The organism is Streptomyces sp. NPDC020958, assembly GCF_055562175.1.
This window is the reverse complement of sequence record NZ_JBVHFU010000003.1, coordinates 563999-621669: the sequence shown is the minus strand read 5'-3', so window position 1 is coordinate 621669 and position 57671 is coordinate 563999. Positions and strand designations below refer to the sequence as shown.

At 70.0% G+C, this 57671-nt stretch carries 46 protein-coding genes and 3 pseudogenes (2 of these 49 running past the window's edge); 22 read left to right on the top strand and 27 right to left on the bottom strand.

What is annotated here, in order from left to right:
* The 7 genes from ACZ3KP_RS12995 to polX all read right to left on the bottom strand — a co-directional run.
* A protein-coding gene (locus ACZ3KP_RS12995; protein WP_467498943.1) for an 8-oxoguanine deaminase crosses the window boundary here: on the bottom strand, positions 1 to 1012 show its 5' portion. 368 nt of this gene lie to the left of the window's left edge; the window shows 1012 of its 1380 coding nt (coding positions 1-1012); it begins with the start codon at positions 1010 to 1012; the stop codon falls past the left edge of the window.
* Between the two features lie 12 nt (positions 1013 to 1024).
* On the bottom strand, positions 1025 to 1918 hold the full coding sequence (gene pucL / locus ACZ3KP_RS12990) for a factor-independent urate hydroxylase (RefSeq protein ID WP_467498941.1): 894 nt from the start codon (positions 1916 to 1918) through the stop codon (positions 1025 to 1027).
* Positions 1919 to 1925: 7 nt separating this feature from the next.
* Positions 1926 to 2330, bottom strand: coding sequence for a hydroxyisourate hydrolase (gene uraH, locus ACZ3KP_RS12985; protein ID WP_132891469.1), 405 nt, complete (start codon positions 2328 to 2330; stop codon positions 1926 to 1928).
* A gap of 4 nt (positions 2331 to 2334) precedes the next feature.
* Entirely contained in the window at positions 2335 to 2847 is a 513-nt protein-coding gene (uraD, locus tag ACZ3KP_RS12980) for a 2-oxo-4-hydroxy-4-carboxy-5-ureidoimidazoline decarboxylase (RefSeq protein ID WP_361337488.1), read from the bottom strand.
* Between the two features lie 104 nt (positions 2848 to 2951).
* Positions 2952 to 3320, bottom strand: coding sequence for a helix-turn-helix domain-containing protein (locus ACZ3KP_RS12975; protein WP_132891471.1), 369 nt, complete (start codon positions 3318 to 3320; stop codon positions 2952 to 2954).
* Positions 3317 to 3571, bottom strand: a complete 255-nt coding sequence (locus ACZ3KP_RS12970; RefSeq protein ID WP_132891472.1) for a YkoF family thiamine-binding protein — start codon at positions 3569 to 3571, stop codon at positions 3317 to 3319. The genes ACZ3KP_RS12975 and ACZ3KP_RS12970 overlap by 4 nt, the downstream gene beginning before the upstream one ends.
* A 47-nt stretch (positions 3572 to 3618) precedes the next feature.
* Positions 3619 to 5358, bottom strand: coding sequence for a DNA polymerase/3'-5' exonuclease PolX (gene polX / locus ACZ3KP_RS12965; RefSeq protein ID WP_467498937.1), 1740 nt, complete (start codon positions 5356 to 5358; stop codon positions 3619 to 3621).
* Between the two features lie 132 nt (positions 5359 to 5490).
* Between polX and ACZ3KP_RS12960 the strand changes: the two genes are divergently transcribed.
* The 3 genes from ACZ3KP_RS12960 to ACZ3KP_RS12950 all read left to right on the top strand — a co-directional run bounded on the left by ACZ3KP_RS12960 (position 5491) and on the right by ACZ3KP_RS12950 (position 7920).
* Positions 5491 to 6339 (top strand): TIM barrel protein, encoded by an 849-nt coding sequence (locus ACZ3KP_RS12960; RefSeq protein ID WP_467498935.1) that lies wholly within the window; start codon positions 5491 to 5493, stop codon positions 6337 to 6339.
* 38 nt (positions 6340 to 6377) lie between these two features.
* On the top strand, positions 6378 to 7271 hold the full coding sequence (locus ACZ3KP_RS12955) for a 2-hydroxy-3-oxopropionate reductase (protein ID WP_360566799.1): 894 nt from the start codon (positions 6378 to 6380) through the stop codon (positions 7269 to 7271).
* A gap of 403 nt (positions 7272 to 7674) precedes the next feature.
* The gene (locus ACZ3KP_RS12950; RefSeq protein ID WP_467498933.1) at positions 7675 to 7920 is read left to right on the top strand and encodes a hypothetical protein; all 246 of its coding nucleotides are present in this window, start codon (positions 7675 to 7677) and stop codon (positions 7918 to 7920) included.
* Positions 7921 to 8096: 176 nt separating this feature from the next.
* Here ACZ3KP_RS12950 and gcl read toward each other — a convergent pair whose 3' ends face one another.
* Complete coding sequence (gene gcl, locus ACZ3KP_RS12945; RefSeq protein WP_467498931.1) at positions 8097 to 9881, bottom strand: glyoxylate carboligase; 1785 nt, start codon at positions 9879 to 9881, stop codon at positions 8097 to 8099.
* Positions 9882 to 10080: 199 nt separating this feature from the next.
* On the opposite strand from gcl, the gene ACZ3KP_RS12940 reads away from it, so the two are divergent.
* Positions 10081 to 10752, top strand: a complete 672-nt coding sequence (locus ACZ3KP_RS12940; RefSeq protein WP_467498929.1) for a hypothetical protein — start codon at positions 10081 to 10083, stop codon at positions 10750 to 10752.
* 28 nt (positions 10753 to 10780) lie between these two features.
* Here the strand turns inward: ACZ3KP_RS12940 and ACZ3KP_RS12935 are convergent, their stop codons facing one another.
* Both ACZ3KP_RS12935 and ACZ3KP_RS12930 read right to left on the bottom strand, forming a co-directional pair.
* A complete protein-coding gene (locus ACZ3KP_RS12935; RefSeq protein WP_467498927.1) occupies positions 10781 to 12397 on the bottom strand; it encodes an AMP-binding protein in 1617 nt (538 codons plus the stop codon).
* Entirely contained in the window at positions 12394 to 14067 is a 1674-nt protein-coding gene (locus ACZ3KP_RS12930) for an AMP-binding protein (protein WP_467498925.1), read from the bottom strand. The genes ACZ3KP_RS12935 and ACZ3KP_RS12930 overlap by 4 nt, the downstream gene beginning before the upstream one ends.
* 128 nt (positions 14068 to 14195) lie before the next feature.
* On the opposite strand from ACZ3KP_RS12930, the gene ACZ3KP_RS12925 reads away from it, so the two are divergent.
* The 3 genes from ACZ3KP_RS12925 (at position 14196) to ACZ3KP_RS12915 (ending at position 18961) form a co-directional block, all read left to right on the top strand.
* A complete protein-coding gene (locus ACZ3KP_RS12925; protein WP_467498923.1) occupies positions 14196 to 15029 on the top strand; it encodes a helix-turn-helix transcriptional regulator in 834 nt (277 codons plus the stop codon).
* A 131-nt stretch (positions 15030 to 15160) separates the two neighbouring features.
* Positions 15161 to 17965, top strand: coding sequence for an ATP-binding protein (locus tag ACZ3KP_RS12920; RefSeq protein WP_467498921.1), 2805 nt, complete (start codon positions 15161 to 15163; stop codon positions 17963 to 17965).
* A 204-nt stretch (positions 17966 to 18169) separates the two neighbouring features.
* On the top strand, positions 18170 to 18961 hold the full coding sequence (locus ACZ3KP_RS12915; protein ID WP_467498919.1) for a S1 family peptidase: 792 nt from the start codon (positions 18170 to 18172) through the stop codon (positions 18959 to 18961).
* Positions 18962 to 19039: 78 nt separating this feature from the next.
* Here ACZ3KP_RS12915 and ACZ3KP_RS12910 read toward each other — a convergent pair whose 3' ends face one another.
* Complete coding sequence (locus tag ACZ3KP_RS12910) at positions 19040 to 20146, bottom strand: winged helix DNA-binding domain-containing protein (protein WP_467498917.1); 1107 nt, start codon at positions 20144 to 20146, stop codon at positions 19040 to 19042.
* 142 nt (positions 20147 to 20288) lie between these two features.
* On the opposite strand from ACZ3KP_RS12910, the gene ACZ3KP_RS12905 reads away from it, so the two are divergent.
* Complete coding sequence (locus ACZ3KP_RS12905) at positions 20289 to 21473, top strand: magnesium and cobalt transport protein CorA (RefSeq protein ID WP_467498915.1); 1185 nt, start codon at positions 20289 to 20291, stop codon at positions 21471 to 21473.
* A 285-nt stretch (positions 21474 to 21758) separates the two neighbouring features.
* Here the strand turns inward: ACZ3KP_RS12905 and ACZ3KP_RS12900 are convergent, their stop codons facing one another.
* Positions 21759 to 22208 carry a site-specific integrase gene (locus ACZ3KP_RS12900; protein WP_467498913.1) on the bottom strand — a complete coding sequence of 150 codons (450 nt, stop codon included), beginning with the start codon at positions 22206 to 22208 and terminating at the stop codon, positions 21759 to 21761.
* Positions 22209 to 22249: 41 nt separating this feature from the next.
* Between ACZ3KP_RS12900 and ACZ3KP_RS12895 the strand changes: the two genes are divergently transcribed.
* Both ACZ3KP_RS12895 and ACZ3KP_RS12890 read left to right on the top strand, forming a co-directional pair.
* On the top strand, positions 22250 to 22549 hold the full coding sequence (locus ACZ3KP_RS12895; RefSeq protein WP_467498911.1) for a transposase: 300 nt from the start codon (positions 22250 to 22252) through the stop codon (positions 22547 to 22549).
* On the top strand, positions 22546 to 23433 hold the full coding sequence (locus tag ACZ3KP_RS12890) for an IS3 family transposase (RefSeq protein WP_467498909.1): 888 nt from the start codon (positions 22546 to 22548) through the stop codon (positions 23431 to 23433). The genes ACZ3KP_RS12895 and ACZ3KP_RS12890 overlap by 4 nt, the downstream gene beginning before the upstream one ends.
* Positions 23434 to 23465: 32 nt before the next feature.
* Here the strand turns inward: ACZ3KP_RS12890 and ACZ3KP_RS12885 are convergent.
* Positions 23466 to 23870 (bottom strand): annotated as a pseudogene (locus ACZ3KP_RS12885) (ISAzo13-like element transposase-related protein); the annotation flags it as partial.
* 47 nt (positions 23871 to 23917) lie between these two features.
* Between ACZ3KP_RS12885 and ACZ3KP_RS12880 the strand changes: the two are divergent.
* A pseudogene (locus tag ACZ3KP_RS12880) lies at positions 23918 to 24399 on the top strand (transposase); the annotation flags it as partial.
* A gap of 52 nt (positions 24400 to 24451) precedes the next feature.
* Here the strand turns inward: ACZ3KP_RS12880 and ACZ3KP_RS12875 are convergent.
* The 4 genes from ACZ3KP_RS12875 to ACZ3KP_RS12860 form a co-directional block, all read right to left on the bottom strand.
* Positions 24452 to 24727, bottom strand: coding sequence for a hypothetical protein (locus ACZ3KP_RS12875; protein ID WP_467498907.1), 276 nt, complete (start codon positions 24725 to 24727; stop codon positions 24452 to 24454).
* Positions 24728 to 24827: 100 nt separating this feature from the next.
* Positions 24828 to 25166 (bottom strand): hypothetical protein, encoded by a 339-nt coding sequence (locus tag ACZ3KP_RS12870; protein ID WP_467498905.1) that lies wholly within the window; start codon positions 25164 to 25166, stop codon positions 24828 to 24830.
* A gap of 89 nt (positions 25167 to 25255) precedes the next feature.
* A complete protein-coding gene (locus ACZ3KP_RS12865) occupies positions 25256 to 31471 on the bottom strand; it encodes an RHS repeat domain-containing protein (RefSeq protein ID WP_467498903.1) in 6216 nt (2071 codons plus the stop codon).
* Between the two features lie 981 nt (positions 31472 to 32452).
* Positions 32453 to 32629, bottom strand: a complete 177-nt coding sequence (locus ACZ3KP_RS12860) for a hypothetical protein (protein ID WP_467498901.1) — start codon at positions 32627 to 32629, stop codon at positions 32453 to 32455.
* Positions 32630 to 32765: 136 nt separating this feature from the next.
* Between ACZ3KP_RS12860 and ACZ3KP_RS12855 the strand changes: the two genes are divergently transcribed.
* Together ACZ3KP_RS12855 and ACZ3KP_RS12850 are read left to right on the top strand one after the other, a co-directional pair.
* Positions 32766 to 38495, top strand: coding sequence for a LamG-like jellyroll fold domain-containing protein (locus ACZ3KP_RS12855; protein ID WP_467498899.1), 5730 nt, complete (start codon positions 32766 to 32768; stop codon positions 38493 to 38495).
* Between the two features lie 268 nt (positions 38496 to 38763).
* A pseudogene (locus ACZ3KP_RS12850) lies at positions 38764 to 38961 on the top strand (CorA family divalent cation transporter); the annotation flags it as partial.
* Between the two features lie 110 nt (positions 38962 to 39071).
* On the opposite strand, the gene ACZ3KP_RS12845 reads toward ACZ3KP_RS12850, so the two are convergent.
* The 5 genes from ACZ3KP_RS12845 to ACZ3KP_RS12825 form a co-directional block, all read right to left on the bottom strand.
* The gene (locus tag ACZ3KP_RS12845) at positions 39072 to 40160 is read right to left on the bottom strand and encodes a phage baseplate protein (protein WP_467498897.1); all 1089 of its coding nucleotides are present in this window, start codon (positions 40158 to 40160) and stop codon (positions 39072 to 39074) included.
* A gap of 346 nt (positions 40161 to 40506) precedes the next feature.
* Positions 40507 to 40785 (bottom strand): KUP/HAK/KT family potassium transporter, encoded by a 279-nt coding sequence (locus ACZ3KP_RS12840; protein WP_467498895.1) that lies wholly within the window; start codon positions 40783 to 40785, stop codon positions 40507 to 40509.
* Between the two features lie 38 nt (positions 40786 to 40823).
* Positions 40824 to 41336, bottom strand: coding sequence for a tetratricopeptide repeat protein (locus ACZ3KP_RS12835; protein WP_467498893.1), 513 nt, complete (start codon positions 41334 to 41336; stop codon positions 40824 to 40826).
* A gap of 95 nt (positions 41337 to 41431) precedes the next feature.
* Complete coding sequence (locus tag ACZ3KP_RS12830; protein WP_132889928.1) at positions 41432 to 42121, bottom strand: response regulator; 690 nt, start codon at positions 42119 to 42121, stop codon at positions 41432 to 41434.
* A complete protein-coding gene (locus ACZ3KP_RS12825; protein WP_467498890.1) occupies positions 42118 to 43812 on the bottom strand; it encodes an ATP-binding protein in 1695 nt (564 codons plus the stop codon). Before ACZ3KP_RS12825 ends, ACZ3KP_RS12830 begins: the two co-directional genes overlap by 4 nt.
* Before the next feature lie 259 nt (positions 43813 to 44071).
* Between ACZ3KP_RS12825 and ACZ3KP_RS12820 the strand changes: the two genes are divergently transcribed.
* The 3 genes from ACZ3KP_RS12820 (at position 44072) to ACZ3KP_RS12810 (ending at position 46990) form a co-directional block, all read left to right on the top strand.
* Positions 44072 to 44932 (top strand): ABC transporter ATP-binding protein, encoded by an 861-nt coding sequence (locus ACZ3KP_RS12820; protein WP_358976626.1) that lies wholly within the window; start codon positions 44072 to 44074, stop codon positions 44930 to 44932.
* Positions 44929 to 45810 (top strand): ABC transporter permease, encoded by an 882-nt coding sequence (locus ACZ3KP_RS12815; protein ID WP_467498887.1) that lies wholly within the window; start codon positions 44929 to 44931, stop codon positions 45808 to 45810. Before ACZ3KP_RS12820 ends, ACZ3KP_RS12815 begins: the two co-directional genes overlap by 4 nt.
* Before the next feature lie 88 nt (positions 45811 to 45898).
* Positions 45899 to 46990 carry an ABC transporter substrate-binding protein gene (locus ACZ3KP_RS12810; protein WP_467498885.1) on the top strand — a complete coding sequence of 364 codons (1092 nt, stop codon included), beginning with the start codon at positions 45899 to 45901 and terminating at the stop codon, positions 46988 to 46990.
* A gap of 54 nt (positions 46991 to 47044) precedes the next feature.
* On the opposite strand, the gene ACZ3KP_RS12805 is transcribed toward ACZ3KP_RS12810, so the two are convergent.
* Complete coding sequence (locus tag ACZ3KP_RS12805) at positions 47045 to 48367, bottom strand: sensor histidine kinase (protein WP_467498883.1); 1323 nt, start codon at positions 48365 to 48367, stop codon at positions 47045 to 47047.
* Positions 48368 to 48520: 153 nt separating this feature from the next.
* Here ACZ3KP_RS12805 and ACZ3KP_RS12800 point away from each other — a divergent pair, with 153 nt between their 5' ends.
* The 6 genes from ACZ3KP_RS12800 to ACZ3KP_RS12775 are packed head-to-tail and all read left to right on the top strand — an operon-like array spanning position 48521 to position 53995.
* Positions 48521 to 49156 (top strand): hypothetical protein, encoded by a 636-nt coding sequence (locus tag ACZ3KP_RS12800; protein ID WP_467498881.1) that lies wholly within the window; start codon positions 48521 to 48523, stop codon positions 49154 to 49156.
* Positions 49157 to 49161: 5 nt separating this feature from the next.
* Positions 49162 to 49896: an ABC transporter ATP-binding protein gene (locus tag ACZ3KP_RS12795; protein WP_467498879.1), complete on the top strand. Its 735-nt coding sequence runs from the start codon at positions 49162 to 49164 to the stop codon at positions 49894 to 49896.
* Positions 49883 to 50350, top strand: coding sequence for an ATP-binding cassette domain-containing protein (locus ACZ3KP_RS12790; RefSeq protein WP_467498877.1), 468 nt, complete (start codon positions 49883 to 49885; stop codon positions 50348 to 50350). Before ACZ3KP_RS12795 ends, ACZ3KP_RS12790 begins: the two co-directional genes overlap by 14 nt.
* Complete coding sequence (locus tag ACZ3KP_RS12785) at positions 50248 to 50544, top strand: ATP-binding cassette domain-containing protein (RefSeq protein ID WP_467498876.1); 297 nt, start codon at positions 50248 to 50250, stop codon at positions 50542 to 50544. The genes ACZ3KP_RS12790 and ACZ3KP_RS12785 overlap by 103 nt, the downstream gene beginning before the upstream one ends.
* A complete protein-coding gene (locus ACZ3KP_RS12780; RefSeq protein ID WP_467498874.1) occupies positions 50541 to 53192 on the top strand; it encodes an FtsX-like permease family protein in 2652 nt (883 codons plus the stop codon). Before ACZ3KP_RS12785 ends, ACZ3KP_RS12780 begins: the two co-directional genes overlap by 4 nt.
* A gap of 56 nt (positions 53193 to 53248) precedes the next feature.
* On the top strand, positions 53249 to 53995 hold the full coding sequence (locus tag ACZ3KP_RS12775; RefSeq protein ID WP_467498871.1) for a response regulator transcription factor: 747 nt from the start codon (positions 53249 to 53251) through the stop codon (positions 53993 to 53995).
* Between the two features lie 180 nt (positions 53996 to 54175).
* Here ACZ3KP_RS12775 and ACZ3KP_RS12770 read toward each other — a convergent pair whose 3' ends face one another.
* The 4 genes in view from ACZ3KP_RS12770 to ACZ3KP_RS12755 are tightly spaced (at most 38 nt apart) and all read right to left on the bottom strand, a layout consistent with a single transcriptional unit that may run on beyond the window.
* A complete protein-coding gene (locus tag ACZ3KP_RS12770) occupies positions 54176 to 55450 on the bottom strand; it encodes a COG4705 family protein (protein WP_467498869.1) in 1275 nt (424 codons plus the stop codon).
* Positions 55451 to 55488: 38 nt separating this feature from the next.
* Positions 55489 to 56757 carry a sensor histidine kinase gene (locus tag ACZ3KP_RS12765; RefSeq protein WP_467498867.1) on the bottom strand — a complete coding sequence of 423 codons (1269 nt, stop codon included), beginning with the start codon at positions 56755 to 56757 and terminating at the stop codon, positions 55489 to 55491.
* Positions 56748 to 57401 (bottom strand): response regulator transcription factor, encoded by a 654-nt coding sequence (locus tag ACZ3KP_RS12760; RefSeq protein WP_467498865.1) that lies wholly within the window; start codon positions 57399 to 57401, stop codon positions 56748 to 56750. Before ACZ3KP_RS12760 ends, ACZ3KP_RS12765 begins: the two co-directional genes overlap by 10 nt.
* Before the next feature lie 9 nt (positions 57402 to 57410).
* Positions 57411 to 57671, bottom strand: partial view of a transglycosylase domain-containing protein gene (locus tag ACZ3KP_RS12755; protein WP_467498864.1) — the end only. Its footprint extends 2223 nt past the window's final position; 261 of the gene's 2484 nt are visible here — the last part of the coding sequence; its start codon lies off the right edge, out of view; it ends in the stop codon at positions 57411 to 57413.

Genomic DNA, 57671 nt, shown 5'->3' with positions numbered 1-57671 from the left:
CGGTGTGGAGTTCGCCCGACTCGTTGGACGCCGTGCCGTCGACCCCGAGCCCGACCGGGACTCCGGCCGCGAGCATGTCCGGGACCCGGGCGATGCCGGCGGCGAGCCGGGCGTTGGAGGAGGGACAGTGCGCGACGCCGGTCCCCGTACGGGCGAAGGCGGCGATGTCGGAGTCGTTCATGTGGACGCAGTGCGCCATCCACACGTCCTCGCCGAGCCAGCCGGTGGACTCGAAGTAGTCGGTGGGGCCCATGCCGAACAGCTCGTGGCAGAACTTCTCCTCCTCGACCGTCTCCGAACCGTGGGTGTGCAGCCGCACCCCGAGGCGGCGGGCCAACTCGGCACCCTCCCGCAGGAGTTCGGTGGAGACGGAGAACGGGGAGCAGGGCGCGACGGCCACCTGGGTCATCGCGTCGAAGGAGTCGTCGTGGTGTTCCTTGACGGTCGCCTCGGTGGCCGCGAGAGCCCCTTCGAGGCTCTCGACGGCGAAGTCCGGGGGCAGGCCGCCGTCCTTCTCGCTGCGGTCCATGGAGCCGCGGGCGAGGGTGAAGCGGACGCCCGTCTCGCGGGCGGCGCGGATGATCGCGCCGGACAGGTCGCCGGAGCCCTTCGGGTAGACGTAGTGGTGGTCCATCGCGGTGGTGACACCGCCGCGGGCCATCATGGCGAGGGAGCCCTGCGCGGCCGCGTACACCATCGGCTCGTCGATGCGCGCCCAGGTGGGGTAGAGCGCGACCAGCCAGTCGAAGAGGTTGTGGTCGGTGGCCAGCCCCCGGGTGATCCACTGGTAGTAGTGGTGGTGGGTGTTGACCAGGCCGGGGGTGACCAGGTGGCCCGTGGCGTCGATCCGGCGCTCGACGTTCGCCAGGTCTTCGGGGGCCGGGCCCGCCCCGAGGGACTCGATGCGGTTGCCGGCGATCACGACGTGCCCGTCGGCGTACTCGGTGTCGTGGGCGTCGACGGTCGCGATCGAGCAGTTCTCGATGACGGTGCGCTGCGCTTCTGCTGCCATGGTTCGTCCCAATCAGAGGGTGGTGAGGTCCGCCGGGATCCGCGCCGTGCTGCCGTCGCGCAGCACGGTCGCCTCGATCAGCCCGTAGGGGCGGTCGGCCGCGTAGTACACCTCGTTGTCGTTCTTGAGGCCGAACGGCTCCAGGTCCACCAGGAAGTGGTGCTTGTTCGGGAGCGAGAAGCGGATCTCGTCGATCTCGCCGCGGTTGTCGATGACGCGGGAGCCCATCTGGTACAGGGTCTGCTGCAGCGAGAGGGAGTAGGTCTCGGCGAAGGCCTGGAGCAGGTGCCGGCGGGTCCCCTCGTAGGACTGCTCCCAGTCGGGTGCCTCCTGCTCGTCGTCGGTCCAGTTGAACCGCCAGCGGGCGGAGACCTCGGTGGCCAGGATGCGGTCGTACGCCTCGGGCAGGGTCGTGTACTTGTCCTTGACGAAGCCCCAGAACTCCGAGTCGGTCGAGTTCATCACCACGAGGTCCTTGAGTCCGGAGACGACCTCCCACGACTCGCCGTCGTAGGTGACCTGGGTGAGCCGGGTCTCCTGGCCCTTGCGGACGAAGGAGTGGGCGCCCTTGCCGGCGTGCTCGATCCGCTCCCAGCCGTACTCCTCGACACGGATGCGGGCCCGGTGGATCGGCTCCTGCGAGGTCACGAAGTGCCGGGCGAGATGGATCCCGAACTGCTCGGGCGACTCGACGCCGTGCTCCTTGGCGAACGCGTACACCGTGTTCTTGGTGGTGTCGGTCGGCAGGACGCTGGCGTTGGAGCCGGAGTAGTGGACCTCGTCCATGTCGCCGGAGAGCGACACGGAGACGTTCAGGTCCCTGATGTGGTGGGTGGCGCCGTCCCGTGTGATCTTCACGACCCGGTTCTCGGCCTTGCCGTACTGGTTCTGTCCCAGGATGGGCATGTGTCTGCTAGCTCCCTCGGTAAACGGAGTAGCCGAACGGGTTGAGCAGCAGCGGTACGTGGTAGTGCTCGCCCGGTACGACGGCGAACGTGATCGCCACCTCCGGGAAGAACACGGCCGGTCCGCTGTCCCGATTCGCGGGGGCGTCCTGCTGCGCATCGGCTTGCTTCTTCGCGGACTTCTCGAAGTACGGCTCGACGGCGAAGTCGAGCCGTACGTGTGTCGTGCCCTCCGGTGGTTCCGGAAGGTCCTTGCACCGGCCGTCCGCGTCGGTCGCGGAGCCGCCGAGCGCCTGCCAGGGGGCGTCGGGGCCGCCGCGGGCGGCGAGCCGGACGGCGATCCCGGCCGCGGGACGGCCGACGCTGGTGTCCAGGACGTGGGTGGACACGGAGGCGCTGGTGCTGGTGGTCATGGTGTCAGGCGTCCTCTTCGACGAGTCGGGCCAGCCGGATGCGGTTGATCTTCCCCAGCTCGGTGCGGACGATCTCCCGTTCCTGCTCCGGCGAGTTGCCGATCCGCGCCCTGACCGCGTCCCGCATCTCCTCGGCGCCGCGACCGGTGGCGCAGATCAGGAAGACGTGGCCGAACCGCTCCTGGTAGGCCAGGTTGAGTTCGAGCATCTCCGCGCGGAGCGCGTCGGGGGCGCCGGCCATGCCGGACTGCTCCCGGGCCGAGGTCGGATCACCCGGTTTCGGGCGGCCGATGGGCGGGTGCCCGGCCATGGCCTCGGCCAGGTCCGCCGCGGTCAGCTCGGCCGTGGCGGCGTCGCTGGCGGCGCCCAGGGCCTCGGGGGTGGCGTAGGGGCGGCCGGCGAGCAGGCGCCGCACCCATGCCGTGGAGGCACACGCCTCGTGGAGGGCGGCGGCGGCCGCGTGCTCCTCGAGAACGTTGAACCGGGCCAGACCCGGGGGCGTGGAAGTCGACGTCACGGGAGCCTCCGTGGCCGTTGGCGGCCTTCGTGCTGAACGGACTGCGGTCAGCTAACGCCCTCCGGAACACCGAGTCAACACTTTGTTGAAAATTCGGCGGCCCGTCAGCTCTCCTTGTCCCGGTTCAGGTAGTTGTACACGGTGAAGCGGCTCACGCCGAGGGCGCTCGCCACGGTCTCCACGCCGTGCCGTACCGAGAAGGCGCCCCGTGCCTCCAGTGTGCGCACGACCTCCTGCTTCGCCTTGCGGTCGAGGTCGGCGAGCGGCTTGCCCTGCTTGCGCTCCATGGCGGCCAGGATGTGGTCGAGGGAGTCGGCGAGCTGCGGCAGCCGCACGGCGACCGCGTCGACGCCCTCCCAGGCGAGCACGACGTCGTCGGGACCGGCCTCGTCGGGCGGGAGCAGTTCCCCGCCCATGGCGTCGACCAGCGGCTTCACGGCCGTGATGAAGGGCTCGTCGCCGTTTCCGGTCATTGCCGGCCGCCCTCTCCCACCACGTTGACCTGGAGCGAGATCCGGGTGGCCCCGGCCTGCAGGGCCCTGCGCAGCAGCGTGTCCACGGCGGTGAGCACGGCGTCCGAGCCGCCCTCCGCCGTGTTCCCGAACGGGCCGACGTCCACCGCGTCCAGCTGCGCGCCCTCGATGACCTCCCGGGCGACCAGCGCGTGCGCGGGGGCCTCGTCGAGGTCGAAGGGCTCGGTCGTGAACTCCACTCTCAATCGCACGGGCACAACCTAACGCGCGGCAGGGTTCTTCGGGCAGTCCTCCCGGGTCACCGGCCCTTGCGCAGGAAACTCCGCAGCCGCCGCTCGGGCCAGGTGTTGATCACGTCGTCCGCGGTGAGCCAGCCGCGCTGGGCGGTGCCGATGCCGTAGCGCATGGTGTCGAGGTGCGGGACGGCGTGCGCGTCGCTGTTCACGGCGAACCGCACGCCGTGCCTGCGGGCCCGCAGGATGTCCTCGTCGCGCAGGTCGAGGCGGTCCGGGTGGGCGTTGATCTCCAGGGCGGTACCGGTGCGGGCGCAGGCGGCGAAGACCGCGTCGAGGTCGGCGTCGACGGGAGGCCGCCTGCCGATGAGGCGGGTGGTGGGGTGCCCGATGATGTTCACGTACGGGTTGTCGCAGGCCCGCACCAGGCGCCGGGTCAGGGCTTCGCGGCTCTGGTTGAAGTGGGAGTGGACCGAGGCCACGCACAGGTCGAAACCGGCGAGGAAGTCGTCGGGCCAGTCCACCTCGCCCGCGGGGCCGATGTTCAGCTCGGTGCCGTGCAGCAGCCGCAGGCCGCCGCGCCGGCCCCGGGTCGGGCAGGTGCCGTCGAGGGCGCGGACCTGCTCGCGCTGGGCGAGCATCCGCTCGTCGGTCATGCGTTGCATGGCCATGTCGGGTGCGTGGTCGGTGATCGCGTAGTAGGCGTAGCCGCGCCGGGCGGCGGCCTCGACCATCTCCGTGAGCGGGGCGAGGCCGTCGGTGAGGTCAGTGTGGGTGTGCAGGTCGCCCCGCAGGTCCGCCTCGGTCACCAGGTCGGGCAGTTCGCCGCGCAGGCCGGCCTCGATCTCCCCCCGGTCCTCGCGCAGGGTGGGCGGGATCCACGGCAGGCCGAGGCGGTCGTACACCTCCTCCTCGGTCCGGGAGACGGTCCTCGCGCCGCTCTCGACGTCGAACAGGCCGTACTCGGAGAGCTTGAGCCGGTGGTGCACGGCCCGTTCCCGGGTGCGGATGTTGTGGGCCTTCGAGCCGGTGAAGTACTGGAGCGCGGCGCCCCAGGAGTCCGGCGGTACGACCCGCAGGTCGACGGCGAGTCCCCGGTCGGTGCGCACGGACGTCTTCTTCTCGCCCTGCCCGATGACCTCCGTGACGTACGGCAGCGCGGTGAAGGCCCGCATGACGGGGGCCGGCCGCCGCGCCGCCACGAGGACGTCGATGTCGCCGATCGTCTCGCGCATCCGGCGCAGCGATCCGGCGTAGGCGCAGCGCTCGCAGCCGGGCACGGCGGACAGCGCGGCGACGACGTCCTCGGCCAGGCCCATGGCCACGTCGAGCCGCACCCGGCCGCCGGCCGACCTGAGCAGTTCGATGCCGTGCAGGATGTTCTGCTCGGTCTTCGGTCCGAAGCCCTTGAGGTCGCGCAGCCGTTCCTGGTGGATGGCGTCGGCGAGTTCGTCGACCGAGCGGACGCCGAGCTCCTCGTAGAGGGCCAGCGCCTTCCGGGGCCCGAGGGTGGGGACGGCGGTCAGCCGCCGGACGCCCGCCGGGATCTTCGCGCGCAGGTCCTCCACGGCCGCCACCCGGCCGTCGGCGAGGAACTCCAGGATCTTGTGTGCGAGGGACTTTCCGACGTTCGGGATCTCCTGGAGTCCCTTGAGGTCGAGCGTGGCGACGTCGGCGTGGTGGCCGCCGACCGAACGGGCGGCCTTCTCGTAGACGCGCGCCTTGAACGCGTCTCCGCCGGTGATCGAGATCAGGTCCGCGTACTCCTGGAACAGCGCGGCGACCTCGTCGTTGGACCGGGCCATGCCTTCAGGGTAGGGCGCGGTCGCGCGCGGACGCTCTTGACATCCTTCCCCGACCACAGGCAGTCTTCCATTAAGCAGAAACGAACTTCCGCAATACGGAAACTCGAACAACGGAAGGGAGCATCGGCCTCCATGCCGGGTTTCGCACGGAGCACCGCCGCAGAGCAGCGCTTCACCGTCAACCTGTCGATCCTCTTCACGGAACTCCCGCTGCTCGAACGCCCCGCGGCCGCCGCCGCGGCCGGCTTCACCGCGGTCGAGCTGTGGTGGCCCTGGGCCGACTCCCCCACCCCCGCACGCTCCGAACTCGACGCGCTGCGCGGCGCAATCACGGACGCGGGCGTCCGGCTCACCGGCCTGAACTTCTACGCCGGACAGCTGCCGGGACCCGACCGCGGCGCCCTGTCGGTCCCGGGCGAGGAGTCGGAGCGGTTCCGCGCCAACCTCGACGTGGCGGCCGGTTTCGCACACTCGCTCGGCTGCCGGTCGCTCAACGCCCTGTACGGCAACCGCGTGGCCGGCACGGACCCGGCCGAGCAGGACGCGCTGGCGCTGGAGAACCTGGTCCGCGCGGCAGCGGCGGCCGACCGCGTCGGCGCGGTCCTGCTGATCGAGGCGCTCAACGCACCGGAGTCACCGCGGTACCCGCTGGTGTCGGCGCCGGCCGCCGTCGCGGTCGTCGACCGGGTGAACGAGGCATCGGGACTCGGCAACGCACGCTTCCTGATGGACCTCTACCACCTGTCCGTGAACGGCGAGGACCTCCCGTCGGTGATCGAGCGGTACGCCGCGAAGACCGGCCATGTGCAGATCGCCGACAACCCGGGCCGCGGCGCCCCCGGCACCGGCTCCCTCCCCCTGGCGGAACTCCTCGGCCGGCTGCGGAAGGCCGGTTACGACGGCTGGGTGGGCCTGGAGTACAAGGCGGGCGACCGCCCGAGCTCCGAGGCCTTCGACTGGCTCCCCCGCGAAGCGCGCTGAACTCCCCCATTGCAGAGCAGTCAGAGAGGCACCCCGACATGACCGACACGCTGCCCAAGATCGCCTGGATAGGCCTCGGCATCATGGGCTCACCGATGTCCGAGAACCTCCTCAAGGCGGGTTACGACGTCACCGGGTTCACCCTGGAGCAGGACAAGCTGGACCGGCTGGCCGCCGCGGGCGGCACCGCCGCGGCCTCGATCGCCGACGCGGTGCGCGACGCCGACGTGGTCATCACGATGGTGCCCGCGTCACCGCAGGTCGAGGCCGTCGCCTACGGCCCGGACGGCATCCTGGCGAACGCCCGCCCCGGCACCCTGCTCATCGACATGTCGTCCATCACCCCCGAGACCTCCGTCGCCCTGGCGAAGGCCGCCGCGGACAAGGGCCTGCGCGTCCTGGACGCACCCGTGTCGGGCGGCGAGGCGGGCGCCGTGGAGGCCGTGCTGTCCATCATGGTCGGCGGCGAGCAGGCCGACTTCGACCGCGCGAAGCCCGTCTTCGAGGCGCTCGGCAGGACCGTCGTGCTGTGCGGTCCGCACGGCTCGGGCCAGACCGTGAAGGCGGCGAACCAGCTCATCGTCGCCGTGAACATCCAGGCGTGCGCCGAGGCCGTCGTCTTCCTGGAGAAGTCCGGGGTGGACCTGGCGGCCGCGCTCGACGTCCTGGGCGGCGGCCTGGCCGGCTCGACCGTGCTGGCACGCAAGAGGGACAACTTCCTGAACCGCGACTTCGAGCCGGGCTTCCGCATCGACCTGCACCACAAGGACATGGGCATCGTGACCGACGCGGCCCGCCGCGTCGGGGCGGCCCTGCCGGTCGGCGCCGTGGTGGCGCAGCTGGTCGCCTCCCTGCGCGCGCAGGGCGACGGCGGCCTGGACCACTCCGCGCTGCTGCGCTCGGTCGAGCGCCTGTCCGGCGCACGGGTCTGAGCAGCGTCCCGAGACTTCCGGGCGGCGCCGCCGCCGACATCTGTCCTGTCGCGCCCAGGCGTCGGCGCCGCCCGGAAACCCACGTCGACGAAGCGTCGACGCTCTGCCCGGCAGCGGCCGGGCAGGGCCCACGAACGGCCCGCGACCACCGGGCGGCCCGGATGAGGGGTGGCCGTCCGGACCGGTGCGCGGGCGGGGCGAGGACCGCGGCGGCGTGCGAGCCAGTGCGGTGGTGAAGGAACCGGGGCCCCTTCCCGACCAGAGGGAAGGCCGCTCCGGCTCCGTCGCACCCGCCGCGGTCCCAGCCGTCCAGCGAACCCGTAGGACACGCGCCGGAGGCGGACACCACCCGCGTCCGGCGCTTCGGCGTGCGTTCGTGCCCCCGCCGCAGGAGCCTTGAGGCATGACAGCAGCACACCCACCGACGAAGTTCCCCCGCATCGTCGTGCACGCGCCCGCCCTGGACGGGTCCCGGCGGGTCACCGAGGGGGACGTGACCCTGGGCATCGCCTCGCACCTGGACGACGTCATCGAGATCCTGCGGATGGCCGACCTGGACCGCATCGAGGTCGAGGAGAGCGACCTCATCGAGTGGCAGGGCGGCGGCCCCGACGACTGGCCGGGACTGTCCGAGCACCCCGAACCCTGACGTAGCGGCACGAATGCGGCGGCCGATCCTCAAATTATCCTCTGAACGTCGTTCAGCATGCTTCAACAGCCCGAGGCGTCGGGCATATTCAGCGCACAAGGAGCCCGCCGACACGGGGGCGGCGGGCTCCTCCTGGGACTTCTCTCCGGACTTCTCTTCGCAGGCGACGCGAGCGGTCAGACCCGCAGGGCCCTGATGGCCGTCGGGGCGTGTCCCGGTTCAGTCGCGAGTTCCTCGAACTCGACCACGTCCGAGATGTCGTTGGTGGTCGACATGGAGATGTCGGTGACCCGCTCCAGGATCGCCTCCACCACGACCGGCACCCGGTGCTCGGCGGCCAGCTTCTTGGCCTGCTCGAAGGCCGTGCCCAGGTCCGCCGGGTCGAGGACCCGGATCGCCTTGCAGCCGAGGCCCTCGGCGACCTTGACGTGGTCGACGCCGTAGACGCCCAGCTCGGGCGAGTTGATGTTCTCGAACTCCAGCTTGACCTGGAAGTCGATGTCGAACGCCCGCTGCGCCTGCCGGATCAGGCCCAGGTAGGAGTTGTTGACCAGCACATGGATGTACGGGATCTTGTGCTGCGCGCCGACCGCCAGTTCCTCCAGCATGAACTGGAAGTCGTAGTCCCCGGAGAGGGCCACCACCGGCGCCTCGGGGTCGGCCTTCGCCACGCCGAGGGCGGCCGGGATCGTCCAGCCGAGCGGCCCCGCCTGACCGCAGTTGATCCAGTGCCGGGGCCGGAAGACGTGCAGCATCTGGGCGCCGGCGATCTGCGAGAGGCCGATCGTGGAGACGTACCGGGTCCCCGGACCGAAGGCCCGGTTCATCTCCTCGTAGACCCGCTGCGGCTTGATCGGGATGTCGTCGAAGTGGGTACGGCGCTGGAGGGTGGCCTTCTTCCGCTGCACGCGGGCGGCCCAGGCGGTCCGGTCGGGCAGCTCGCCCGCCGCCTTCAACTCCCGTGCCACCGCGACGAACAGCTCCAGCGCCGCCTTCGCGTCGGAGGCGATGCCGAAGTCCGGGGCGAAGATCCGGCCGATCTGGGTCGGCTCGACGTCGACGTGGACGAACGTCCGGCCGGCCGTGTAGACGTCCAGCCTGCCGGTGTGCCGGTTGGCCCAGCGGTTGCCGATGCCGAGGACGAAGTCGGACTCCAGGAACGTCGCGTTGCCGTAGCGGTGCGAGGTCTGCAGGCCCACCATGCCGGCGTTCAGCTCGTGGTCGTCGGGGAGCACGCCCCAGCCCATCAGGGTCGGGACGACCGGGACGCCGGTCAACTCGGCGAACTCCACGAGGAGTTCCGCGGCATCGGCGTTGATGACCCCGCCGCCCGCGACGATCAGCGGACGCTCGGCCGCGTTCAGCATCCCGGTCGCCTTCTCGATCTGGGCGCGGGTGGCGGCGGGCTTGTAGACGGGCAGCGGCTCGTACGTGTCCGGGTCGAACTCGATCTCGGTGAGCTGGACGTCGATCGGCAGGTCGACGAGGACGGGACCGGGACGACCGGAGCGCATCAGGTGGAAGGCCTGCTGGAAGACGCCCGGCACCTGGGCCGCCTCCAGCACGGTGACCGCCATCTTCGTCACCGGCTTGGCGATGGCGGCGATGTCGACCGCCTGGAAGTCCTCCTTGTGCATCACCGCGGTGGGGGCCTGGCCGGTGATGCAGAGGATGGGGACGGAGTCCCCGGTGGCCGAGTACAGGCCGGTGATCATGTCGGTGCCGGCGGGACCCGACGTGCCGATGCAGACCCCGATGTTGCCGGGCCGGGTACGGGTGTAGCCCTCGGCCATGTGCGAGGCGCCCTCGACATGGCGGGCGAGGGTGTGGGTGATGGCGCCGGAGGCCTTGAGCGCCGCGTAGAAGGGGTTGATCGCCGCGCCGGGCACTCCGAACGCATCGGTGACGCCCTCGCGCCTGAGGATTTCGACTGCCGCGCGGGCAGCGGTCATACGAGCCATCGAGAACTCCTGCTTTCGGCTGTCGGATGCCTGCTCCCGGCGCGCCCCGCGGTGAGCGGAATTCCGTATTACGGAAAATAACTTCTACTATCTGGAATCAATGTAGGTGGGGGTGCGAAGGTCGTCAAGAGACGGACAACCGGGCCCCGGCAGGAGCACCATGGGACGGCTGAACCGACGCGACGCCTGAGGTGGGGCCATGTCCGAGAGCGTGCCGGTGCGCTGTCCGGCCTGTCGGCGCGAGCACGTCTACACCGCGCCCTCCTATCCGTGCGCCTGTGGCGCGCCGGTCACCCCGAGCCTCGACGGCACGGCCGACGTGACGGCGGTGGCGCACCGCGCGTGGGACGAGGACTGGGTGACGGTGAGCTGCGGTTCCTGCGGCCGCCGGGACCAGTGGCCGCAGCCGGAGGTGGGCTGCCCGTGCGGGGCGGTGCTGCGCGTCCCGGTCGCCGGCACCGCGTCCGCGCCGGCGCCCGGACCCGCACCCCGGGGCGCCTTCCGCCCCGTGACGATCCGCACCGCCCGGGACGCGGTCACGGCCGCCGCGCTCTATCTGCGCTGGCTCGGCTACCGGGACGTCCGCCGCGCGGACCAGCGGCCGTCGTCCGGGGTCGGGCTGGCCGCACGGGGGCTGGTGGCGCAGGTGGAGCCGGCCCTGCGGGCGGCCTCGCGACGGGATGTGGAGTGCCTGTGGCTGACGGCGCTGTCGGAGGAGGCCGGCTGCGCGTACTTCTCCCTCGCGGGGTACGCCGAGGACGCCCGCGCGTGTGCGGACGACCTGGGCGTACCGCTGTTCGTGCTGGACCTCACGGGCACGCCGCAGGCGGTCAACAGTCCCGCCGACGAGCTGCGTGCGTCAGGTGCGTGAGGATTCCGCGGGGGGACCCCCAGCGCCCCTACGGGGCGCTGTACCGATCCCGTAGTTCGATCTTCCGTACCTTGCCCGAGACCGTCATCGGGAAGTCCTCCAGGATCTGGATCCTGGTCGGCACCTTGTAGTGGGCCAGGCGGCCCGCGCAGAACTCGCGCAGGTCCGCCAGGGTCGGTGGGGCCGCCGGGTCGTGCGGGATGACGCAGGCCAGGACCTCCTCGCCGTACGTCTCGTGCGGTACCCCGACCACCTGGACGTCGCGGACCGCGGGGTGGCCGTGGAGGAACTCCTCGATCTCGCGCGGGTAGATGTTCTCCCCACCCCGGATGATCATGTCCTTGATACGGCCGACGATCTCGACGTACCCGTCCTCGCGCATCGTCGCCAGGTCGCCGGTGTGCATCCAGCGTCCGGGGTCGACGGCCTCCGCGGTGCGCTCGGGCTCGTTCCAGTAGCCGAGCATCACGCTGTAGCCGCGGGTGCACAGCTCACCGGCGGTGCCGCGCGGCCGGGTGATCCCGGTGGCCGGGTCGACGACCTTGACCTCCAGATGCGGCAGGACCCGGCCGACCGTGCCGGTACGGTGTTCGAGGTCGTCGTCGATCCGGGTCCCCAGCGAGACCGGGCTGGTCTCCGTCATGCCGTAGCAGATGGAGACCTCCGCCATGTGCATCTCGGCGACCACCCGCTTCATCACCTCGACCGGACAGGGCGAGCCCGCCATGATGCCGGTGCGCAGCGTGGAGAGGTCGTAGGAGGCGAAGCCGGGGAGGTTCAGCTCCGCGATGAACATGGTCGGCACGCCGTACAGCGAGGTGCAGCGCTCCTGCTGGACCGCCTCCAGGGTGGCCTTCGGATCGAAGGACGGGGCCGGGATCACCATGCAGGCGCCGTGCGAGGTGGCCGCGAGGTTGCCCATCACCATGCCGAAGCAGTGGTAGAAGGGGACGGGGATGCAGATCCGGTCCTGCTCCGTGTAGGAGACCAGTTCCCCGACGAAATAACCGTTGTTGAGGATGTTGTGGTGGGAGAGCGTGGCGCCCTTCGGGAAGCCGGTGGTGCCCGAGGTGTACTGGATGTTGATGGGGTCGTCGCAGGACAACTCCGCCGCACGGGAGCGCAGTTCCTCCCGGCTGCCGGACGTCCCGCGCGACGCCAGCGCGTCCCAGCTGCGGTCTCCGACATACACGGTCTCCCGCAACTGCGGGCACCGGCCGCGCACGTCCTCGACCATCGCCCGGTAGTCGCTGCTCTTGTGACTGAGCGAGGCGAACAGCAGGGAGATCCCTGCCTGGTTGAGGACGTACTCGACCTCGTGGGCGCGGTAGGCCGGGTTGATGTTGACCATGATCGCGCCGATCCGGGCGGTGGCGTACTGCACCAGCACCCACTCGGGGCAGTTGACCGCCCAGATGCCCACCCGGTCGCCCTTGGCGATCCCGCTCGCGAGCAGCGCCTGCGCCAACCGGTCCACGTCGGCGGTGAGTTCGGCGTACGTCCAGCGGCGCCCGGAGGCCACGTCCACCAGCGCCTCACGGTCGGGCCACCTGGCCGCCGTGCGGTCGAGGTTGGCGCCGATCGTGTCGCCGAGCAGGGCGGTGCCGCCGGTGCCGTGGGTGTAGGACAGTTCCTCGGAGGTCACCGGAAGTCCTCCTCGCGGTACTCCTCGGCCGAGCCCGCCGCGGTGGCCTCGCGCAGCTCGATCCGGCGGATCTTGCCGGACACCGTCTTGGGCAGCGGGGCGAACTCCAGCCTGCGGATGCGCTTGTACGGCGCCAGGACCTGCCGGGAGTGCTCGAAGAGCACCTTCGCGGTGTCCGCGCCGGGCGCCCAGCCCGCGGCCAGCACGATGTACGCCTTGGGCACGGCGAGCCGCAACTCGTCCGGCGCCGGCACGACGGCCGCCTCGGCCACCGCCTCGTGTTCGAGCAGCGCGCTCTCCAGCTCGAACGGGCTGATCTTGTAGTCCGAGGCCTTGAACACGTCGTCCGCGCGGCCGACGTAGGTGATGTAGCCGTCCTCGTCCCGGGAGCCGATGTCGCCGGTGCGGTAGTAGCCGCCTGCCATCGCCTCCGCCGTACGGTCGGCGTCGCCGTGGTACCCGGTCATCAGGCCCACCGGCCGCGCCGCCAGGTCGAGGGCGATCTCGCCCTCCGCCGCACCCGGCGCGCCCGACACCGGGTCGAGCAGTTCCACGCGGTACCCGGGGCTCGGGCGGCCCATCGAGCCGGTCTTCAGCGGCTGCCCCGGGCTGTTGGAGACCTGCACGGCCGTCTCCGTCTGGCCGAACCCGTCCCGGATGGTGACGTTCCAGGCCCGGCGGACCTGCTCGATCACCTCGGGGTTGAGCGGCTCGCCGGCCGCCACGACCTCCCTGGGCGGGGTGGCCAGCTGGGTGAGGTCGGCCTGGATCAGCATCCGCCACACGGTCGGCGGGGCACAGAAGGAGGTCACCCCGTGCCGGTCCATCTCGGCCATCAGCCGGCCCGCGTCGAAGCGCGCGTAGTTGTGGATGAAGACGGTGGCCTCGGCGTTCCAGGGCGCGAACAGGTTCGACCAGGCGTGCTTGGCCCAGCCCGGTGAGGAGATGTTCAGGTGGACGTCGCCGGGCTTGAGGCCGATCCAGTACATGGTGGCCAGGTGCCCGATGGGGTACGAGGTGTGGGTGTGCTCGACCAGCTTGGGGTGGGCGGTGGTGCCCGAGGTGAAGTAGAGCATCAGCGGGTCGTCGGCGAGGGTCGGGCCGTCCGGCACGAAGTCGGCGGCGGCGACGTACGCGTCCTCGTACGGCTCCCAGCCCGCCACCGGCACCCCGCCCACCGCGATCCGGGTGTAGGCCCCCGGCACCTCGTCGAACTTCGCGGCGTCCTCGGCGCGTACAAGCACGTGCTTCACCCGGCCCCGGTCGACGCGGTCGCGCAGGTCGGCCGGGCCGAGCAGCGGGGTCGCCGGGATGACGACGGCACGCAGCTTCATCGCGGCGAGCGCGGTCTCCCACAGCTCTGCCTGGTTGCCGAGCATGACGAGGATGCGGTCCTCGGGCTCGACGCCCCGGGCGCGCAGGTGGTTCGCGACCCGGTCGGAGCGCTCGGCCAGCTCGGCGAAGGACAGCTTCGTCTCGGAGCCGTCCTCCTCCACGATGTGCAGGGCGGTGCGGTCGTTGCCCTCGGCGATGACGTCGAACCAGTCGAGCGCCCAGTTGAAGTGGTCCGGACGCGGCCACTCGAAACCCTCGTAGGCGGTGGCGTAGTCCGTCCGGTGTTCCAGCAGGAAGTCCCGTGCCCTGCGGAAGTCCTCCGTCGCACTCGTCATACGCGTCTCCTTCGGTACCGGACCATTGCCGGGCGGCTCTCTGGCATCGTGTAATCCGTGATGCAGGTCTCACTACCCCCGAACGGGGGTGTGGACCGCACGAGGCCGGGGTCGAAGGGGCAACGCAGGTGGCAGCAGAGGTCGCGGGGGCGGTCGAGATACGCGGTGCGCTGGCCAGGCTCCGGCGTGTCACCGGGCTCCCCATCGCCTTCGGCGGACTGGTCGAGGCGGGCCGGCCGCAGATGCGGATCAGCGAGCTGAGCGGCACCCACACGATGTCCCTGCGCTCGCTCGCGGTGATCTCGGGCAACGGTCTGGGCGGCAAGGCGGTGGCGCTGGCCCGGCCGTGCGCGGTCACCGACTACTCCGTCTCCCGGCAGATCAGCCACGAGTACGACATCCCGGTGGCGGCCGAGGGCATCCGCTCGGTCCTCGCCGTACCGGTGGTGGTGCGGCGCCGGGTGCGGGGCGTGCTGTACGGGGCGCTGCGCACGGCCCAGCCGCTCGGTGACCGGACGCTGGGCGCGGCGGTGGCGGCGGCCCGGGACGTGGAACAGGCGCTGGTCGTGCAGGACGAGGCCCGGGGGCTGCTGGCCGCGGCGCGGCCGGAACCCGCCGTCGTGGCGGAGCCCGGAGCCGCGTGGGAGCAGGTGCGGGAGGCGCACGCGGCGCTGCGGGCGCTGGCGCCGCGGATCACCGACCCCGAACTGCGCGCCGAACTCCTGGCCGCCTGCGGTCTGCTGACCACCTCGGCCCCGGCCACCGGGGCCACCCTGGCCCCTCGTGAGCTGGACGTCCTCACCTGGGTGGCGGCGGGCGCGACCAACGCGGCGGTGGCCGAACGGCTGGGGCTGCGGCCCGAGACGGTCAAGGGCTATCTGCGTTCGGCGATGCGGAAGCTGGGCGCGCACACCCGGGGGGAGGCGGTGTCGACGGCTCGTCGCACGGGGTTGCTGCCATAGCCCCCCTTCATGCGGACGGGCTGTGAAGTCACATCCGTCAGGGCGCTGTTATGTCCCTCACCACGCCGTCCGGCCGGATTTCCGCGTTCCTTGCCTAGTATTTGGCTGGGACACGACACAGGAGGGGAGCGGTGACCGTGCGACGGGACTTCCAGGAGCCTGCCAGATGCCGCCCCGACCTGGTCATCGGCCGGGCGGAGCTGGTCGCGGCGGCCCGGGACCAGCTCGCCTCGGGTGGCAGTGTGCTTCTGCACGGACCCGCCGGAATCGGGAAATCGACCGTCCTGCGGGCGCTGGACGCGGAACACTCCCCGTCCGCGCGAACGGTGTTGCGCTGCTCGGCCACCGAGTCCGAATCCCATCTTCCCTTCCTCGCCCTCGCGGACCTCTTCGGACTGGTCCTCGACGAGGTCTCCGGCCGGCTGCCCGCCGCCCAGCGCACCGCCCTGGAGTCGGCGCTGACCGGGCGCGGCGAGTCCACCCTCCAGCGCGACGGTCTGGCGCTGCGTCTCGCGGTGCTGTCCACGTTGCGCGCGCTGGCCGCCGAGGGCCCGGTGCTGATCGTCGCGGACGACCTCCAGTGGCTGGATCCGGCCAGCGCCGAACTCCTCGGCTTCGCCGCCCGGCGGCTCGGCGGCACCCCGGTCCAACTGCTGTGCGCGGTCCGCACGGAGGGCCAGGAGTACGACCGCCACCTCCGCTCGTCGCCGCCGGACACCGTCGCCGTACGCCTCGGGCCGCTCAACCGCACGCAGGTCTCGGAGCTCCTCGACCACCGCGGGCACGCCGGGCTGACGCGGGCGACGGTCCGGGAGATCCACCGCACCAGCGGCGGCAACCCGCTGTTCGCCCTGGAGCTCGGCCGCGCCCTCGCCGAGAACCCGATCCCGCCCCGCCCCGGCGAGCCGCTGCCGGTGCCCACCTCGCTGCGTGCCCTGGTGCTCAGCCGTCTCGACATGCTCTCCGTGGAGGCCCGCCGGACCCTCCTGGTGGCCAGCGCCGGCGCCCGTCCCACCCAGGCGCTGCTGCACGCGGCCGGCCGGGAGAACGCCGAGGCCGAGTGCGCCCAGGCGGCCGAACTGGGGTTGCTGGCCACCGAGCCGGAGGGACCTGCCGTACGCTTCGCGCATCCGCTCATCTCCGCCGCGCTGTACGCGGAGGCGCCCGCGCAGGAGCGCCGGGCCGCGCACGCGGCACTGTCCACGGCCGCCTCCGACCCGATCGAGCGGGCCCGGCACCTGGCCCTGGCCACCACCGGCACCGACCCCGAGGTGGCCGCGCGGCTCGCCGAGGCCGCCGCCCAGGCCCGGGACCGGGGCGCGCCCTCGGTGGCCGCGCAGATCGGATTGCTCGCGGCCCGGCACACCCCGGGCGACAACACGCCCGGCCCCGACGAACGGCGGCTGCTGGCCGCCGAGGACGCCACCAGCGCGGGTGAGATCGACCTCGCCCAGGACATCGCCCGCGAGGTGCTCACCCGGGCCACCCGTCCGGCGGACCGGGTGCGGGCCTGGATCATCGTGATCGACTCCGCGGGTCACACCATGACCGAGGTGGACGCGGCCTTCCCGCACGCCCTCGCCGACGCCGGCGACGACCCGCGGCTGCTGGGCCTGGTCCACTACCAGCTGGCATGGCGCTCCCTGATCGTGGAGGGCGACTTCACCGCGGCCCGGCAGGCGGCCGCGCACTCGGCCGATCTGGCGGCCCAGGGCGGCGACCGGCGCACCGAACTCCTCGCGCTGTCCCTGCAGGCGCAGGTGGAGACCCTGATGGGCCATCCGGACGCGCCGGCCACCATCAAACGCGCCCTGAAGGAGCCGCAGGACCCGAACGTGGCCTGCCACCACAACGGGGCGGGCAGTGCCCGGTTCCGCTGGCTGGTGATGAGCGACCAGTTGGCCGAGGCCCGGACCACGGTCACCGCGCTGCTGCGCGAGGTGCGTCGGCGCGGCCAGGTGGAGAGCGAGGTGCACTTCCTGCGCGGGCTCGCCGAGACCGAACTGCGCTCGGGGCACTGCGGCCGGGCCCTGGACCTGGCCCGCGAGGGACTGGGCCTGGCCCATGACTCCGGGATCGGCGAGACCGCCTCCGCGATGCTCACCTCACTGGCCGAGGCCTCCGGCGGCGACGTCGACCGGGGGCTGGCACTGGCCCGGGAGGCGGTGGAGCACGCCGAACAGGACGGCGACACGATGTACCTGTCCCGGGCCCTGGGCGCGCTCGGCTACGCCCAGTTGGTGGCGGGCGACCCGGCGGGGACCGTCCGCTCGCTGCGCCGGGTGCGGGAGCTGGAGCAGAGCCTCGGCATCACCGACCCGGCCCGCGGCCGCTGGCAGGGGGACCTCGCCGAGGCACTCGTCCGGGTGGGTGAGACCGCCGAGGCGCAGGACGTCATCGACGTCACCCGCACGCACGCGCTCAGGCTCGGCCGGGAGAGCGTCCTCGCCGCCCTCGACCGGGCCGAGGCGCTGGTCCGTGCGGCGCACGGCGACCACGAGACGGCCGCCACCCAGCTGACCTCGGCTCAGAACCGGTTCGCCAAACTGGGTCACGGCCTGGAGGAGGCGCGGGCCGCGTTCGCGCTGGCCTCGCTGCGCGGGCGGCACTCCCCGACGGCGTACGACGAGGCCACCCGGTTGTTCCGGCGGTGCCGGGCGCTGCCCTGGCTGCGGCAGGTGGACGAGGCCGTCTCGGCACCGAAGCCCGAGCCCGCGGCGGTCCCGCCGGCCGAGCCGGCGCTGGAGGGACTGGCCGCGATGGAGCGTCAGGTCGCCGCGCTGGTCATGGAGGGGGCCACCAACCGGGAGATCGCCGCCCGGCTGTTCATCAGCGTCAAGACGGTCGAGGCCACCCTGACCCGGGTCTACCGCAAGCTGGGCATCCGATCGCGGGTCGACATAGTCCGTTTGGCCGCAGGGCGACGCGCGCGCTGAGCGCCGCTCTTGTTAACTGAGGCGGACCGAGGGTTTTCCCTCCCCCATCCCCCTAGGGGGTTCCCTCATTGGGAGGGTGGGGTTCCGGGTCCTAGCTTATGGATGTGCCGCTCGCCCGGGCATACGGGGGTCGGTCCCGCGACCCCCGTGCTGCACCCCCCACACCCGCGCGACCCCCACCGGCAACCCCCACTGAGGAGACTCATGTTCGGGCACCACCGCGCAAGAAGGACCGCCGCAGTGCTGGCAGCCACCGCTGCCGCCGCGGCGACCGCGCTGATCGCGTCCCCCACCGCGTCAGCCGCCCCCCAGCCGATCGTCGGCGGCACCACGACCACCACGACCGCGTACCCGTTCATGATGCAGATCACGGACGCGTCCGGCAGCCAGTTCTGCGGCGGCACCCTGGTGTCGGCCACCAAGGTGGTGACCGCCGCGCACTGCATGGAGGGCGAGTCCACCAGCAGCGTCCGGGTGGTCGGCGGCCGTACCAACCTGAACGGCACCGACGGCACGGTCAGCAAGGTCGGCAAGATCTGGATCAACCCGGACTACACGGACGCCACCAACGGCGACGACGTGGCCGTGCTGACCCTGTCGACGTCGATGCCGTACACCCCGGCGTCGTACGTCAGCTCCTCCCAGACCGGTGTGTACGCGGCCGGCACCACGGCCCGCATCCTGGGCTGGGGCACCACCTCGGAGAACGGCAGCTCCTCCAACCAGCTGCGGACCGCGACCGTCCCGATCGTGTCCGACTCCAGCTGCAAGAGCTCCTACGGTTCGGACTTCGTCCAGACCGACATGGTTTGCGCCGGATACACCGCCGGCGGCACAGACACCTGCCAGGGCGACAGCGGCGGTCCCCTGCTCATCGGGGGCGTCCTGGCAGGGATCACTTCCTGGGGAGAGGGGTGCGCGGAGGCCGGTTACCCGGGTGTCTACACCCGGCTGACCACCTTCTCGAACCTGGTGACCGCGCAGGTCGACTCGTAACCAGAAGATCTCCTGAGTATCCCTCAGGTGAGTGACCGGGGGGCGTTGCGGGCTACCACGAGCAGCCCGCAGCGCCCCCTATCCATGGACGACCGTCCCGAACCGGATGTCGTACGAGGTCCCGGGGTGCATGACGGCCAGCATGCGCTCGGCCTCCTCGGTGACGTCGGCGCGCTCGGCCCGGCTCAGGCGACCGAAGGTCTCGATGACCAGGGCGGTGCCCTCCTCCAACCGCCACACCCCCGCCAGGAAACCGTCCACGAGCAGGGTGCGGAACGCCTGGTTGCCCTGCCAGGCCCGGCCCCGGTACACGGACGGGACGACCCGGGTACGGTCGGCATGGGAGAGCAGGAGGTTGTCGAACTCGGGCAGGAAGCGCGGCGGGGCCGGGGTCTCGGGGTCGGGACGGGGCGCGTCGGGCAGGTCGAAGAGTTCCACCCCGTTCTCGTCCCGGAAGGTGAGGAGACGGGGGCGCAGTCGTTCGAACGCCGCACGGAGCCGGGTCAGCCCGGCCCAGGCCTGCATGTCCTGGACGGAGGCGGGACCGAAGGCCGCGAGGTAGCGCAGGACCGTGGCGTCGGGGGCGGGTGCCGGTTCGGCGGGGCGGCCCAGCCAGTGCTCGGCGGTGGTGAGGGTGACCTGCCCGCTGCGTCCCCACACGCCGCGCGGGGTGACCTGGACGAGCGGCAGCCGGCACCGCGCGGCGACGGCGAGGGACCGCGGGTCGGCGCCCGGCCACTCGGCGCTCAGGGCCGTACGAAGCTCGGCCATGGTGCGCGGTCGGGCCTCCACCAGTTCCCGGGCGAGCAGGGCGAGGCGGTCCAGGTCCACGCCGGCCAGGCCCGCGCGGAAGTGGGTCAGCTCCCGGTCCCGGGCCGCCTGGACGAGCGGCCGCAGGGTGAGCGCGTCGTCGGCGGTGTGGGTGTGGAGGGTCGACCGCAGGGTGACGATCCGGACCACTTCCCGGTCGGCCATGGGCTCGGCGAGCCGCGCGGGGACGAAGTCGTTCAGACGGGCGGCGAGGGCGTAGTACGGCGGCTTGACGTTCTGTGCCTGGAGGCCGACGAGGTGTGCCACGGCCTCCTGGGCCGACCGCGCCGAGCGGCGCAGGAGGAGCTGGCGGTCGAGGGTGGCGCGGTTGAGGGCGCGGGGACCGAGGACCGGGCCGGACGGCTTCTTCGTCATGCGGGCACGCTAGCGTCGAACTAGGACAGGAACTGTCCTACACTCTCCTGCACCGCCCCCGCTCGCCCCGCGTACGCCCCGTATATCCTGCACCGAGACGTACTGGTCACGCCGATGCAGGCGCCATCGAGAGGCGGCCGTGATGTCCGAGCGACGCCCGGGTCCGTTCCCGAAGAATTCGTCCGGGAACGGCAGGAACGGCCGGAGCGCCAGGAGGTCCGTCTGGCGGCGCGCGCTGCCGCCGGAGCCGGACACGGCCGAGCAGCCGCGGCCGGAGTCCGCGGCGGCCGCGGCGCCCGGGGAGCAACCGAGCGTCGTGGAGGCGGCGCTGTACCGGGACGGCGTGCGCGTGTCCACGCCGGCCACCCTCGCGGAGACCTACCGGGAGCTGCGCGAGGATCCCGCGGGCATGGCGTGGATCGGTCTGGCCCGCCCCACCTCCGACGAACTCCTCTCCCTCGCGGCCGAGTTCGGCCTGCACCCGCTCGCGGTGGAGGACGCGATGGAGGCGCACCAGCGGCCGAAGCTGGAACGGTACGGCGACACCCTGTTCGTCGTCCTGCGGGCGGCCCGCTACCTTGACGCGCCGGAGGAGGTCGACTTCGCCGAGCTGCACGTCTTCGTCGGCCCCGACTTCGTGATCACGGTCCGCCATGGCGCGGCCCCCGATCTGTCCGCGGTCCGCCGCCGCATGGAGGACTCCCCCGACCTCCTCAAGCTCGGCCCGGAGGCGGTTCTCTACGCCATACTCGACGCGGTGGTCGACGACTACGCCCCGGTCGTCGCGGGCGTGCAGAACGACATCGACGAGATCGAGACGGAGGTCTTCCGGGGCGACCCGGGAGTCTCCCGCCGTATCTACGAACTCTCCCGCGAGACGGTCGAGTTCCAGCGCGCGACCCGCCCCCTCGTGGGCATGCTGCACGGCCTGATGGCGGGCTTCACGAAGTACGAGACCGACGAGGAACTCCAGCGCTACCTACGGGACGTGGCCGACCACGTCACCCACACCAGCGAACGCGTCGACGGCTTCCGCCAGGCCCTCACGGAGATCCTCACGGTCAACGCGACCCTGGTCACCCAGCAGCAGAACGCGGAGATGCGGGCACTGGCGGAGGCAGGCTTCGAACAGAACGAGGAGATCAAGAAGATCTCCTCGTGGGCCGCCATTCTGTTCGCTCCGACCCTCGTCGGGACGATCTACGGGATGAACTTCCGGGAGATGCCGGAGTTGCACTGGGCGCTGGGATACCCCTTCGCGATCGTCCTGATGGCGGTCGTGTGCACCGGTCTGTACTTCATCTTCAAACGCAAGGACTGGCTCTGAGCAACCGGCCGCTGAGGGCCTACGTCAGGGCCACCTGCGGGCGGCCACGACCGCCGGGAGCCCCGCTCAAGGGCGCTGGGGAGAATCTGGGGAGAATGAGATGCGTTCCGCTTCGGCCGGTTCTCCCCGCCGCGGGCCATCGGTCTTGTCGGGCCTTCGGGCATCAGCGTCGACGGCGGACGCCAATCCTCACGGAGGGTGACCGCGCTTCCGGTCCGGAACGCCGGAGAGGGGCGCAGCGAATGCTGCGCCCCTCTCCTCGCAGGCGTCCAAGTATCGTGTCCACTACCCGGCCGGGACGGCCTGGGCGCTTCGGTTGAGGAGTGCGTCGATGGCACCGCGCCCCTTCCCACCTGCCTCGGGCATGAAGTGGGCGTAGAAGTCGAGGGTGATGGTGGGGGTCGAGTGGCCAAGCCACCGAGCGAGCGTGACCACGGACTCGCCCGCTTCCAGAATGACCGACGCGTAGGTGTGCCGCAGCACATGAAATCCGTCCTTGCGAGACGCCTTCCAGCGTTCCCCCGCCTTCCGCACCGGGATGACGCCGGCCGCGGCAAGAGCGGGCTTCCACACCTCGACGTTGAAGATGTTCGCGCGGAGGGCATTGCCGTACGTCGTGGTGAGAATGAGCGGGAACTTCTTCCGCTCCCGGTCATCCTCCGGACCGCCCCAGGGCAGCTCCACCTCGACGGCGGGGTACTCAAGGAAGTGAAGCTTCCCCTTGATCGTGGACACCTGGAGACTGGGACCTGAGGTTCCAGAGGAAGTAGCACCAGGTGGGAAGCAAGTACACGAAGCGGTACACCGAGGAGTTCAGGAGGGACGCGATCGCGCTCGTAGACTCCTCGGGCAAGACGGTCACCGCGGTGGCCCGGGAACTCGGCATCAGCTCGGAGTCCCTGCGAGGCTGGTACCGCAAGGCCAAGGCCGACCGGGGCGAGGGCCAGAGCGGAGAGCTGGCCGGCGCCGAGCGCGAGGAACTGCAGCGGCTGCGCAAGGAGAACCGCGAACAGCAGCAGACGATCGAGATCCTGAAAAAAGCGACCGCCTTCTTCGTGAAGGAGAACGACCGGTGAGCGAGCTGTACCGGTTCATCCATGCGGAGAAGGCGAACTACCCGATCGTCCTGCTGTGCCAGGTGCTGCACGTGGCCCGCTCCTCCTACTACGCCTGGCGCGAGGGCGAAGCCGCCCGCCGCAGGCGCCAGGCCGCCGACGACGCACTCGCGCACGAGATCACCGTGCTGCACCTCGCCTCCCGCCGTACCTACGGTGTCCCGCGTATCCACGCCGAGCTGCGCCGCCTCGGGCGGCGGGTGAATCGCAAGCGCGTAGCCCGCGTGATGCGCGAGCGCGACATCCGCGGCGTCACCCGCTGCAAGCACCGCTCACTGACCCGGCCGGACAAGAAGGCGAAGCCGGCCCCGGACCTGATCGGCCGCGACTTTCACGCCGATACGCCCGGAACCAAGCTGGTCGGCGACATCACCTACCTGCCCACCGCCGAGGGCTGGCTCTACCTCGCCTGCTGGCTGGACCTGGCCACCCGCGAGGTTGTCGGCTATGCCATGGCTGACCACCACCGCGCCGAACTCGTCGTCAACGCCCTGGACATGGCCCACGATCGGGGCCACCTGCAGCCCGGCTGCGTGATCCACAGTGATCGCGGAAGCGAGTACACATCGACCCAATTCATATATCAGATAAGGGAGTTGGGACTCCGGCAGAGCTGTGGACGCACCGGATCATGCTTCGACAACGCCGCTGCGGAGAGTTTCTGGGCACTGCTCAAGGAAGAGATCGGCACTCGTGTCTGGCCGGACCGGGCCACCGCCCGCGCCGGGGTCTTCGCCTTCATCGAGACGTTCTACAACCGCCGCCGCCTGCGCAAACACAAGGTCTTCGGCTACCTCACCCCGACTGAGACCCGGCAACGGCACCAGCACGCCCTCGCGGCATAACGAACGAGTGTCCGAGATCACGGGGAAACTTCAGACACCGGGTGCCCCTGCCGGACCAACTCCTCGGCGAGGTTCCGCAGCGACTTCGTCGTCCACCGCAGCGGCGACATCGGATCACCCCGCTCGTCCGGCTCGACCAGGCCCAACAAGGCTTTGAGCAGGGCGGGGTCGTTGGCTTCGATCCGCTTGCGGCCCCCGCCCGGCGCACGCACCCGGCCGCCCGGCAGCGGCCCGGCCCCCGCTTCCAGCTCCAACACTCCACGACGCACGGTCGTCTCGCTGACCTGTGCGATCCTCGCCACCGCGCGTACGCCGCCATGCCCGATCAGCCGGGCCTCGGTGGCCAAGGCCAGACGCCGCTGCCGCTCGTTGAGATGCGGCAACAACACCGAGAACCTGCAATGAAGTTGTGAACAGATATCCTCCGGAACCGCCATACTCTGACAACGAGCCCGCACCTGTAAAGCAGCACCTTGATTCTTTACGGCTTCACTTCCTGCGCAACGTCTTCGGCGTGATCCCCAAAGACGCCGCCGAGATGGTCGCTGCCACCATCCGCACCATCTTCGCCCAGCCCGACCAGGCCGCTGTCCGCTGTCAGCTCGACACGGTCGCCGACATGCCCGGCGGTCAGTTCCCGCAGGTCAAGCGGATACTCCTGGAAGCCAAGGACGACCTGACGTCCTTCGCGGCCTTCCCGGAACGACATTGGAAGAAGATCCAGTCCACGAACCCGCTGGAGCGGGTCAACCGAGAAATCAAGCGTCGCGCCGACGTCGTCCAGGTCTTCCCCAACGACGACGCGCTGCTGCGGCTGGTCACCGCCGTGCTCTTCGAGATGCACGACGAATGGATCGCCTTCCCCGCCGCTACCTCCCCGAAGGCAGCATGGACCAGATCTACCCCGCCGAGTTCCGCGAAAGCGCCCCCGGACTACCCAACACCACCAACACAAAGGCCGATTGATCGGCTACACCACTACAAGGGACACGACCGCGACCAGCACCGGCCCACCGATTCACTGCCGTTCGGCCTGATCCTCGCCGATCTGGGTCTCCTGGGTGAGGATGCGGACCCGCCCGCCGGGGAGGTCCTCCACCAGCCCGGCGTGGAGCACCTCGAGCCGCTCCTGGGGGTGCCGTTCTGCTTCGCCGTCCAGGACAGGCGGCCCGGGATACCGTCGGACGGGGGTCTGCAACTCCACGACCCGGGCAGCCAGGGGCAGGAAGCCGAAGATGCCGAAGCTGAAGTCGAGTTCGCTCTTCAAATCGGAGCCGTCACCGATGATGCTCACCCACGTGACATCAGGTGGGCACACCTTCGCGAAGTCACACGCAGCCCTGAGCAACCGCCGCCCCCTTCAAGTCATATCCAACGGCGGAACTCGCCCGCACTTACCCAGCTACCGCGGAGCGCCAATCCCAAAGACGTTCACGACGAAAGCGCGCCAAAACCTCCTCATATTCAATGATTTCACCGTAATTTGTATCCATCAAACCCGATACTCCCTGAATCACCTCACCCAAAAGATCCCGAATACAGGAAACTCCGGAATATTCGAGTAGAATTGCCCGAAATTCGCCAATTCGGTGGCGGATTTCGTTCAATTCCTCTTCGTCGAATTCACCTAGAACGTCCCCGGACACGTCTACCCCGAAGCTGCATTCCCCTCGATCGAGTCGATCGAGGATGGCCTCCTTTTCGTAGGTCCCAACTTGTTGAAGTCGGGCCACGATCCGCTGATGATCCTCCGGGGGGCTGAGGAGAACAATCGTAGGTCGCATAGGTCCCTCCTGTCTCGATAGCTAGACCCCGACTTGAGTTATGGGGCCAGAACGTCCAGCAGAACATTCTTGTCGCGAGTAACCATAATGCCATTCTCCTCCAAGCTCTTGATCACACTTCCGCGACCTTGCGGAAGGTAGACAATTACCGGATAACCCGTCAACTCCTCAGTCCTTTGGGCCTGTTTCAATGCACCCTTTCCGGAGCCGGACTTGACCTGAACCACCGCGTTCCGAGTCACAATATCGAAATCCGTGAGCACACGCCCATCTGCGCCGACAATATCAATACCTTGAGCCCGGACGTGCCCAGGGTATCTGGCATTGATATCGTCAACCAACCCAGGGACCAGAGGGTCGTCCCCCTTCCCGACCACGTGCCCAGACGCGCCCGGCCCCTCACCGCCGCCTCCCGTGAGGGCAAATATCGCCGCCGCGGCCACCCCAACAGAGGTGCCGGTCTTACCCATGCAGCCGGTTCCGTGGCCGAGCGCCATGCAGGTGAGGAATTTCAGATGGGTAATGATGTGCTGGTCGGCCGCGGCCTCTGAAGCGTCCTGCGGGTCAGCCAGGCAGTCCCAGCCGAAGTCCCGGCATGCGGTGTCGGTCTCTTCGTTGAAGATCTTGGCGAACTGGTTGGCGTATTTCCAGTTGCGGGGGATGAAGACCTGCGGGTAGATCTCCATGTATTTCTTGTGGAAGGCAGCGCTGGCAGCGCGGCGCTTGCTTGCGTCCACCTCCCCCTGGTTGTTCGGGTCACTGTTGGAGCTGTTGACTACGTCGCAGCCGTTGCAACCCCAGGAAGCGTCGTTGAGCGCCTTGCCACCGCTGTTCCGGGTCGGGGTGTTGTTGCCGTACTGGGCACCGCCGCCGCACTCGTCAGGAGTCTGGCAGGCCATGAGGCCGCTCGGGTCGCTGTTGGTGACGGGGTTGTCACTGGCGTAGGTGTAGCCGCCGAGTGACTGTGGGCTGGTCGGCTGGAGGAGCGGGTCGGCGCTGATGAAGCGGCCGAGGGCGGGGTCGTATTTTCGGGCGCCGATGTCTGTGTAGCCGGTGGTGGTGTCCTGGGGTTTGCCGAGGTAGGTGTGGGTGGGGTCGGGCCAGGTAGTGGTGTTGGCGCTGGCTCGGGGCTGGCCGTAGGGGGTGTACTGCTGGCGGGCGACCTGCTGGGTGGTGGTGTCCATCGACAGGGTCGCGGTGCCGCTGGGGGCGTTGAAGAGGTACTTCACGCCCCCGCCGGCAAGGCTGGAGTGGAGGGCTACGGGGGTCCCGGTGCCGCCGTGGGTGTAGGTGCGGAGGGCGCCGAGGAGGACGTTGGGGGTGACGCCGGTGTTGACGACGATCTCTGTGTCGCCGACGAAGAGGGTGGTTTGGCCGGGGTCGCGGCGGATGAGCTGGTTGCCGTCGGCGTCGTAGAGGTACTTGGTGGTGGCGGGGCTGGGGCCGCTGGTGTCCACCTGGGCCAGGTGGCCTTCGTCGTCCCAGGTCAGGGTCTGGGCGGGGCCGGTGGTGGGGGTGCGGGTGTGCAGGTTGCCGTTTTCGTCGTAGCCGAGGGTCGTGGGGTTGGTGCCGCCGGTGGTGGAGGTGAGGGTGTGGGGCTGGGGGCCGGTGGCGTTGCAGTTGGCGGTGCACCCGTTGACGTAGGTCGTGGTGACGTTGGTGCCGGAGCTGCCGATGGCGTGGTCGATGCTCTGGTGGCGGTTGCCTATGGCGTCGTAGCTGAAGGACTGCCAGTAGGAGCCGGGCGTTGTGGTGAGGGTGCTGGCCGTGGGTGGGTTGACGGTGCAGTTGGTGGCGGTCCAGGCATCCGTGAGGCGGTCCAGGGCGTCGTAGCCGTAGCACTGCTGGTCGGTGACGGTGTTGCCGGTTTCGGACTGCAGGTCGGTGGTGGAGGTCGGGTTGCCGGAGGCGTCGTAGGTGTACTTGGTGTCATCGACTGTCGGACCGGGTGCCTGGCTCCGGTCGATCACGCGTTCCGTCAGTCGGCGGGTCTGGTCGTCGTAGTGGTAGGTGGTGGTCGTGGTCGGGTTTGTCAAGGGACCCTGCTTGACCAGGGAGGGCGCGCCGAAGTCCGTGTAGTCGGTCGAGCTGATATAGCTGCTGACGCTGCCGCTGCTGCTGGCCGTCGGGTTGCCCAGCGCGTCGTGGTCGTAGTCGATGACCTCGCTGCTCAGCCCCTTGGTGGACGGATCGGTCTGGGTGGCCAGCAACTGGTCGTTGATGGTGTACGTGTAAGTCGTCGTGTAGGTCGACGGCAGCGGTGTCTCGGAGGCCGGCAGGGAGACCGTCGTGCCGGTCGGCTGGCCGAGGGCGGTGTAGCCGGTGGTGGCGATCGTGTAGCCGCCAGTGGTGCCCTGGACGTAGCGGGTCGATGAGGTCGGCAGGCCGATGCGCTTGGTGTCGTACAGCCAGGAGGCGAACTGGAAGTTGGACTTCGACTTGTCGCTGGCGGTGAGTTTGCGGCCCAGGAGGTCGTAGGTGTAGTCGAGTTCGATCTGTTTCGCCTCGTCGGTGGTGGACACGAGGTTGCCGGCATCGTCGTAGCCGTAGCTGCTCTTGCCCACATCCGGGTCGTTCTGGGTCTTCTTGCGTCCGAGGAGGTCGTAGTCGAACGTCCATACGGTGTGATCGGGGCCGGTGATCTGGTGCTGCTGTCCGGCGGCGTCGTAGCCGTAGGTGGTGGGTGAGGTGGTGCCGTCGGTGGCGGTGAACCCGTTGGTCGCGGTGCCGGAGAAGGTGGGTGCGACGGTGTACTGGTCGAGTTCGGTGTTCTGGCCGCGTGCGTTGACGACTGTGGTGGTGGCGACGCCGCCCTTCGGGGGCAGGACGGTGGTCTTGTCTCCGGTGTAGGCGGTGGTCGTGGTCCAGGTCTTGAGGCCGTTGTGCTCCTCGGTGACCAGGTCTGCGCGGCCCATTGCGTCGTGGTCGGTGACGGTGGTGTCGGGGATGCTCGCCTGGGACACGGGGATCTGGGTGTTGCGGGGGCTGCCCGCCACGTTGTAGGCGTTGTTGGTGACGACGGTCCAGCCGTGCGAGTCGTACTGGGTGTCGCTGACCGCCGTGCTCGCGTTCTCTGCGGTCGCCTGAGTCTGCAAGGGGCGCAGCATGGCGTCGTACAGCGTTTCGCTGGTCGCGTAGCTGCCATTGTCCAGGAGGGAGTTGGCGGCAACGATCGAGGGTCCTGTCTGGGACAGGCTGTAGGTGTAGGTCGTGTTCGCGGGGGCGCCGTTGGTCTTGCTCTCGTTGGGCAGCCATACCCCGTTGAGGCGGCCGAGGGCGTCGTAGGTGAGTGAGGTGAGCCGGCCGGCCGCATTGGTCTGGGCGGTGGGCTGGCCGCGGGACGGGTCCATGGTGCTGTGGGAGACCTGGCAGTCTTTGGAGCTGGTGGTGGCGGTGGTGCAGGTGGCCCCGGGGGTGACCTGGGTGGCTGTGACGATGTCTGTCGGGAGCTCTCCCGTGGCCGGTGTGTAGCTGGTGGCGGTGTTCTGGGAGAGGCTGGAGCCGTTGGGAGCGGTGGAGTGAGGTGTGCGGGTGGTCAGTGTGACGCGTCCGTAGCCGTCGTAAGCGACCGAGGACTCGTCGACGAACGCGGTCGCGGTGGCGCCGGTGGAAGCGGACGCTTTCTGGACCAGGGTGACGTCACCGGTCTTGGGAAGCGCCGGGTTCTGCTGGCCGTCGCCGTCGTAGGTGAAGGCATTGCTGTCGTATGAGGTGCGGACGTCTGAGATCAGCGTGCCGCCGGGTGTCGCTCCGGCTGTGGAGCAGTCCTGGTCGGTGGCGATGGTCTCGGCGGGCAGCACGAGGGTGTCCACGCTGCCGGTGACGTAGCGGTTGTACGTGCAGTTGGTGACGTTGTCGCTGGCTGCGGTTTCGCCGCGGTCGTCGACCTGTACGGGCATGCCGGTCGTCGGCTTGCCCAGGGTGGTGTTGTAGAAGGTGTCGGTCTCGGTCTTGCGCCAGCCGTAGGAGACCGCCTGCCGGGTGAGGCTTTTGACGGTGCGGACCATCTGCCCTGTGAGGTCCGGCAGGCCGCTGCGGGATCGGGAGGCCGTGGGTCCGATGATGGTGGGCACCGTGACGGTGGCCGAGTTCAGGCTTCCGGTGGCACCGGTGTAGGTGTCGGACTCGAAGACCTGCCCAGCCAGCGCATTGCTGTCCGCCACACTGACGGTTCCGTCCTGGCTGGTCAGCGCCAGCACCGAGCGGGTCTTGCCGCCGGGCAGCGTGTCGCCGTTCATGCCCAGGAAGTAATAGGTCTTGCTCAGGGTCTTCTGATCGTAGACGTTGGCGCCGTTGGTCAGATGGAACACGGTGGGGTCACCGGTCGTGACGTCTACCTCCGGGTAGCCCCTGAACTGTCCCCAGGTGCGGTTCTTGGCCTTGACGAGCTCGTTGTCGTCGTAATGCCAGCCGGGGTTGCCCTTGTAGGCATAGTCCGTCTCCAGCTTGGGCTCGGTGCCGTCCTGATAGGAGTTGTGCGTGTCCTCGGTGACGACCGCGGTGACCTTGTACTTGTAGAACCAGTCCATCCACGGCGCCGGCTGCCCGTCGGGGGTCCAGTACACCGGGAAGCACGACAGTGTGTTGGTCGACGCGAAGGTCTTGGCGGCCGCGTCCGTGGGGTCGTTGGGGTCACTGGCCGGGGCGCTGGAGCAGTTGGGCCGGTCGTAGGTGACGCTGGTCTGGGCGCCGGTCTCGCTGGTGACCGTCTGAATGCGGTCGTGGTACATCAGCGGCATCTGGGGGATCGTGCCGACCCGGTTGGGCAGCTGCAGCGGCGGGTCGAAGTTCACTGCCGGTGTGGAGGTGCTGCCTGATGCACCGCCGAGGGTGTCCAGGCCGGTGTGCTGGATGGAGTCCAGCCACAGGGTGGGGGCGTGGTCGCCGCCGTCGGGGAAGGACTGGGTGAAGTTGTACTTGTCGACCTGCTTGGTCACGCCGCCCGTCTGGATCTGGGTAGTGATCGACGTCAGGCGCTTGCGAGACCAGAAGCTCGGGCCGTGGTTGGTGCAGTTCGACGAGCCCGAGGTGCAGTTGAGGTCGACCGGCACATCCGGCCAGTACGCGGCATTGGCGGGGGTGAACTGGCTGTCCGCGCAGGTGTTGCCGGAGGGCGTGCCGGCGATGCAGCGCTCGGCGGAGGCGTCGAACAGGATCTGCTCCGGCGCCGTACCGGAGTAGATCGTCGTGGCGGTCATGCCGTAGTCGATGCGGGACAGGGTGCCGCCGCGGGTGTAGGTCACCGCGGTGTCCTTCAGGTCCGCGCCGTAGTAACCGGTCTCCGGCGCGTAGTACCAGACGGTGGCGTTGCCGTGCAGGTCCACGGCGTAGTCCAGGTTGAAGCGGTAGCCCAGCGTGCAGGAGGTAGCGGCGAAGTCGGTGCTGTCCGGGCAGTCGGACACGCCGCTGTGCGCGTGGTACACCGGCACCGTCCACACGGACTTGGTCTCGTCCTTGCCACTGGACCAGCCCGGCAGGCGGTTGAGGCCGAAGAAGTACTGCACCCCGCCCTCGGTGACCTTGAAGTACTCCCCGTTCTTGGTGCCGTTCGTGCCGTTGCTCAGGTCCTCGATCTTGGTGGTGGAGTTGTCGTCGGCGGGACGGAAGGTCTTGGTCGCGTCGTCGTAGACGATGTCGGTGGACGTGCCGTTCAGCGACAGGGTCAGGATCTGGCCCGCCCAGCACTCGTCGCCGTCGTTCTTCGGCGCGCCGGACGAGGAGTCGTCGTCGCACGACTTGTAGGTGCGTTCGACATAGTTCTCCGTCGAGGCCCAGCCGTCGCCCAACCACGAGGACTGGTTGTTAGTCCCCTCGGTGCGCGCGTCCTGGCCGGCGGAGTTGTACGACAGGTCCACATTCGGGGCCACTCCGCCAAGCGCAGGCGGTACGGCAATTGGGTAGCTGTAGGTGAACGAGCCGGTGTTCCCCGAGGTCGACCAGGAACCGCCTGGCGCCAGACTGGTCGCCGAGTAGTCACCAGCCGAGCCTGAGGTGCCAGCGGTCGCGGCCAGAACAACCATGGCGCCGGACGACGCCGTCACCGGCTGTGCAGAGCCGACGGCACCCGACGCCGGACTCGGTCCCGGAACAGTGACCTGCGCGGACAGCGGCGATCCAGGGGCGGTGCGCACCGGGGTCTGAGCCTGGCACTTGGCCAGCTCCGGCGTGCTCAGCGCACAGGCGGGCAGCTGAACCAGGTGGAGGCGCGAGGCGAAGTCACCGCCGAAGGCATAGCGGAACGACGAGTCGTCCACGCGAAGCGCGACCTTCCCGCTTCCCGGGCTGGTGCGTTGCAGCGTCAACAGCACGCCATGAACACCGGCCGTGCGCGCGGACTTCTGGGCCAGCATTGTCACGCGTATCCGCTGTGACCCGGTGACGGCTGCCGACCGGGGCTGCGGACCTGCGGCAGCACCGAGCAGGACGGGCAGACTTCCGGCCCGTACCTGAGTCGCCTTGGCGCTCAGGCTCGCGGAGGCAGCCTCGTTGGGCAGGGTCACCATGGCGCTGCCCGGCGCAGGGAGCTTCGTGTGCCCGCTGGGGTCGAAGTGCTTGAAGGACTTGGGAGTTGAACTGCGTTTGGGCCATGGCCGGGATAGAGGGACCCGTCTGTTCTGCGGTGCGGCGGGAAGTGCCACTTGAGGCGTGGCTGGAGACGCCGCGGCCACGCCCGCAGGTAGCAGGCCCACCACCAAGGCGCCGGCCATCACCACCGCCGTGCGGCGAACTCTCTGGGCAGCCCAGGCCGCCTGATCGCGTCTCCACCCCGAAATCCACGCCATGCCGTGCGTCCCCTCCCCCAGCCCCGAATCGCCTAAGTCCCCCGTCGATTTGGGTGATTTGAGTGCACGTGAAACGGAGGCACACGTCGGTCTAGTCCCCCCGCGGGGGATCACGCTACGGCCCGGGATCGACTCGATACGTCAAGTGTTTCCATGGGAAACGCAAAGGAATCACCCAGAACGGAACGCAGGTTGACGCCAATGCGTCAAAATCGGGCTACAGACGGTCACTTGGCGATTCATTGACGATGGACCCCGCGCACACCGGCCACACAGAATGCACAGCGGCGCGGGGCCCACGGGGGGAACCGCATGAAATCCGCGAAGGACCCCAACCGCGATGTCCGCTTCTCGTAAAACCGTGCGCGCGTCCAGGCTCCCCACGTCGAGACCGATCGCCATCGTTGTCGCCGCTGCCCTGGCTGCCGGGTCACTGGCGGCCACGGCACCGGCCTACGCCTCGACCAGCGCGCCGACGCCATCACGCCAGGCTGCGTCGCCGAGCGACCGATCCGAGTCCTCCGCCACGCGGCTCAATCCCACGGAGTCGGCGTCCGCGCAGGCGAAGGCGACCGGCCAATCGGTGACCATCGGCCAGCTCACCGGCATCGGGACCCAGGTGGTGGCCAACCCGGACGGCACCTTCACCCGGACCGATACGTCTATGCCCCAGCGTGTGCAGCAGCAAGGCAAATGGGTCCCCATCGATACCACTCTGCTGCGGCAGTCGGACGGGACCTGGGCCCCCAAAGCCGCCATCACGCACATGACCTTCTCCGACGGTGGCTCCAGCACGCTGGTCACCATGCACGATGGCGCGGACAAACTAGGCTTCTCTTGGCCGGGCACACTCCCGACGCCAATTGTCTCCAAGGACACGGCCACCTATCCCGAGGTACTGCCCGGCGTCGACCTGCAGCTGACCGCAGACGCCTCCGGCTACTCCTCGATCCTGGTGATCAAGACCCCCAAGGCCGCAGCTGATCCGCGACTGCAAAGACTCGCGCTCAACACCACCTCGGCCAACCTCAAGCTGGCCGCCACCTCGAACGGCGGCGCCCGGGCCACCGACAAGCACACCGGCAAGACAGTGTTCCACAGCGACACCGCGCTGATGTGGGACAGCACAGGCCAGAAGACAGGGGCCACGGCCCGCGCCCGCACCGCGACCGTCTCGGCGGCACGTGCCGAGCACACCGCGGCGGCCAAGGTCGGCAGGCATCGCGCGCAGGTCCATGTGACCCTCAAGCCCGGCAGGCAGCTGCTCGGCCTGAACACGTCCCTGCTCACCGCCAAGACCACGACTTACCCGGTTTATGTCGACCCGGAGTGGAGCGGCAGGCCCTCCCAACTGGACTGGGCCCGGATCTCCGACAACGGGTGGAACGTCTACAACTCGACGTCCACCACAGGTGCGACCAACGCCCGCGAGGGATGGGACAACAACACCCCCGGCAACGGCGAGCGCGCCCGCACCTACTACCAGATCAACACCAGCGGCATCAAAGGCGCCGTAGTCAGTCACGCCTCGCTGTACGTCAAGCAGCTCTCCGCTGCTTCCTGTTCGGACACCCCGGCCGCCGTCTACGGCACCGACCGACCCGCCGGCTGGGGATCATCCTCGCTCTACTGGGGCCACGAGCCGACCGTGCGCACGGGTTCACTGGGCACCACCAATCCCAAGAGCCACGAGGCAGGCACTTGCCCGGTCACCGACGGTGCCAACTCCTGGGTCAGCCCACCAGCGCTGGAGTTCGATGTCACCTCCCGGGCACAGAGCGCGGCGGGCGGCAGCTGGAGCAGCATGACGCTGATGGTCCAGTCGCCCGACATGAACGACGCCTCTCAGTGGAAGCAGCTCGCCTACGGCGGCGGCGCCAGCATGTCGGTCACCTACAGCTACCGCCCCAAGCTCAAGAACGGCACGGGAACGCCCACGATCAAGCCATCCATCGTCAGCTCGGGCAAGACGATGACGACCACCCACACCCCGACCCTGTCCGCCCGCGCGGTCAACCCCGACCTGGCAGGCGGCAGCGAACTGGTACGCGTCGACTACCAGGTCTTCAACTCCTCAGGCACCCTCGTGGGGCAGGGCTACGGACCCAACCTGGACTCCAAGAAACGTGCACGCTACAACACCAACGGCAGCGACTGGACGACACCACGCCTGCCTGACGGCACGTACACCTGGAAAGCCACGGCACAGAACGCCGCGGGCTACTGGGTCGGCACCGGCTCCGGAATCTGGACCAAGACTCAGACCTTCACCGTGGACACCAGCGCACCGCCCGCGCCCACGGTGACCTCAAGCCAGTTCCCCGCCAAGCAGATCGGCGCCGCCTTCGGCGACCAGGGGACCTTCGTCCTGGGCAACAACCACACCAACAACGTCACCGGTTACCTGTTTTCCCTGGACGCCACCCTCAGCAACACGGTGTACACCAGCAATGGCGTCATCCACCTGGTGGCGGGCACGAAAGTAACCAAGGGCAACATCTACTACGCCACGTCCGACAATGGCCCCGGTACCGGTACTCCGGCAATCAACGGCAGCGCCTCACCCTCGTTCGCCCCGGGTTCGACCGGACCCCACACTCTCTACGCCAAGGCAGTGGACCAGGCCGGCTCGACGTCCATCTCCCAGACGGCCTACGCCTTCTACGCCGGGACCAGCACCCCGACGTACGCCTACGGCGACAAGATGATCAGTGGCTGGACCGCGACCAACACCGACGGCACCGCCACCGTCGTGCCCAAGGCCACGACCACGAGTGCCGGTGGCCAGGTGGTCAGCCAACCCGCCTTCAGTGGCTACGAGTTCGCCGACGGCTACCAGGCCATGCTCGGCAACAAGAGCACCACGTCGAAGGTTGTCAGCGGGGACAGTGCCACCTTCAGCTTTGACATCCCCAAGGATGGCCCCTGGAGCTTCGGCGCCAACCTCACCAAGGGCAAGGACTACGGCATTTACCACCTGGTCCTGGACGCGGGCCAGAGTACCCAGTCCACCCTGATCAGCGGCTTCGACGCCTACAACTCCTACACCACCACCCAGTTCCTCAACCTGGGCATCCCCAAGGACACGAACGGCCAACTGCTCACCCTCCAACAGGGCGTGCATACGCTGACCCTCACCTTGACCGGCAAGAATCCCAGTTCGGCTGGGTACCAGGCCGGCATCGACGTACTGCGCCTCGGCCCAGCACTGACCTGCGCGATCAACGACGCGACCAGCTGTCTGAACAACACCGCCACCAGCACCTTCACCACCACGACCAGTACGGCCGACGCCGACGGCTCCGGCAACAGCATCAACTCCGCCGACCTGACAAGCACTTCGGGCTGGCAGAGCAACAAGACGGTCACCGTGGACGGCGCCACCATCACACTGCCGAAGTTCGGCACCGGCACGTACGACAACATGCTGGCGTCCGGCCAGACCATCACCCTGCCGGGCAGCGGAGTCGTGAACACCGGCGACGCCCTGGTCTTCCTCGCCTTCGCCACCGGCGGCGCCGCCAAGGGCACCGGCGGCACCATCACCTACGCCAAGAACAACTGCGTGGACCAGAACAACCCATTCGATCAGCCCTACCAACTCGACACCGTGCCCGACTGGCTCTCCGGCCCGGGCTCCGCGGCATCGCTCAGCCTGGTCCACGAAAACCACAGCAACAACACACAGACCAGCTTGAGTTCCGGCCCGAAAATCTACGCCGTCAGCGTCCCGCTGCAATGCCCCGGCTCGGTCATCAGCAGCATCACCCTGCCGCTGTTCACCAACGGCGTCCAAGCAGGCCAGCCCACCCTGCACGTCCTCGGGCTCGGCCTGCGGCCGATGGCCCTCACCGGCGGCGGAACAGCGGCCCAGCACTGGGTCGGAACGTGGGCCTCGGTCCAGGACACCGCCAAGGTCCAGCTGTCCAGCGGCAGTGCCGCCGGCCTCAACGGGGGACAGACGCTCCGCATCCCGGCGCACGTCAGTGTCGGTACCGACGACGGCAACGGCGTACGCATCCACCTGTCCAACGCCATGGGCACCACACCGGTGACCTTCGACGCGGCCTCCGTCGCGCCGCAGGACACCACCGCGGGGGGCGCGACGGCAGCCACGGCACCGACCCCGCTGACCTTTGGCACCTCCGCCTCCCCGTCCGTCACCATCCCGGCGGGTGGTGATGTCACCAGCAACCCGGTGACCCTGCCCGTCACGCAGCAGGCGACCGTCCTGGTCAGCCTTCATGTGCCCGGCTCGATGTCCGCGCTCCCCGGCCACGCCGTGGCCCAGACCCCCGTCTGGGCGAGCACCGACACCGCCAACCACACCCGTGACACCGCCGCCACCAGCTACACACAGACCACCTACACCGGTCTGCCCTACCTCGCGGGCATCGACGTCACCACCCCCACCGCCACCCCCACCGGCTCGGTCGTCCTCTACGGCGACCAGAGCGTCAACGGCGATACCGCAGGCAGCAGCGACAGCCCGTACCACCTCAGCGATGCGATCACCGATGCTCTGGTCAACGACACCAACGGGGACAACTCCGTCGACTACGGCGTCCTCAACGCGGGCACCAACAGCTCCAGCCTGAGCAACAACCTGTTGCCCCAGATCACCAACAGCACCACCCCGGAAAACGCACTCAACCCCGTGGACCGCAACGTGCTGGCCCAGGGCAACGTGCGCACCGTCCTCGTCTCCACCGGCGCCGCCGACCTCCTCAACTGCACCAGCAACGCCAACACCTGCGCCTCCAACGTGGAGAACGGACTGGCCTCCCTCAACAGCCAGCTGTCCTGGTACAACACCGACGACAGCCAGACCGGAGTCACCCAGTACTCCAACATCACCGTCTACCTCGCCACCATCCCGCCCTTCACCGCCTCCCACCCGGGCACGGCAACCCAGGAATCCGCGCGCGAGCTGGTCAACCGCTACCTGCTCGACAACTCCACTCAGGTCATCGACTTCGCCGCCGCCGTGTCCACGGACGGCAACGCCACCTCCTCGACCGTGAAAGCGGCCGACCTCGCAGGCGGCAATCCGTCTAACGCCTACTACAGCGACCTCGCCGGCCAGTACCTCAATGACACCAACACCGTGGTCGGCATCCCGCCGAACCTGATCGTCCCTCTCGCCACCGGCAGCGACACCCCCGAGGACGACTGGGAACTGGCCACCGACGGCACCGACAGCAACACGGACAACCCGCTCACCACGATCGGCGGCGCGACCTTCAGCTCCAGCGGCCCCAACGCGGTCAACGCCGGCGCCGGCTCGGCGTCCTTCGACGGCAGCACCGGATTCCTGGAAAGCGACCACACCGCCGTCGACACCTCCGGTGACTACACCATCTCCGCCTGGGTCAAGATCAACTCAGATGTCGGCGCCACCGCCATCTGCCAGGGAACTAGTCAGCACCAGGCCCTCTACATCGGCTACGACAGCGGCAACAAGGGCTGGATGTTCCAAACCACCACGACCAATGACGCCGACTCCGACTTCCCCACCGCGGAGGGAGACAGCAACACCGGCGCCATCGGCACCTGGGCCCACCTGCTGGTCACCTACACGGCCCCCGTCGACGGCGACACCAGTACGGGCGTGATGTCGCTCTACCAGAACGGCACCCTGATGGGGACCGCCACCAACGTCACCCCGCAGTACGACTCGTCCATGCCCCTGACCATCGGCGGCTGCGTCAACAGCCCCGATGCCACCACGCCCTACGCCGCCTTCCCCGGCTCCGTGGCAGACGTCCACACCTACCCGTACGCAATGGCATCGAGCCAAGCGAGCGCCACCAGCGTGATCGTGCCAACAGGTTGGGAGAACGGCATGCCCGAGGACGAATGGAAGCTCGCCGCCAACGGCAGTGACACCGCCACCCTCAACCCGCTCACAGCCTCCGGCAGCGCCACCTACGGCACCGACGCACCGAGCGGGATGGCCGGCAGCGTCACCTTCGACGGAAACACCGGCTTCCTCAAGAGCAAGCAGAGCGCCGTGAACACCCTCGGCGACTACACCGTCTCGGCATGGGTGAAGATCAACTCAGCTCTCGGCACCACCGCCGTCTGCCAAGGCACCACCCAACACCAGGCGTTCTACCTCTCCTACGACAAGGCAAGCAGCGCCTGGATGTTCCAAACGACCACCACCAACGACGAGAACGCCGACTTCCCCACCGCGGAAGGAGACAACAACTCCGCACCAATCGGTACCTGGACCCATCTCGTCGCGGCCTTCCGCGCACCGGTCGCAGGAAGGTCCAACACCGGCAACATGGCCCTCTACCAGAACGGAACCCTGGTGGGGACAGCTACCAACCTCAGCCCCCAGTACGACTCCTCCATGCCCCTGACCATCGGCGGCTGCGTCAACAGCGCCTCGGCCACGACCCCGTACCTGGCGTTCCCCGGCTCCGTGGCGGATGTCCACGTCTATCCGCGGACGCTGTCGGCAGCCGAGGTCGGCGCCCTGCACTGAGCCACCAGCCTTGAGCCCCGCCGTTCCCACCAGGACCGGCGGGGCTCACCCGTCGTAACCACCATTGGCTGTCCGACGTGTACAGGCACCGAGTCGCCCGCGCCCGCAAACAGGGTCTCCCTGGGGAGGATCTGGGGAGTTCGTAAAGCGCTGGGGAGCGCGTGGGGAGAATCACCTGCGTAACGCGGGACGATCCTGAAAGACACCGAAAGGCTCATCTGCGCAGGCCAGAGGCGGAAGTTACCGCATCACCGCAGGTCAGCGCACCCAGGTAGACGACTTCAAGAAGATCTCCTCGTGGGCGGCGATCCTGTTCGCCCCGACCCTGGTCGGCACGATCTACGGGATGAACTTCCGGGAGATGCCGGAGTTGCACTGGGCGCTGGGATACCCCTTCGCGATCGTCCTGATGGCGGTCGTGTGCACCGGTCTGTACTTCATCTTCAAGCACAAGGACTGGCTCTGAGCAACCGGCCGCTGAGGGCCCGCGCAGGACTGCCCGGAAGCCGAGCCGGTGGGCGGAAGGGTCCGCGGCCCCCGCGAGCCGGGCACACCGGGACCCCGGGCTGAGAAGGGTCAGGAGGGCCACTCCGAGGTCAGTTGGTCCTTGAAGAACACGCTGGCCTCGAACTGGACGGGGCTGGTGGTGGTGATTTTGTCGGAGAAACCGAAGGCAAGTCGCGGGCCACTGGAGGACCGCCAAACGGCTATGCCCTGGGGTTCACGTCCGGGCAAGGAGGCCCCGGCCGTCGTCGGGAATTTCCAGCGGTACGCACTTCCAGGATCGTTCATGTCGATGCATACGATGTACGAGGGCGGGGTGGAGTCGCTGCTGGAGGGCGGTCCACCGAAGAGCAGGTAGGCGTATTGCCCGTATGCGGTGATGCCCTGGAACAAGTCGCTGTCGTTCAGCCCGAGTTCAGCGTTGGTGGGAATGGCCCGCTCCAGCAGGCGCTTGGAAATGACACCCGAGGACAGCACCTCGGACAGGTCGAACAGTGCCAGGCGCCAAGGAGTCGTCGTTCCCATGTACCGAACGAGAAGCCGGTTGTTGTAGGGATCGATCGCCGGACGAGGACAGTCGAGGAAGGTCGCGACGTCCACCGGGAACACCCCGAGATACTGCCCGCCGCGATTGAAGTAGTCGAGGTCGCCGCCGTCCTTGTACTTGAAGCGGGCGATCTTGTGACTGTTCGGCGGCTCAGGCGGCGTGGCATGGGGATTCGAGCTCTCCCAGTCGCCTGCCACCCAGATGTAGGGAGATCCGTCGGTGTCGGGCTCGACCCCGATGGACGAGCCGTGGTCGAACGAGTGAATTGCCATGGCTCCGAGCACATTGCCCGAGAGATCGGTTCTCGTCACCCACAGATCTCCGTTGTCACTGCCCACTTTGGTCTGCACGAAGTAGATGTGCCCGTAGACGTGATCGTAGGCGAACGACTGCATCGCCCAGTAAGGCTGGTGAAGTGTCTGCCGCAAGACGGGATTACCGCCGGTCCCGTTGAGTTTGAAATGCAGGGTCGAATCCACCGTGGCATTGGCCGTTCCCGCCGCGGACAGGGAGAGTCCGCCGGTCGCGGCGGCGACGGTCAACGCGGCGCCACCACGAAGGAACGCGCGCCGGTTCGTGCGGTGCTTGCCGGTCTCGTGGGTTATGTCGCTCAAATCATCACCCTCCAGGTCACCTGACGGAATTTGATCAAACTACCAGTCAGATCTCTGTGAGAGGAGTGATGCGACGGGACGCGTGAGGAGCGCGTGGGCAGGGCCGGGGTGTGTGCCCGGCTCGCCTCGGCTTGGAGTGGTTGATCGCGTCAACGGGCCCCGGAAGCGGGCCGCGCACGACCCGGGCGCCCATATCTGCTTCGCGGACGAGTCCTGCCAGCGCTGTTCCCGCCGAAGGGCCGGACCTGGGCGCCACGCGAGGCCGTACCCGTCGGGCAGATGCTCGATGCAGTGCGCCGCCTCGTCGACAACGGCATCACGTGGCCGTGCCGGCCGACCGAGCACCTCACCGGTGCCCGCCGCACGCCGGCAGATGCGCCGCCTTGTCGCCTACACCTCGCACCGGCACCGGGTGCGGGTCGCCCGGGTTGAACACCGTCTGGAGGGTGTAGATCGGGCTGGTCCCGATGTCGCCGAAGACCACACCGAGCGCCCCGACCATCAGCGAGAGGCGGACTGCGGCCCGCGGATGCGGAACAGGAGGCCCTGACAGCCCCACCGACGGTCCTTCGTCCGAGCCGGTCGGGTGCGGACGGCTGATCTGCCCGTTCAGCACACCTCGCACGTGCTCGAAGTCCGCAGTGGGCCTTGGCCAAGCGCTTCCTACGCGGGACGGCCGTCGGAGAGCCACTGGGCGAGGCCGCGCAGCCCCACCGCCCAGCGCCCGAGGTCGGTGACCTCGGCGTGCTCGGTGACGACGGTGAGCAACTCGGCCACGGCCTCGTCGGGGCGCCGGGCGTCGTTGAGGGTCAGGGCGCGGAAGACGCGTACGGAGTCGGAGTCGGGGAAGTCCCTGCGGGCGCGGTCGAGCACCGCGAGCGACTTGTCCAATTCGCCCAGCCACCTCAAGGTGCTGGCGTACTGGCACAGGCACCGGCGCAGGACGTCACCGTCGAGGCCCAGGGCGAGCGCCCGCTCGTAGTGACCGCGGGCGGTCGCCTCCTGTCCCGCGGTGTCGTAGGCGCCGCCCAGTTCGTACACGAGGACGGGGTGGTCGGGGTGTTCGGCGAGCAGCCCCTGGAAGTAGGCGATCGTCGGCGCCATGTTCGCCCGGTCGCGCCGGTCGTAGCCACGCTGGATCGCCTCGGCCAGTTCGGGTGTCACGTCGGTCGTCACTGCGGTGCCCCCACGCGTACGAGTCTGAAGATCGGCTCACCCTAGCGGAGCCCCGTCCACCGGTGACCGTCGCCGTTGCCGTCACCGTCGGCCGGTCAGTGGGCCACGCGGTAGCGGTGCTCGGGGCGTCCGGTGGCTCCGTAGCGCAGTTCGAGGCGGACCATGCCCTCCTTGACCAGGTAGGAGAGATAGCGCTGGGCCGTGGCACGGGAGACGCCGGTGCGTTCGGCGGCTTCCGCGGCCGACAGGTCGTCGTGCGCGGCGCGCAGGGTCTGGTGCAGCAGGGCGAGGGTCGGCGCGGAGTGGCCCTTGGCGGGGACGCGGGGCACGGCGGGCGGCCGGGCGGCGCTGAACAGGGCGTCCACATCGGCCTGGTCGGTCTCCGGCACCGCACCGAGGGCGTCCATCCGGTGCTGGAGCTCGCGGTAGGCGGTGAGCCGTTCGGCGAGGTCGGGTGCGCCGAAGGGTTTCACCAGGTAGCCGACGGCGCCGAGTTTCATCGCGATCCGCACCGAGGTGATGTCCCGGTCGGCGGTGATCATGATGGCGTCGGGGCGGTTCCCGCCCTCGTCCCCGCTCAGCCGGCGCAGCACGTCGAGTCCGCTGCCGTCGGGCAGGAAGATGTCGAGGAGCAGCAGGTCCGGACGGAGGTCGCGCACCGCGTCCAGCGCCGCGCCCACGGTCGCCGCCTGTCCCACCACCTCGAAGCCCTTGACGCGGGACGCGTAGTCGCAGTGGATGCGGCTGACCCGGAAGTCGTCGTCCACCACCAGGGTCCGGATCACCAGCGGTCACCTCCCGTGCTGCCGTCCGGCGCACCGACCGGCACCGGCCGGGCCGCCGTGAAGAGAGCGCCCGGTGCGGCCGGGGCGAGGTCGGGCACGGGCAGGACCACGGTGAAGACCGCACCCGGACCCTCGCTGACCGTGATCGTGCCGCCGTGCCGCTGCACCAGCCGGTGGACGAGTGCGAGTCCGAGGCCGCGCCGTGCGGTGCCCCGGTCCGGGCGGGTGGACCAGCCGTCCTCGAAGATCGACTCGGTGGCGCCCGGCGGGATGCCCGGCCCGGTGTCGGCCACCTCCACCCGGACCACGTCGACGGCCTCGATCAACGACAGCCGCACCTCGGGGCCACCGGGTCGAGCCGGGGCGGACGCGGACGCGTCGATCGCGTTGTCCAGCAGGTTGCCGACGATGGTCAGCAGCCGGCGCAGATGCGGCGGGTCCTCGCCGAGGGCGGAGTCGTCGCTGAGGACGATCCGCACCCCGCGTTCCGCGGCCACCGTGGTCTTGGCGACGATCAGGCCCACGAGCAGCGGGTTGCCGATCCGTTCCCGTACGGATTCGGCGAGCGCCTGCTCGGCGCCGGCCGTCTCGACGGCGAACTCGTAGGCGGCGTCGTGGTCGCCGATGTCCAGCAGCCCGGCCATGGTGTGCATCCGGTTGGTGAACTCGTGCTGCTGGGCGCGCAACGCGTCGGTGAGCCCGCGCACGGAATCCAGTTCGCGCAGCAGCCCGATGAGCTCGGTGCGGTCGCGCACGGTGACGACGGCGCCCAGTTCCCGGCCGTGCAGGGCCACCGGCATCCGGTTGACGACCAGGCAGTGGTCGTCGGTGAGCACGCTGATGTCGCTGCCCGCCAGGGTGCCGTCCAGGGCGCGGCGCAGCCGCCCGTCCGGCAGTACCTCCGCCAGCGTGCTGCCGAGCGCCGTGCCGAGTCCGAGCAGGTCGCGGGCCTCGTCGTTGACCACCGTGATCCGGCCGTCGGGGTCGAAGGCGACGACTCCCTCGCGGATGCCGTGCAGCATCGCCTCCCGGTCCTGGAGCAGCCCGGCGATCTCCTCCAGTTCCAGTCCGAACGTCGTCCGCTTGAGCCGCCTGGCCAGCAGGAACGCGGCTGTCGAGCCGAGCGCGACGGCGATGGCGCTGTACAGGCCGAAGGTGGGCAGCTCGCGCCACAGCTCGCCCAGCACATGGTGCTCGGTGATGCCCGCGGACACCTCGCCGACCAGCTTGCCGTCGGGCCCGTACAGCGGGGCCTTCCCGTTGGCGGAGCGTCCGAGCCCGCCCGGGTCGGTGCCCACGTGCGACCGGCCGTCCAGGACCACGATCGGGTCTCCCGTCGCCACGCCGATCAGCGCCGGGTCGGGGTGGGAGTGGCGGATGCCGTGCAGGTCGAGCACGACGACGTACGACGCGCCGGAGGCGTGGCGGATCCTTTCGGCCACCCGTTGCACCACGTCCCCGCCGCCGCCGTTGCGCATGGCCTGCCGGATCTGCGGTTCGGCGGCGGTGGTCCGCGCGATGTCCAGGGCCCGCTGCTCGTAGGCGCGGTCGAGCTCGCCCCGCTGGGCGAAGGCGAACAGCACGAAACCGATCAGCCCGGTCAGCGCCAGGATGAGCAGGTGGTTGGCCAAAATCCGCGCGGAGAGCCGCCCCTTCCCGCCACGGCCGATCGGGATACGGACGGGTTTCACCAGTGTCCCTCGTGTCTCTCGCCTGTCGTAGGGCTGCCGGGCACGGCCTGCGGCGCCGTACCCGTGGTGGCGTGATTGTGCCCCCGGCACCGGCCTTCTGCCCACCCCCGGCTCAGTGAGCAGAACGAGCAGAAGTCCGGCTAACACGGCTAACGCGGGATACGGAGGAAACAGCGACGTAACACGCGGTGGCCCCTAGCGTCTGCCTTCCTCGACCCCCGAGGTCCGACCCCCGAGGTCAGGAAGGAGACAGCCGCCGATGGCTGCACGCAACGATGCCGCGCCGAGCCCGGTCGCCGAGAAGGACGGCCAGGGCAGCGCGCGAGTCGAGATTTCAGGGCTCACCAAACGTTTTCTGACCCCTGCGGGTGAGGTGTTCACGGCACTGCAGGACGTCTCGTTCACGGTGGAGCCGGGCCAGTTCTGCGCGGTGGTGGGCCCGACCGGCTGCGGCAAGTCGACGACGCTGGGCATGGTGTCCGGACTCGACCGGCCCAGCGAGGGCTCGGTCAGGGTCGGCGGCCGCGAGGTGGACGGCGTCACCGACGGCGTCAGCTTCATGTTCCAGGCCGACGCGCTGCTGCCCTGGAAGACCGTCCTCGGCAATGTGCTGATGGGCCCCGTCTTCCGCGGCGTGCCCAAGCAGCGGGCGCAGGCCTCGGCACGCGACTGGCTGCGCCGGGTGGGCCTCACCGGGTTCGAGGACCGCTACCCGCACCAGCTCTCCGGCGGGATGCGCAAGCGCGTGGCGATGGCCGCGGCGCTGATCAACGAACCTCGCATCCTGATCATGGACGAGCCGTTCGGCGCCCTGGACGTGCAGACCAAGGCGATCATGTCGACCGAGCTGCTCGGTCTGTGGGAGCAGATCCGGCCGTCGGTCATCTTCATCACCCACGACCTCGACGAGGCCGTGGCGCTCGCCGACCGGGTCGTCGTCATGACGTCCAGCCCCGGGTCGGTCAAGGCGGTCTTCGACATCGACCTGCCCCGCCCGCGCGGCTCGGTCCAGGAGATCCGCTTCCAGCCCCGCTTCATCGAACTTCAGCACCAGATCTGGGACTCGCTGCGCGAGGAGGTGGAGCGCGCCTACGCACGCACCGCAGGAGGTACGGCATGAGCACGGTGTCCGCAGTTTCCCCCGCCCCCGCCAAGGACGGCGCACGGCTTTCGGCAGGGGCCGCCGCCAGGCGCGCTCGCCGGCGACGCATCGCCCTGGTGTGGGCCGGCCGCATCGGCCTCGCGGTCTTCGTCATCGGCGGCTGGCAGGCGTTCACCACTTGGGGCATCGTCGACCCGTTCTTCTTCGGGCAGCCCTCGGGCATCGCCAAACGGCTTGTGGACCTCTTCCGGCACGGAACCGAGTTCGGATCCTTCTACGCGAACATCTGGACGACGATCCAGGAAGCACTCGTCGGCTTCGCCGTCGGGGCCGTCGCCGGCGTGGTCTTCGGTGTCGCGCTGGGCCAGAGCCGCTTCCTCGCCGACGTCCTCGGCCCCTACATCAAGATGGTCAACGCGATCCCGCGGATCGTCCTCGGCTCGATCTTCATCGTCGCGTTCGGCATCGGGGTGCTGCCGAAGATCCTGCTCGCCGCGGTGCTGGTGTTCTTCATCGTCTTCTTCAACGCCTTCCAGGGCGTGCGCGAGGTCGACCGCAACATCCTCGCCAACGCCAGGGTGCTCGGCGCCTCCCAGGCGCAGATCATCCGGCACGTCACCGTGCCCTCCGCGCTGACCTGGATCATCGCCAGCCTGCACAGCGCCTTCGGCTTCGCCATCGTCGGCGCGCTGGTAGGCGAGGTGCTGGGCGCGCAGAGCGGCCTCGGTCTGGTCATCAAGACCGCGCAGAACAACTTCGACCCCAACGGCGTGTTCGCGACGATGCTCGTCATCTCGGTCATCGTGCTCGGCGCCGAGTGGGTGATCGGCAAGCTGGAGCACCGGCTGCTGTCCTGGCGGCCGCCGGCCCCCTCGGAAGCGTCCAACGCGCTCTGACCCGCTCGCCGCCTCCCCCTCCCCCTCCCCTCCTCGTCCCTCCCTCCCCTTCTTTCTTGCCCACCTCAGAAAAGGAATGTGGCCAGCCATGTCCCGACGTTCCGCCGCCGTCGCCGCGTCCGTCCTCACCGTTCTCACCCTCGGCGCGGTCAGCGCCTGTTCCAGCAGCTCCGCCGCCACCGGCAGCTCCGGCTCGGGCGGCACGCCCACCGTCAAGCTCATGGTCGGCGGCATCGACAAGCAGATCTACCTGCCCTACCAGCTCGCCCAGAACCTCGGCTTCTACAAGAAGTACGGCGTCGACGTCCAGCTGAGCACCGAGCAGGACGGCGGTGTCGGCGCCGAGGAGGCCATGGCCTCGGGGCAGGTCGACATGGCCGGCGCCTGGTACAACCACACCATCGAGTTCCAGGCGAAGGGCAAGGCGGTCGAGGACGTCGTCCAGCTGTCCGGCGCGCCGGGCGAGCGGGAGATGTGCACCAAGAAGTCCGGCGTCACGTCGGGCGCCGACTTCAAGGGCAAGACCCTCGGCGTCACCGACCTGGGCTCGGGCACCGACACGCTCACCCAGTTCCTGGCCGCCAAGAAGGGCGTCAAGACCGGCCAGTTCCACCGCATCGGGGTCGGTGCGGGCTCCACCGCCATCGCCGCCCTGCAGAACGGCAAGGTCGACTGTGTGATGACGACGCAGCCGACGGTCGCCGCGATCGAGAAGAAGGGTGTCGGCACCTCCGCGATCGACCTGGCCACCACGCAGGGTGCCACGGCCGCGATGGGCGGCGCCTTCCCCGCGGCCAGTGTGCTCGCCCGCACCGACTGGGTGAACGCGCACAAGGACACGGTGCAGAAGGTCGTCGACGCGCTCGTCGCCACCATGCACTGGATCAACACGCACAGCGCGGCCGACATAGCGAACAAGCTGCCGGCGTCGTTCGTGTCGAACCAGCTGGTGACCAAGGCCGACTACATCACCGCCCTGACCGAGGACAAGGGCCAGTTCCTCCCCGACGGGATCATGCCGGCCGGCGGCCCGAAGACCTCGCTGGCCACGGAACAGCTCGTCGGCAACGTGAAGGGCTCGGTGGACCTCAGCAAGACGTTCACCAACGACTTCGCCGTCCAGGCCAACAAGACGGAGGGTTTCAAGACCACCACGACCCCGGCGGGGCCGACCGGCTGACCGCCACCGGCACAGGGCCGCCCAGGTGACAGCACCGGGGCGGCCCCGGCATGCTCACCCGCTTGTCCCCGTCCCGTGAGTCTCGTCCTGACCGACAGGAAGGAGCAGGGTGAACGTGGCCGGGTCTCTGCTGGACAGGGAGAGCCTGCCGCCGAGCGAGACGGCCAGGTCGCGCGCGAGGGCCAGGCCGATGCCGGTTCCCTCTCCGTCGCCGCTGCGTCCGCGGTCGAAGAGCCGGGACGGCTCGCCCGTCACGGTGCCCTCGTCGCTCACGTCGAAGGCGAGGGCGTCCTCCAGGTCCCGCACCGCCAGGCGAACCGTGCCGTGCCCGTGCACCCGGGCGTTGTCCAGCAGGATCCCGAGCAGCTCCGAGACGGACGCGCCCGGAACCCGGACGCCGGACGCCGTCTCCTGGGTGGCGCACTCCAGGCGTCTGCCGTCCTGGGCGAAGAGGCCGTGCCACCGTTCCTCCGTCTCCCCCAGCAGCTGGCGTACGGCGATCGTCCTGGCAGTGGGGCGGGCCGGCTCTCCGGAGCGGGACAGGCGCAGCACTTCCTCCACCGTGTGGTGCAGGCGTTGGGTGGTGGCCAGCGCCTCGGCCAGTACGGGCCGCAGCCGGGCGTCGTCGTCCTGGCCGAGGCCCGCCTCAAGGGCGAGTTGCAGGCCGGTGAGCGGGGTGCGCAGCTGGTGGGAGGCGTTGGCGGTGAAGTCACGTTCGCGGCGCAGGAGTTCCGAGAGGCTGTGCAGCATCTCGTTGTGGGTGCGGGCGACCTGGTCGATCTCGGCGAGGCCGCTCCGGGCGGCCCGTGCGGTCAGGTCGCCCTCGGTCACCGCCCGGCAGTGGCGGGAGAGGTCCTCCAGCGGCGCCGCCAGCGCCCGGGCCTGGCGGCGGGCGACGAGGACGGCGACGGTCAGCGCGAGCGCGGCGACGCCGAGCAGCAGCAGCCAGGCGACGGCGACCCGATCCCGTACGGCGACCGCGGGAGACGAGGCGCGTACGACGCCGATCACCTTCTCGGCGTGGGAGACGGGTACGGCCACCACCAGGTCCTGGGCCGACCGGCTCCGTACCATGCCACCGCCGAGGCTTCGCCGGACCGGGGTGTCGCCGGACCGGGGGCCGCTGCCCGCGCGCAGTCGCCATCGGGGGTCGTACAGGCCGAGACGCCCCCCGGCCGGGGGCGCGGGCAGTTCCACCGGGTCGCCGGTCACGAAGTCCGGGCTCACCCGTACGGCCGCGGCCAGGGCCGCACGTTCCAAGGTGTCGCGCTGGTCCGCGTACAGGGACGATCTGATCGCCAGGGCCAGCGGGACGGCGAGGAGGACGACGGCGACCAGAGCGGCGGTCAGGGCGACTCGCACCACGCGCTGTCTCATGCCCTCATCATGCGCGCCGCTCACCTGGGCGGATGCACTGCGCCACACGGTTTTGCCGTCGTCTAACCCTCGGTGATCGGGGCGTTAACCGACCACCTCCTAGCGTCGGGGCCATGACCGTCCGGTCCGAGGCTCCTCTGGAGGGCAGTGGCCATGGCAGCACACACCAGGGCGTACGCGGTCGTCGGGCTGACCCTCGCGGCGGCGGTGACCGCCGGCTGTTCCGGATCCGGGTCGGGCGCCGGCTCCGGCAGCCCGGCGTCCGGGTCGGTCACCGTCAGCGGGCAGAAGCAGCAAGCACCCACCGAGTCCAACCCGCCCGGCGACATCCCCGACAACCAGGTGTACGTCTCCTACCGGCCCACCGGCGGTACCTTCACCGGCTTCACCGTGAAGGTGCCCGAGGGCTGGGCCCGTACGAGCCAGGGCTCCACCACCGCGTTCACCGACAAGCTCAACACCGTGAAGATCACCGCGGTCTCCGCCTCCGGCGCGCCCACGGCCGGCTCGGTCACCAACACGGTCGTACCCCAACTCCGTTCCCAGGTACCGAAGTTCTCCTCGCCCAAGGTGAGCGAGGTGACCCGGCACGCCGGCCGGGTGGTGCTGCTGACCTATCAGGGCGACTCGGCGAAGGACCCGGTCACCGGCAAGGTGGTGCGGGACGCCTTCGAGCGGTACGCGTTCTACCGCGCGGGGCACGAGGTGGACCTGACCCTGTCCGGACCGGTCAAGGCCGACAACGTCGATCCCTGGCGCATCGTCAGCGACTCCTTCACCTGGCGGTGAGCACCATGTCCGACAGCACACGGACGGGCGGCGCCGCCGACGACGTCCTCACGGCCCGCGAGCTGTACCGCTTCTACCGGGCCGGCGAGGAGGAGACACTCGCGCTGCGCGGGGTGTCGCTGAGAGTGGGACGTGGCGAGACGGTCGCGGTCGTGGGCCCGTCCGGGGCCGGCAAGTCGACCCTGCTGGCGTGCCTGGCCGGACTCGACGAGCCCTCCGGCGGTGAGGTCCGCGTCGACGGCGTACGGATCAGCCACCGGCCCGAGACCGAGCGGGCCCGGCTGCGGGCCCGGCACATCGGCGTCCTGCTCCAGACCCGCAACCTGCTGCCGCACCTCAGCGTGCGCGACAACGTCCGCCTGCCGCAGCGGGCACAGGGCCGCAGGGCCCCCGTCCCGGCCGGCGAACTGCTGGCCCGGGTGGGGCTCGCCGACCGGGCGCACGCCCTGCCGCGCCGGCTGTCCGGCGGAGAGCTGGCGCGGGCCGGGCTCGCCGTCGCGCTGGCCAACTCGCCCGCCGTCCTGCTCGCCGACGAACCGACCGGTGAACTCGACGGCGTGACAGAGCAGTTGGTCCTGTCGATGCTGCGGGAGCGGGCCGCGGAGGGGTGCGCGGTGCTGATCGTCACGCACAGCCGGGAAGCGGTCCGTATCGCGGACCGGGTGATCACCCTGACGGACGGGAAGGCCACCGAGGCCCGGCGCCAGGACCACGAGGAGGCACCCGATGCCGTCGGATGAGGTGCTTGTCAGCTGCGCGGACGCGGCCCTGACCTTCGGCCGTGGGCCTCAGGCGGTCGTGGCCGTGCACGGGGCCGACCTGGAGGTCCGGGCCGGGGACCGGCTCGCGGTCGTCGGCCCCTCGGGATCGGGCAAGAGCTCACTGCTGCACCTGCTCGCCGGGCTGGAACAGCCCACCAGCGGCACCGTCTCCCGGGCCGCGGCGCTCGGGCCGTACGACATCGGCCTGGTCTTCCAGGGCGACAGCCTGATACCCGCCCTGAACGTGGTGGAGAACACCGCTCTGCCCCTGGTCCTCACCGATCGTCCGGAGGGCGAGCGCGACTGTGCGCGCTCGCGGCCCTCGCCCTGGTGGACGCCGCCGACCTGGCCGACCGGCTCCCCGAGGAGATCTCCGGCGGTCAGGCCCAGCGGGTGGCCGTCGCCCGGGTCCTGGCCCAGGAGCCCCGGCTGATCCTCGCCGACGAACCCACCGGGCGCCTCGACCACGCCACCGGCAGCCACGTCCTGGACGCCCTCCTGACGGCCGCCGACCACACCGGCGCGGCCCTCGTCGTCACCACCCACGACCCGGCCGTCGCCGCCCGGCTCACCGTCCGCCGGAGCATGCGCGACGGACGCCTGCTCGCACCCGAGGAGGTGCCGTGATCACCACCTGGGCGAGCGGACTGGCCCGCCACCGCACCGGACGGCTGCTGGCCGCCCTGACCGGCGTCGCGCTCGCGGTCGCCCTGGTCGCCGCGCTCGGCTCCTTCCTCACCGCGTCGAAGGCGACGATGACCCAGCGTGCCGTGCGCTCGGTCGCCGTGGACTGGCAGGTGCAGGTGCAGCCGGGCGCCGACCCGCGTACGGTCCTGTCCCTGGTGGCCGGGACCCCGGGCACCCGCACCGCCCTGCCCGTCGGCTTCGCGCACACCAGCGGCTTCACCGCCCGCGTGCAGGGCAGCACCCAGGCCACCGGCCCCGGCGTGGCCCTCGGCCTTCCTGACGGCTACCGCGCCCGGTTCCCCGACGCCATGCGCACGCTCTCCGGCTCGTCCACCGGAGTCCTGCTGGCCCAGCAGACCGCCTCCAACCTGCACGCGGCCCCCGGCGACACCATCGGTGTCCAGCTCCCCGGTGCCGGTCTGCGCCAGGTGAAGGTGGACGGTGTGGTCGACCTGCCGCAGGCCGACTCCCTCTTCCAGACCGTCGGAGCCCCCAGCCAGTCCCAGCCGACCGCGCCCCCGGACAACGTCGTCCTCCTGCCCGCCACCCGGTTCGCCGCCCTCACCCGCGGCGCCACCGGCGTCACCACCCAGATCCACGCCGCCCGCGACAACACCCGGTTGCCCTCCGACCCGGCCGCCGCGTACTCCGCCGTCACCGGAGCCGCCCACAACCTCGAAGCCCGCTCCGCCGGTACGGCCCTGGTCGGCAACAACATCGGCGCGGCGCTCGACTCGGCCCGCCAGGACGCCCTGTACGCCCAGATCCTCTTCCTCTTCCTCGGTGTGCCGGGCGCCGTGCTGGCCGCCACGCTGACGGCGGCGGTCGCCTCGGCCGGCGGCGAACGGCGCCGTCAGGAACAGGGGCTGCTGCGGCTGCGCGGTCTGCGGCCCCGCCAGATCACCGCACTCGCCGGTCTGGAGGCCGCCCTGATCGGTCTGGCCGGAGGTCTGGCCGGGCTGGGCATCGCCGCCCTCACCGGCCGTCTCGCCTTCGGCACGGCCTCCTTCGGGGCGAGCGCCGGCAGTTGGTACGTGTGGTACGGCGTCGCCTTCGTGCTCGGGGCCGCGGTGGCCGCGGGTGCGGTCCTCGTCCCGGCCCTGCGGGACCTGCGCACGGTGACCGTCGCCGACACCCGCAAGCAGGAGGACGTCCGACGCTCCCGGTCACCCTGGTGGCTGCGCTACGGCCTGGACTTCGCCTTCCTGATCGGCTCGTGGCTCGTCTTCCGTGCCTCCTCGGGCAACCAGTACGCACTCGTCCTCGCCCCGGAGGGCGTCCCCAGCATCTCCGTGTCGTACTGGGCCTTTCTCGGCCCCGCCCTGCTGTGGATCGGCGCGGCCCTGCTGCTGTGGCGTCTCGTCCTGCTCTCCCTCACTCACGGCCGACCCGCGCTGGCCCGGCTGGTCCGGCCGCTGACCGCGACCCTGGCCGGCACCACCGCCGCCGTCCTGGCCCGGCGCCGCCGCCCGTTCGCCCGGTCGGTGGTCCTGCTCGCCCTCGCCGTCTCCTTCGCGATCTCCACCGCCGTCTTCAACGCCACCTACCACCAGCAGGCCGAGGTCGATGCCCGGCTGACCAACGGCGCCGACGTCACCGTCACCGAACCACCCGGCGCCCAGGTACCGCCCGCGGCCGGAGCAGCACTGAAGGTCTCCGGCGTACGGCACGTCGAGCCCCTCCAGCACCGCTTCGCCTACGTCGGCTCCGACCTCCAGGACCTCTACGGCGTCCGACCGGACAGCGTCGCCAAGGCCACCTCGCTCCAGGACGCCTACTTCGCCGGCGGCACCGCCGACCAGCTGATGCACCGCCTCGCCCAGCGCCCGGACAACCTCCTGGTCAGTGTCGAGACCGTGAACGACTTCCAGCTCTCCCCCGGAGACACCGTCAACCTGCGCATCCAGGACACGCGCACCAAGTCCCTGCGCACGGTCCCCTTCCACTACGCCGGCATCGCCAAGGAGTTCCCCACCGCCCCCAAGGACAGCTTCTTCGTCGCCAACGCCGCCTACATCGCCCAGGCCACCGGCGACGACTCGGTCGGCGCCTTCCTCCTCGACACCGGCGGCACGAACCAGCAGCGGATCGCCGCCCACCTGCGGGGACAGCTGGGTACCCGGGCCACCGTCACCGACCTCACCCAGACCCGCGGCACCGTCGGCACCAGCCTGACCTCCGTCGACCTGGCCGGCCTCACCCGCATCGAGCTCGCCTTCGCCGTCCTGCTCGCCGCCGGGGCCGGCGGCCTGGTCCTCGCCCTCGGACTCGCAGAACGCCGCCGGACCTTCGCCATCGCCACCGTCCTCGGCGCGCAACCCCGCCACCTGCGCGGCATGGTCCTCTCCGAGGCCCTGCTCCTGGCCGTCGCCGGCCTGGCCGGAGGCGCCCTCATCGGCTGGGCCCTGTCGGAGATGCTGGTCAAGGTCCTGACCGGCGTCTTCGATCCGCCCCCCGCGGCCCTGTCGGTCCCCGATGCCTACCTGGCACTCACCGGGGCAGCCGCCGTCGCCGCGATCCTGGCAGCGGCCCTCAACGGCATCCGCGGCAGCCACCGCCCCGCCGTGGAGGAGCTCCGCGACCTGTGAACCCGGCCCGCACCCGTGACGAGCCCCTCGTCCCGGCGGCTCCTAAGCTGTCGACCATGCGCACGCCCGCCGCACCGGACCGCAGCCGACTGCGCGTCCTCGTCGTCGAGGACGACGACACCATCGGCCGCCACCTGGAAACCGGCCTGCGCGGCCACGACTACGCCCCGACCTGGTGCCGCACCGGAGCGGGCGCACTGGCGGAGGCCGGGCGGGCACCGTACGAGGTCCTGCTGCTGGACCTGGGGCTGCCGGACATGGACGGCCTGGACGTCGCCCGGCAACTGCGTGCCCGCCTCCCCGACCTGCTGATCGTCGTGCTGACGGCACGGACGGACGACATCGACATCATCGCCGGGCTGGACGCCGGTGCCGACGACTACCTGGTCAAGCCGTTCAGCCTGACCGTGCTGCTCGCCCGGCTGCGGGCCCACCTCAGACGGCACACGGTGGCCGCGCCGGCCCGGGAGCCGGTGCGGCTGGGCGATCTGGTCGTCGACGTGACGGCCCGGCGCTGCGTCCTGCTAGGCGTCGACGTCCCGCTGCGCGCCAAGGAGTTCGATCTGCTCGCGGTGCTGGCCGCGCGGGCCGGCGAGGCGGTCTCGCGCGAGACGCTGATGGCCGAGGTGTGGGACGAGAACTGGTTCGGCTCCACCAAGACCCTGGACGTGACGTTGGCGGGCCTGCGCCGGGGACTCGCCGAGGCGGCACAGACGGGTGGGCGGCCGGCCCGGCTGCCGCGGATCACCACGTTGCGGGGGCACGGGTATCGGTTGGAACAGCAGCCCGGTCCGCCGGACTGAGCACGCGTCCGCGGAGCCGCCGGTACGGCGAGTGCCCCGCGGTTCACAACGCCGAGCGGCGGGCAGGGCAGCCCGGGGTCCAGCGGCGAGCCGGTAGCAGAACTCACGGGCGGGCGTGTCGACTGCCCACCGGGGCGTGATCGGCGGCGACTCCGGTGAAGTCGCCGCCGATCAGGTCCGTCAGCGCATGTCCGTGAGGAGGGTGCGCAGTTCGGCCTCCTGACGGGCCGGCGGCATCGGCGGGTTCGGGTGGTCGATGCCGAAGGTCTTCAGGACCTGGTCCATCTGGGCGTCGAGGAACGTCCAGCCGGTGTTGTCCAGCGGCTGCAACGTGGCCTGGTCGGCGTCCCAGAGGTCGCGCAGCGACTGGGCGGCCGCGTGGGCGCCGCTCGCGTTCCCCGACTGCGCGTCCTTGAGCGAGGTCGAGGCGAGGGCCCGCAGCGCGTCGACCTTCTTGGCCGGGAACTTCTTCACGGCCTGGCCGGGGGCGAGATGGACGGTGGAGGTGGCGTCGGTCTCCGGCGCCGGGCCGACGTGCGGCCGGCCGTGCGCCCAGACCAGCAGGCCCACGGTGGCGACGGCGAGGAGGCCGAAGCCAGCCAGCGCGACGCGCTCCCGCCGCGGGTCGGCGGTGACCTGCGGGGTGTGCGTGGCGTCGTAGGTCTCGATCACGTCGGAGCGGGTCACCGTCAGGTAGACGACGGTCGCCAGGATCAGGCCGAGGAAGATCAGGCTGGTGGTGAAGGTGCCCATCGCCAGGCCGGTCGGCTCGCCCGGCGCGGCGACCTTCGGGGAGGCGAGCCAGTCGCCGATGTTGGCGCCCAGCGGGCGAGTCAGGATGTAGGCGAGCCAGAAGGACAGCACCGGGTTCGCGCCGAACTTCCACAGCAGCGTGATCGCCGCGATGAGGCCGAGCGGCAGCAGGACCGAAACTCCCGGGCTCCAGCCGGTGAGCTCCAGGGTCCAGTCGCCGGTCGCGGTGCCGAGGGCGAAGGTGACGAGAACGGTGAGCCAGTAGAACGACTCACGCGGCAGGGTGTTGACCGAGTGGATCGAGAGGGTGCGCTCGCGCAGCCACCACGCGCCGAAGACCACCGCGAGCAGGACCGAGAACACCACGGTGCTGATCCACAGCGGCACGTTGAGCTGGTCGGTCAGGATGTCGGTGTACAGCGTGCCCGTGACACTGACGACGACCACGGTCAGCCAGTACGGGAACGGTACGTACCGCTTCAGCCGCAGCTGGACGGCGAGGACCACGACGAACACCGCGGTGAAGATCCAGGCCGTGTTCACCAGGCCGACGCCCAGTTTCATGTTGATCCAGTCGGCGAAACTCTCACCGACGGTCGTGCACAGGATCTTGATCACCCAGAACCAGACGGTGACCTCGGGAACCTTGTTCAGCATCAGCCGCCCGCTGCGGTGCGTGCGGGCTTCGCTCGTCGTTGTCATGCAATGAGGTTGGTGTGGCGAACCTGCACACAACCTGACTACGCGGCCGCCTCCGGCGTGGGGAAGGTCACCTCGACGCGACCGTGACCGGCCGCGATCGCACGGACCGCCACTCCGGCGGACGCGGCGAGCCGCTTGACCACGGCCAGCCCCAGTCCGTGTCCGTCGCCGCTGGTCACGCCCGCCTCGAAGACCCGGTCGACCTCCGCCGGGTCGAACCCCGGACCGTCGTCGAGGACGTCGATCACGACCCCCTCGGGCTGCACGCGCCCCGTGACCCAGACGCGCGAGTTCGCGTGCCGCAGGCCGTTCTCCAGCAGGGGTGACAACACGGCCACGACGAGTTCCGTGGCCACGGCGACGTCGACGTCGGCCGGGACGGCGAGTTCGATGGACCGACCGGCGACGGCCTGTCGCGCCGCCGCCCGGAGATCGCAGCGGGTGCCGCCGTCGATCCGGGTCCGGGCGGCACCGAGGATCGCGGTGATCGCCGTGTTCAGGCGGTCCACCTCGGTCAGCACGGCCTGGGGTGCCACCTGCTGACCGGAGAGCTGCGCCAGCTGTGCCTCGCCCCGCAGGGCCGTCAGGGGCGTGCGCAGCTCGTGGGCGATCTCGTCGGTGAGCCGGCGCTCGTCCGCGAGCGCGTTGTCCACCCGGTCGAGCAGGCGGTCGAGCGTCCGTCCGAGCTCCCCGAACTCGTCCCGGGGCACGCCGAGGTCGAAGCGGCGCCCGGGTTCGTGCTCGCCCCATTCGTCGGCGAGCGCGGCCATGTCGTGGACCACCCGCAGCGCGCGGCCCACCACGAGGCGCGCGACGACACCGGCGAGCAGGATCGCGATGCCGCCCAGGATGAGCGACATCGTCAGGCTGCGCTGCTCCGACGTCTCGTACGGTGTCAGATCGACCCGCACGACCACCATGACGTGGTGGCCTTGCTGGCGGATCGGCTGGGCGTACAACAGGTCACCGCCGACCGTGGTGGTCCGGGACTGCCCGGAGCCGACCAGCGCGTCGACGCGGTCGAGCACACCGGCCGGCACGATTCCATCGATGAGGTGCCCGTCGGCATACACCCACGAGACCGTGTCCAGTGCTTCGTTGCCGCCCTCGATCAGCACGACGCGGCCACCGCGTACGGCCACGTTCGCCGCCGCCGCTTCGGCACGGGTGTGCGCCAGGGCGTTCGCGTCGGCGTCGGTCACCCGGCTCAGCAACACGTGGGAGACCACCACCAGGACCGCGACGACCGCTGTCGCGATCAGTACCGCGAGCGCGACGACCCTGCCACGAAAACCCGTCACTCCCATCGGTAGCCCACCCCACGGACCGTCGCCAGGCGGTCGGCCACGCCCAGCGCACCGAGTTTGGTCCGCAGCCGGCGGACGAAGGAGTCCAGGGTGTTGTCGCTGACCTGAGCCCCGTGCGGCCAGCCCGCGGCGACGAGGGCGTGCCGGCGTACCGCGTCACCCTGTGCGGCGATGAGCCTGCCCAGCAGCCGGAACTCGGTCGGCGTCAGGCTCTCGCTCGTCGAACCGTAGGTCACGACGTGCTTCGCGGGATCGAGGACGACGCCCCTCGGCGGGGTCGTCGCGGTTGTCCTGCGCAGCAGGGCACGGACCCGCACCAGCAGCTCCGGGATGTCGAACGGTTTCGTCATGTAGTCGTCGGCTCCCGCCTCGAACCCCCCTACCTTGTGGTGCATGCCGTCCAGCGCGGTGAGCATCAGCACCGGGGCGTCGACGCCGCGCGAGCGCAGTGCCAGGCAGACGTCGCGGCCGTCGGCGTCCGGGAGCCCCAGGTCCAGGACGACCAGGTGAGGGGCCGGGTCGAGCCGGCGCAGCAGGCCGTCCGCGGTGGCGGCGACGGCGACCGTGTGGCCGTCGTGCTCCAGCGCGCGCTTGAGGACGTCACGGACCGCCGCGTCGTCCTCGCACACCACGATGAAAGCCACGGGCAGACCCTAACCGCGGACGCGCGCCGGCGCCGGTGTGGTGCTCGTCGGCGCGGGTGAGGTGGCACCGCCGGTCGTGCCGCCGGTCGTGCCGCCGGTCGTGCCGCCGAACAGGCCGCCGCCGGTACCGCCGCCGGTACCGCCCCCGGTTCCCGCGGTGTCGGTGGGGCTCGGGCCGACACAGTGCCTTCCGTGCCCGCGGCACGGTGCGGTGGTGGGGGTCGTCGGGGTGGCCGGCGCGGTCGGGGTGGCCGGGGGTGTGCTCGGGGC

Excerpts from the sequence above, each read along its gene's own strand:
- pucL (WP_467498941.1), bottom strand. The coding sequence starts at position 1,918 with ATGCCCATCCTGGGACAGAACCAGTACGGCAAGGCCGAGAACCGGGTC.
- uraH (WP_132891469.1), bottom strand. The coding sequence starts at position 2,330 with ATGACCACCAGCACCAGCGCCTCCGTGTCCACCCACGTCCTGGACACC.
- ACZ3KP_RS12975 (WP_132891471.1), bottom strand. The coding sequence starts at position 3,320 with ATGACCGGAAACGGCGACGAGCCCTTCATCACGGCCGTGAAGCCGCTG.
- polX (WP_467498937.1), bottom strand. The coding sequence starts at position 5,358 with ATGGCCCGGTCCAACGACGAGGTCGCCGCGCTGTTCCAGGAGTACGCG.
- ACZ3KP_RS12960 (WP_467498935.1), top strand. The coding sequence starts at position 5,491 with ATGCCGGGTTTCGCACGGAGCACCGCCGCAGAGCAGCGCTTCACCGTC.
- ACZ3KP_RS12955 (WP_360566799.1), top strand. The coding sequence starts at position 6,378 with ATGACCGACACGCTGCCCAAGATCGCCTGGATAGGCCTCGGCATCATG.
- ACZ3KP_RS12950 (WP_467498933.1), top strand. The coding sequence starts at position 7,675 with ATGACAGCAGCACACCCACCGACGAAGTTCCCCCGCATCGTCGTGCAC.
- gcl (WP_467498931.1), bottom strand. The coding sequence starts at position 9,881 with ATGGCTCGTATGACCGCTGCCCGCGCGGCAGTCGAAATCCTCAGGCGC.
- ACZ3KP_RS12940 (WP_467498929.1), top strand. The coding sequence starts at position 10,081 with ATGTCCGAGAGCGTGCCGGTGCGCTGTCCGGCCTGTCGGCGCGAGCAC.
- ACZ3KP_RS12930 (WP_467498925.1), bottom strand. The coding sequence starts at position 14,067 with ATGACGAGTGCGACGGAGGACTTCCGCAGGGCACGGGACTTCCTGCTG.
- ACZ3KP_RS12915 (WP_467498919.1), top strand. The coding sequence starts at position 18,170 with ATGTTCGGGCACCACCGCGCAAGAAGGACCGCCGCAGTGCTGGCAGCC.
- ACZ3KP_RS12910 (WP_467498917.1), bottom strand. The coding sequence starts at position 20,146 with ATGACGAAGAAGCCGTCCGGCCCGGTCCTCGGTCCCCGCGCCCTCAAC.
- ACZ3KP_RS12905 (WP_467498915.1), top strand. The coding sequence starts at position 20,289 with ATGTCCGAGCGACGCCCGGGTCCGTTCCCGAAGAATTCGTCCGGGAAC.
- ACZ3KP_RS12855 (WP_467498899.1), top strand. The coding sequence starts at position 32,766 with ATGACCTTCTCCGACGGTGGCTCCAGCACGCTGGTCACCATGCACGAT.
- ACZ3KP_RS12820 (WP_358976626.1), top strand. The coding sequence starts at position 44,072 with ATGGCTGCACGCAACGATGCCGCGCCGAGCCCGGTCGCCGAGAAGGAC.
- ACZ3KP_RS12815 (WP_467498887.1), top strand. The coding sequence starts at position 44,929 with ATGAGCACGGTGTCCGCAGTTTCCCCCGCCCCCGCCAAGGACGGCGCA.
- ACZ3KP_RS12810 (WP_467498885.1), top strand. The coding sequence starts at position 45,899 with ATGTCCCGACGTTCCGCCGCCGTCGCCGCGTCCGTCCTCACCGTTCTC.
- ACZ3KP_RS12805 (WP_467498883.1), bottom strand. The coding sequence starts at position 48,367 with ATGAGACAGCGCGTGGTGCGAGTCGCCCTGACCGCCGCTCTGGTCGCC.
- ACZ3KP_RS12800 (WP_467498881.1), top strand. The coding sequence starts at position 48,521 with ATGGCAGCACACACCAGGGCGTACGCGGTCGTCGGGCTGACCCTCGCG.
- ACZ3KP_RS12795 (WP_467498879.1), top strand. The coding sequence starts at position 49,162 with ATGTCCGACAGCACACGGACGGGCGGCGCCGCCGACGACGTCCTCACG.
- ACZ3KP_RS12790 (WP_467498877.1), top strand. The coding sequence starts at position 49,883 with ATGCCGTCGGATGAGGTGCTTGTCAGCTGCGCGGACGCGGCCCTGACC.
- ACZ3KP_RS12775 (WP_467498871.1), top strand. The coding sequence starts at position 53,249 with ATGCGCACGCCCGCCGCACCGGACCGCAGCCGACTGCGCGTCCTCGTC.
- ACZ3KP_RS12770 (WP_467498869.1), bottom strand. The coding sequence starts at position 55,450 with ATGACAACGACGAGCGAAGCCCGCACGCACCGCAGCGGGCGGCTGATG.
- ACZ3KP_RS12765 (WP_467498867.1), bottom strand. The coding sequence starts at position 56,757 with ATGGGAGTGACGGGTTTTCGTGGCAGGGTCGTCGCGCTCGCGGTACTG.